At 48.4% G+C, this 57,671-nt stretch carries 55 protein-coding genes and 3 pseudogenes (1 of these 58 running past the window's edge); 35 read left to right on the top strand and 23 right to left on the bottom strand.

Annotated features, from left to right (window positions below; translation table 11 throughout):
- The 20 genes from WMO62_RS06875 to WMO62_RS06970 form a co-directional block, all read right to left on the bottom strand.
- On the bottom strand, positions 1 to 543 hold a 543-nt coding region (locus tag WMO62_RS06875), incomplete at its 3' end, for a CpaB family protein (RefSeq protein WP_494337519.1).
- Positions 544 to 555: 12 nt separating this feature from the next.
- Complete coding sequence (locus WMO62_RS06880; RefSeq protein WP_003499633.1) at positions 556 to 1,068, bottom strand: prepilin peptidase; 513 nt, start codon at positions 1,066 to 1,068, stop codon at positions 556 to 558.
- Entirely contained in the window at positions 1,040 to 2,737 is a 1,698-nt protein-coding gene (locus WMO62_RS06885) for a DUF8193 domain-containing protein (RefSeq protein ID WP_227589409.1), read from the bottom strand. The genes WMO62_RS06880 and WMO62_RS06885 overlap by 29 nt, the downstream gene beginning before the upstream one ends.
- Positions 2,738 to 2,817: 80 nt before the next feature.
- Positions 2,818 to 3,387, bottom strand: a complete 570-nt coding sequence (locus WMO62_RS06890) for a DUF6550 family protein (protein WP_215725542.1) — start codon at positions 3,385 to 3,387, stop codon at positions 2,818 to 2,820.
- 74 nt (positions 3,388 to 3,461) lie between these two features.
- Positions 3,462 to 3,962, bottom strand: coding sequence for a hypothetical protein (locus tag WMO62_RS06895; RefSeq protein WP_227589408.1), 501 nt, complete (start codon positions 3,960 to 3,962; stop codon positions 3,462 to 3,464).
- An 8-nt stretch (positions 3,963 to 3,970) separates the two neighbouring features.
- The gene (locus WMO62_RS06900; protein ID WP_243167434.1) at positions 3,971 to 4,462 is read right to left on the bottom strand and encodes a DUF4320 family protein; all 492 of its coding nucleotides are present in this window, start codon (positions 4,460 to 4,462) and stop codon (positions 3,971 to 3,973) included.
- 123 nt (positions 4,463 to 4,585) lie between these two features.
- Positions 4,586 to 5,233 (bottom strand): RloB family protein, encoded by a 648-nt coding sequence (locus WMO62_RS06905; protein WP_118560360.1) that lies wholly within the window; start codon positions 5,231 to 5,233, stop codon positions 4,586 to 4,588.
- Position 5,234: 1 nt separating this feature from the next.
- Positions 5,235 to 6,431 carry an AAA family ATPase gene (locus tag WMO62_RS06910; protein ID WP_006873400.1) on the bottom strand — a complete coding sequence of 399 codons (1,197 nt, stop codon included), beginning with the start codon at positions 6,429 to 6,431 and terminating at the stop codon, positions 5,235 to 5,237.
- Between the two features lie 269 nt (positions 6,432 to 6,700).
- Positions 6,701 to 8,197, bottom strand: a complete 1,497-nt coding sequence (locus WMO62_RS06915; protein ID WP_050624202.1) for a S1 RNA-binding domain-containing protein — start codon at positions 8,195 to 8,197, stop codon at positions 6,701 to 6,703.
- 34 nt (positions 8,198 to 8,231) lie between these two features.
- A complete protein-coding gene (locus WMO62_RS06920) occupies positions 8,232 to 10,172 on the bottom strand; it encodes a VirD4-like conjugal transfer protein, CD1115 family (RefSeq protein WP_243139229.1) in 1,941 nt (646 codons plus the stop codon).
- Between the two features lie 11 nt (positions 10,173 to 10,183).
- Positions 10,184 to 11,269 (bottom strand): hypothetical protein, encoded by a 1,086-nt coding sequence (locus WMO62_RS06925; RefSeq protein WP_349144243.1) that lies wholly within the window; start codon positions 11,267 to 11,269, stop codon positions 10,184 to 10,186.
- 172 nt (positions 11,270 to 11,441) lie between these two features.
- A complete protein-coding gene (locus WMO62_RS06930) occupies positions 11,442 to 12,104 on the bottom strand; it encodes a DUF6100 family protein (RefSeq protein ID WP_006873396.1) in 663 nt (220 codons plus the stop codon).
- The gene (locus WMO62_RS06935; protein ID WP_173015234.1) at positions 12,105 to 12,632 is read right to left on the bottom strand and encodes a DUF5697 family protein; all 528 of its coding nucleotides are present in this window, start codon (positions 12,630 to 12,632) and stop codon (positions 12,105 to 12,107) included. It lies immediately after the preceding gene.
- A gap of 193 nt (positions 12,633 to 12,825) precedes the next feature.
- Positions 12,826 to 15,882 (bottom strand): VirB4 family type IV secretion system protein, encoded by a 3,057-nt coding sequence (locus tag WMO62_RS06940; RefSeq protein WP_117497681.1) that lies wholly within the window; start codon positions 15,880 to 15,882, stop codon positions 12,826 to 12,828.
- Positions 15,883 to 15,915: 33 nt separating this feature from the next.
- Positions 15,916 to 17,292, bottom strand: coding sequence for a C39 family peptidase (locus WMO62_RS06945; protein ID WP_117497682.1), 1,377 nt, complete (start codon positions 17,290 to 17,292; stop codon positions 15,916 to 15,918).
- The gene (locus tag WMO62_RS06950; RefSeq protein ID WP_173884777.1) at positions 17,293 to 18,288 is read right to left on the bottom strand and encodes a hypothetical protein; all 996 of its coding nucleotides are present in this window, start codon (positions 18,286 to 18,288) and stop codon (positions 17,293 to 17,295) included.
- A 13-nt stretch (positions 18,289 to 18,301) separates the two neighbouring features.
- Positions 18,302 to 19,012, bottom strand: a complete 711-nt coding sequence (locus WMO62_RS06955; protein ID WP_003499607.1) for a hypothetical protein — start codon at positions 19,010 to 19,012, stop codon at positions 18,302 to 18,304.
- A 40-nt stretch (positions 19,013 to 19,052) separates the two neighbouring features.
- Complete coding sequence (locus WMO62_RS06960; RefSeq protein ID WP_308728856.1) at positions 19,053 to 19,454, bottom strand: fimbrial protein; 402 nt, start codon at positions 19,452 to 19,454, stop codon at positions 19,053 to 19,055.
- A gap of 250 nt (positions 19,455 to 19,704) precedes the next feature.
- Positions 19,705 to 20,256 carry a hypothetical protein gene (locus tag WMO62_RS06965; protein ID WP_118024152.1) on the bottom strand — a complete coding sequence of 184 codons (552 nt, stop codon included), beginning with the start codon at positions 20,254 to 20,256 and terminating at the stop codon, positions 19,705 to 19,707.
- Positions 20,253 to 21,413, bottom strand: coding sequence for a MarR family transcriptional regulator (locus WMO62_RS06970; protein ID WP_154255941.1), 1,161 nt, complete (start codon positions 21,411 to 21,413; stop codon positions 20,253 to 20,255). Before WMO62_RS06970 ends, WMO62_RS06965 begins: the two co-directional genes overlap by 4 nt.
- Before the next feature lie 384 nt (positions 21,414 to 21,797).
- Between WMO62_RS06970 and metG the strand changes: the two are divergent.
- From metG to WMO62_RS07005, 7 genes and pseudogenes are all read left to right on the top strand, one after another.
- Positions 21,798 to 22,271 (top strand): annotated as a pseudogene (metG, locus tag WMO62_RS06975) (methionine--tRNA ligase subunit beta); the annotation flags it as partial.
- A gap of 238 nt (positions 22,272 to 22,509) precedes the next feature.
- Complete coding sequence (locus WMO62_RS06980; RefSeq protein WP_117795848.1) at positions 22,510 to 22,983, top strand: DUF6075 family protein; 474 nt, start codon at positions 22,510 to 22,512, stop codon at positions 22,981 to 22,983.
- Positions 22,983 to 23,159, top strand: coding sequence for a hypothetical protein (locus WMO62_RS06985; RefSeq protein ID WP_002596300.1), 177 nt, complete (start codon positions 22,983 to 22,985; stop codon positions 23,157 to 23,159). Before WMO62_RS06980 ends, WMO62_RS06985 begins: the two co-directional genes overlap by 1 nt.
- Before the next feature lie 23 nt (positions 23,160 to 23,182).
- Positions 23,183 to 23,965, top strand: a complete 783-nt coding sequence (locus tag WMO62_RS06990) for a ParA family protein (RefSeq protein ID WP_117795846.1) — start codon at positions 23,183 to 23,185, stop codon at positions 23,963 to 23,965.
- The gene (locus WMO62_RS06995; protein ID WP_002596302.1) at positions 23,958 to 24,839 is read left to right on the top strand and encodes a ParB/RepB/Spo0J family partition protein; all 882 of its coding nucleotides are present in this window, start codon (positions 23,958 to 23,960) and stop codon (positions 24,837 to 24,839) included. The genes WMO62_RS06990 and WMO62_RS06995 overlap by 8 nt, the downstream gene beginning before the upstream one ends.
- Positions 24,840 to 24,854: 15 nt before the next feature.
- Positions 24,855 to 25,919 (top strand): DUF6017 domain-containing protein, encoded by a 1,065-nt coding sequence (locus WMO62_RS07000; RefSeq protein WP_117795844.1) that lies wholly within the window; start codon positions 24,855 to 24,857, stop codon positions 25,917 to 25,919.
- Positions 25,900 to 26,271 (top strand): DUF6050 family protein, encoded by a 372-nt coding sequence (locus WMO62_RS07005; RefSeq protein WP_173816546.1) that lies wholly within the window; start codon positions 25,900 to 25,902, stop codon positions 26,269 to 26,271. Before WMO62_RS07000 ends, WMO62_RS07005 begins: the two co-directional genes overlap by 20 nt.
- Positions 26,272 to 26,279: 8 nt before the next feature.
- On the opposite strand, the gene WMO62_RS07010 is transcribed toward WMO62_RS07005, so the two are convergent.
- A complete protein-coding gene (locus tag WMO62_RS07010; protein ID WP_117795841.1) occupies positions 26,280 to 26,486 on the bottom strand; it encodes a helix-turn-helix domain-containing protein in 207 nt (68 codons plus the stop codon).
- A 100-nt stretch (positions 26,487 to 26,586) separates the two neighbouring features.
- Between WMO62_RS07010 and WMO62_RS07015 the strand changes: the two genes are divergently transcribed.
- From WMO62_RS07015 to WMO62_RS07060, 10 genes and pseudogenes are all read left to right on the top strand, one after another.
- On the top strand, positions 26,587 to 26,748 hold the full coding sequence (locus WMO62_RS07015; RefSeq protein WP_002596306.1) for a hypothetical protein: 162 nt from the start codon (positions 26,587 to 26,589) through the stop codon (positions 26,746 to 26,748).
- A 38-nt stretch (positions 26,749 to 26,786) separates the two neighbouring features.
- Positions 26,787 to 27,155 (top strand): hypothetical protein, encoded by a 369-nt coding sequence (locus WMO62_RS07020; protein WP_330592075.1) that lies wholly within the window; start codon positions 26,787 to 26,789, stop codon positions 27,153 to 27,155.
- A gap of 92 nt (positions 27,156 to 27,247) precedes the next feature.
- The gene (locus WMO62_RS07025) at positions 27,248 to 27,904 is read left to right on the top strand and encodes a hypothetical protein (protein WP_349108779.1); all 657 of its coding nucleotides are present in this window, start codon (positions 27,248 to 27,250) and stop codon (positions 27,902 to 27,904) included.
- Positions 27,905 to 27,982: 78 nt separating this feature from the next.
- Complete coding sequence (locus WMO62_RS07030) at positions 27,983 to 28,531, top strand: hypothetical protein (protein WP_002596309.1); 549 nt, start codon at positions 27,983 to 27,985, stop codon at positions 28,529 to 28,531.
- Between the two features lie 114 nt (positions 28,532 to 28,645).
- Positions 28,646 to 29,071, top strand: a complete 426-nt coding sequence (locus WMO62_RS07035) for a hypothetical protein (protein ID WP_002596310.1) — start codon at positions 28,646 to 28,648, stop codon at positions 29,069 to 29,071.
- A 119-nt stretch (positions 29,072 to 29,190) separates the two neighbouring features.
- Positions 29,191 to 29,667: a PcfB family protein gene (locus WMO62_RS07040; protein WP_002596311.1), complete on the top strand. Its 477-nt coding sequence runs from the start codon at positions 29,191 to 29,193 to the stop codon at positions 29,665 to 29,667.
- Positions 29,668 to 29,885: 218 nt separating this feature from the next.
- Positions 29,886 to 31,517, top strand: a pseudogene (locus tag WMO62_RS07045) (VirD4-like conjugal transfer protein, CD1115 family); the annotation flags it as partial.
- A 107-nt stretch (positions 31,518 to 31,624) separates the two neighbouring features.
- A complete protein-coding gene (locus WMO62_RS07050; protein ID WP_002596336.1) occupies positions 31,625 to 31,765 on the top strand; it encodes a Maff2 family mobile element protein in 141 nt (46 codons plus the stop codon).
- A 655-nt stretch (positions 31,766 to 32,420) separates the two neighbouring features.
- Positions 32,421 to 34,340, top strand: a complete 1,920-nt coding sequence (gene tet(W) / locus WMO62_RS07055) for a tetracycline resistance ribosomal protection protein Tet(W) (RefSeq protein WP_033126273.1) — start codon at positions 32,421 to 32,423, stop codon at positions 34,338 to 34,340.
- A 50-nt stretch (positions 34,341 to 34,390) separates the two neighbouring features.
- Positions 34,391 to 35,158 carry a class I SAM-dependent methyltransferase gene (locus tag WMO62_RS07060; RefSeq protein WP_000456787.1) on the top strand — a complete coding sequence of 256 codons (768 nt, stop codon included), beginning with the start codon at positions 34,391 to 34,393 and terminating at the stop codon, positions 35,156 to 35,158.
- Between the two features lie 41 nt (positions 35,159 to 35,199).
- Here the strand turns inward: WMO62_RS07060 and WMO62_RS15895 are convergent, their stop codons facing one another.
- The gene (locus WMO62_RS15895) at positions 35,200 to 35,694 is read right to left on the bottom strand and encodes a hypothetical protein (RefSeq protein WP_001135090.1); all 495 of its coding nucleotides are present in this window, start codon (positions 35,692 to 35,694) and stop codon (positions 35,200 to 35,202) included.
- A 49-nt stretch (positions 35,695 to 35,743) separates the two neighbouring features.
- Here WMO62_RS15895 and WMO62_RS07070 point away from each other — a divergent pair, with 49 nt between their 5' ends.
- The 7 genes from WMO62_RS07070 (at position 35,744) to WMO62_RS07100 (ending at position 40,740) form a co-directional block, all read left to right on the top strand.
- Complete coding sequence (locus WMO62_RS07070) at positions 35,744 to 35,956, top strand: helix-turn-helix domain-containing protein (protein ID WP_002586615.1); 213 nt, start codon at positions 35,744 to 35,746, stop codon at positions 35,954 to 35,956.
- A gap of 497 nt (positions 35,957 to 36,453) precedes the next feature.
- Positions 36,454 to 36,852 (top strand): plasmid mobilization protein, encoded by a 399-nt coding sequence (locus WMO62_RS07075; protein ID WP_002596229.1) that lies wholly within the window; start codon positions 36,454 to 36,456, stop codon positions 36,850 to 36,852.
- Positions 36,824 to 38,449 carry a relaxase/mobilization nuclease domain-containing protein gene (locus WMO62_RS07080; protein WP_002596230.1) on the top strand — a complete coding sequence of 542 codons (1,626 nt, stop codon included), beginning with the start codon at positions 36,824 to 36,826 and terminating at the stop codon, positions 38,447 to 38,449. The genes WMO62_RS07075 and WMO62_RS07080 overlap by 29 nt, the downstream gene beginning before the upstream one ends.
- On the top strand, positions 38,439 to 38,825 hold the full coding sequence (locus WMO62_RS07085; protein WP_002596231.1) for a cysteine-rich VLP domain-containing protein: 387 nt from the start codon (positions 38,439 to 38,441) through the stop codon (positions 38,823 to 38,825). The genes WMO62_RS07080 and WMO62_RS07085 overlap by 11 nt, the downstream gene beginning before the upstream one ends.
- A gap of 132 nt (positions 38,826 to 38,957) precedes the next feature.
- Positions 38,958 to 39,692 (top strand): replication initiator protein A, encoded by a 735-nt coding sequence (locus WMO62_RS07090; protein ID WP_087325174.1) that lies wholly within the window; start codon positions 38,958 to 38,960, stop codon positions 39,690 to 39,692.
- Positions 39,689 to 40,531: an ATP-binding protein gene (locus WMO62_RS07095; RefSeq protein ID WP_002596233.1), complete on the top strand. Its 843-nt coding sequence runs from the start codon at positions 39,689 to 39,691 to the stop codon at positions 40,529 to 40,531. Before WMO62_RS07090 ends, WMO62_RS07095 begins: the two co-directional genes overlap by 4 nt.
- A gap of 14 nt (positions 40,532 to 40,545) precedes the next feature.
- A complete protein-coding gene (locus WMO62_RS07100) occupies positions 40,546 to 40,740 on the top strand; it encodes a transposon-encoded TnpW family protein (protein ID WP_002596234.1) in 195 nt (64 codons plus the stop codon).
- 64 nt (positions 40,741 to 40,804) lie between these two features.
- On the opposite strand, the gene WMO62_RS07105 is transcribed toward WMO62_RS07100, so the two are convergent.
- On the bottom strand, positions 40,805 to 41,005 hold the full coding sequence (locus tag WMO62_RS07105; RefSeq protein ID WP_002596235.1) for a hypothetical protein: 201 nt from the start codon (positions 41,003 to 41,005) through the stop codon (positions 40,805 to 40,807).
- A 225-nt stretch (positions 41,006 to 41,230) separates the two neighbouring features.
- Here WMO62_RS07105 and WMO62_RS07110 point away from each other — a divergent pair, with 225 nt between their 5' ends.
- The 11 genes and pseudogenes from WMO62_RS07110 to WMO62_RS07165 form a co-directional block, all read left to right on the top strand.
- Positions 41,231 to 42,847 (top strand): recombinase family protein, encoded by a 1,617-nt coding sequence (locus WMO62_RS07110; RefSeq protein WP_002596236.1) that lies wholly within the window; start codon positions 41,231 to 41,233, stop codon positions 42,845 to 42,847.
- Positions 42,848 to 42,946: 99 nt separating this feature from the next.
- A pseudogene (locus WMO62_RS07115) lies at positions 42,947 to 43,030 on the top strand (Maff2 family mobile element protein); the annotation flags it as partial.
- Between the two features lie 3 nt (positions 43,031 to 43,033).
- Positions 43,034 to 43,906: a VirB6/TrbL-like conjugal transfer protein, CD1112 family gene (locus tag WMO62_RS07120; protein ID WP_038259682.1), complete on the top strand. Its 873-nt coding sequence runs from the start codon at positions 43,034 to 43,036 to the stop codon at positions 43,904 to 43,906.
- Between the two features lie 63 nt (positions 43,907 to 43,969).
- Positions 43,970 to 44,365 (top strand): PrgI family protein, encoded by a 396-nt coding sequence (locus WMO62_RS07125; RefSeq protein WP_002596354.1) that lies wholly within the window; start codon positions 43,970 to 43,972, stop codon positions 44,363 to 44,365.
- A 67-nt stretch (positions 44,366 to 44,432) separates the two neighbouring features.
- Positions 44,433 to 46,775 (top strand): VirB4-like conjugal transfer ATPase, CD1110 family, encoded by a 2,343-nt coding sequence (locus tag WMO62_RS07130; RefSeq protein ID WP_418536083.1) that lies wholly within the window; start codon positions 44,433 to 44,435, stop codon positions 46,773 to 46,775.
- Positions 46,775 to 49,363, top strand: coding sequence for a CD1108 family mobile element protein (locus WMO62_RS07135; protein ID WP_002596356.1), 2,589 nt, complete (start codon positions 46,775 to 46,777; stop codon positions 49,361 to 49,363). Before WMO62_RS07130 ends, WMO62_RS07135 begins: the two co-directional genes overlap by 1 nt.
- Before the next feature lie 21 nt (positions 49,364 to 49,384).
- Positions 49,385 to 49,669 carry a hypothetical protein gene (locus WMO62_RS07140; protein ID WP_002596357.1) on the top strand — a complete coding sequence of 95 codons (285 nt, stop codon included), beginning with the start codon at positions 49,385 to 49,387 and terminating at the stop codon, positions 49,667 to 49,669.
- The gene (locus tag WMO62_RS07145; RefSeq protein ID WP_002596358.1) at positions 49,644 to 51,368 is read left to right on the top strand and encodes a CD1107 family mobile element protein; all 1,725 of its coding nucleotides are present in this window, start codon (positions 49,644 to 49,646) and stop codon (positions 51,366 to 51,368) included. The genes WMO62_RS07140 and WMO62_RS07145 overlap by 26 nt, the downstream gene beginning before the upstream one ends.
- A 3-nt stretch (positions 51,369 to 51,371) precedes the next feature.
- Entirely contained in the window at positions 51,372 to 53,471 is a 2,100-nt protein-coding gene (locus tag WMO62_RS07150) for a type IA DNA topoisomerase (RefSeq protein WP_014081130.1), read from the top strand.
- A 15-nt stretch (positions 53,472 to 53,486) separates the two neighbouring features.
- Positions 53,487 to 53,849, top strand: a complete 363-nt coding sequence (locus WMO62_RS07155; protein ID WP_002596360.1) for a helix-turn-helix domain-containing protein — start codon at positions 53,487 to 53,489, stop codon at positions 53,847 to 53,849.
- Positions 53,850 to 53,891: 42 nt separating this feature from the next.
- Positions 53,892 to 57,671, top strand: the 5' end (the start) of a protein-coding gene (locus tag WMO62_RS07165) for a helicase-like domain-containing protein (protein ID WP_435390468.1). It continues 4,920 nt past the right edge of the window; only the first 3,780 of its 8,700 coding nucleotides appear in the window; its start codon is at positions 53,892 to 53,894; the stop codon falls past the right edge of the window.

Here is a 57,671-nt window from a genome sequence, read left to right on the forward strand (position 1 = left end):
TTCTTCATCCTCCGTGGGCTCCTTGGCATTATCCACATTGATGCCGTCTGAGTCTGTGACGGACAATACTTTGACAAAACGCAGTTCCGGTACTTCGGCCGCCGTATCAAGAAAGTGGTAAATACGGATGATGTCACCGGGCTGAAGCTTGTCAGAGAGGCCGGAAGCAAGTGTTTTAACGGTCAGCGAGATAGCGACCTTACCGGAAGGGATGCTGTTGAGCGCCACATCGGACGAAACCGGTACAGAGCTGATCTTGCTGGTAAGGATATAGTCACCCACAGCCAAGTCGGCGGTAGCGTAAAGACCATTTACATCGGAGAGCTGATGGGCGATGTTGGAGGGGAGGTTATAGCCGCCTACCTCAACCACCTCGGCATTTTCTGACGAGATTTGCTCGCCTTTCAATACCGGCTGGGTGATACGGACGATTTCCTCTTTTCCATTGGTCTGACGGGCGATGGTTGGAAGTGCCACAAAGGCGATAACTGCCGCCAACAGCAGAGAGAGGATCCCGAAGATGAATCGGTTATTCAGTTTCATAAGCGTTGTCTCCTATCTTAAAAATAGTTGGGCCAGGGTCGCTGTACAGCAGCCACAGGCGAGAAATGGCAGGAACGGGATAGCAAGGGGCTGCCCAGTTCGATAAAGCCGCCTGAGAAGAAAGATCACAGGCATTGCGGTAACAGCGGCAGTCAGAAAGACCAGCGCCATGCCGGAAGGGCCATAGACCAGCCCTAATATCCCGCAGAACTTGATATCCCCGCCGCCCAGACCGGTGCCGTTTGTTGCCAGTGCAGCTGCCAATGGAATACAAAAGCCGAGCAGGGCGCCTACCAGGGCATGGGTAGCGACCGGCCAGAGGAAGAGCGGCGGGAGCCCATGGTTTAACAGGAAATACCCCTGCAGGACCGGCGCCAGGGCAGCTAAGGGGATAAAAAAGACGAGTGCCCGGTCAGGCACCCGTCTGTAAAGCACATCGTAGACAGCAAAGCCGGCCACCACAAAAAATATGGTAAGCAGGTAAGCTGTCCAGAGGTTATTCTCGATTGGTATACCAGTCATCATAAAGGCTCCCTTGGATCGAAACATAGTCATTTAGGTTGATGGATAACATGCCGTCAGGAGTCCAGGTATCCCACACCTGTGTATAGATGGTGTAGTCGGTGGCATCTGGGAACCACAGCGGTGTGAAATGCACTGTCCGGTCATAGGTGGAAAACTCGTTGGGCTTGAAGATGAATTTTGCACTTTGGCCGCCGGAACGCTGCAGAAGCCGCAGATAGGTCTGATACTGGAACTCAGGAAATACGGAAAAAGCAGTTTGGGGATAAGTAATGTGGCTGGTCGGGGCATCTGTGGACAGCGTTGCCCGCACTTCGGTTTTAACGCCGTACCCGCTTTTCATCGTCTTGCCGGATGCTGTGGGTACAATATCATCTGGCATTAGGGACATCTCGCCGCTGATGGAAGCGGAGTAGCCCGTATATTCGTATTCCCAATATCCTTCATCCACCCAGTGCCCGCCATCTTCACCGTGGTCGCACCATACCCATACAGGCACCCAGTAGCAGCTCCAGACGCCCCAGTTGGCAGTGAGCTTCTGCGTTTCACTGGGTAGGGGCGGCACAGAGTAGCCGGGATTCGTGTCGGTTGCCACAGGGTCAGGTGGAATGTGCTCATTCAGATCCACGATTTTTGCGACAAAGGTATCCTGAGCGGTATAGGCACCGCTGACAGATACTGTAATGGTCACGGTTTGTGGGGTGGAGGGGGTATGCCATTTGACCCAGACTACCTGACTGTCACCGGCTGGGATCACTATATCATTGACCCGGTAGGTGGTGCCGAGAATATGGAAGGTAACCGATGCCGGATTATCCGGCGTCAGATCCTGATCTGTCCGCAGTGTGACGGCGGTGATCACATCCGTATCTACTCGGTATTCGACATCAGGGGCCTCAATTTCTCCTTCCGGCGGAGCTTCATCAAACCAGACGATACCAACGCCAAGGGTGCTGATGATGTCGGAATTGTTCTGCTTTCCAGTGGTGCTGCCTGTCCAGGCGGAGATGCCAAGGTCGCTGAATTCCAGGAACATTGACAGCGGCAGATTTTTATGGGTAAGCGAGGTCATGGTTTTCCGCAGATTGCCGCCGGACATCTGATCATACAGGCCGGCGGCAGTAGCTGTCATACAGTAATACTGGCCGTTGTGCGTGAAATAGGCAATGGGCTCGATCAGCAGCTTGTACTCGCCGGCAATCATCCGCTCATAATCGACTCCGGCTGCCTGAGCGACCATCATGCACGCATATTCAGAACAGAAATACCGTTTGATGGCTTCGATGTTGCTCTGCCCCTTGCTGCTGACGATTGTGGGCATAGATTGCGTAGGTCTAATGCAGGAATAGGCAACGCCGGACTGGAGGGAGAGGCCGGCGCCGCCCAGGTATTGCAGTTTGTTGACTTTCCCAAAATGGAGAAGACTGGTCTTCTGCGTCCGGTTTGAAAAGTCCAGCGGAGAAGATACGGCAGTTCCGCTGGATGCGTCAACAACAGTAATGCGGACGCCATCGTTGCCTGAGTTCCAGAAGTTGCTGCTTGTGCCATGACCCATGCTGCCACCGCCGCCATCTATGTTTCCATTTCCGCCCGTTGCAAAGGCAGAGGAGGGGAATAGACAGAAAACAAGGGTAAAGCAGCATAGGAAGGCGAGAAGTCGTTTCAAATACATCACGCTCCATTCCTTTTGAAAATAGGAAGGCCGCCACAATCCTGTGACGGCCAAGTAGTGCCATATTCAGTTGTAGTAAATCAGCCCATATTGCCGACCTGTTTGTTCAGATCTCCATCGCTGTCACCGGTGGACTGCTGTACATTGCCGGGAACAACCCAGCCAAACACCGGATCATATACAGCTCCATTTCCGTTGCTGGAGCCTGGAACCGGCTCATTGCTGGGCGGCGCTTGCTCGGCGGGCGGGGCAGTAACCTCCGGAACTGACGGGTCGGGATTGACGGTATGCTCCTGACCAGGATCTTTGATTTCGGTCTTACCTTCCGGCACCGGAGGAGGCGTTTCTTCAAGCTTTTCAGTATCGGTGAAGTCGATCACAACCTCATCCTCCGTTTGGGAGGTTACTTTGGGATATTCTTCTTCGGCATCTGTGGACTGGCCGGGGGCATAAGCATCTGCTCCATTATCACCATCTGTCTGTGTGCCGCCATCTGACCAATCGCCGGTGACGCTGCTGGGTGGGGATTCATCCGGCCTAAAATCTCCGGTACGGTCGCGGCTTACGAACCAGCAGACACCCAGAATAGTGACGCAGAGGAGAGCCAGCGAGGAAACAATAAAGCCTTTGGATTGGAAAAACTTCTTCATATTTTACATACACTCCTTTTTTGCTGTTATATAAAGCCTATACGGTAGAATGTGCCGGGCTTTCAACAGTAGGGTTAGAATTTTGTGTTGTGGTAGCCTGTCAGCTCCACCCGTTGGGTGATAGCCGGATAACTGTGGCCGAACATCCGCACATAGAACTCCACGTCACAGTAAAAGATGTACTCAACCCGTCCATCCTCTACATTGAACTCCAGGCTGATGTCGGAAACCTTGTAATCCTCCGTTGAAAGCGGAATCTTGGAGTCCAGGCCACCTGCCACTGTAGCCTCCAGCATGTCGGTATAGTCACTGCTGGAGTAAAGGGTATTTAGGTACTCTTCAAAGTTAGTTTCACGCTGGGAACGGTAGGTATCTGCATAAATCGTGCCGCTAAGGTTATTTAACTCCATTTTAGCGCCGTTGCGGATGTTGATGCAGGTGATCCGGATGGAAGCGTACAGGAGCAGGAAGGAAATCAGCATCATGATGCCTACCACAAAAAAGCAGGCGAAAAAGGTGATCTCGCCCCGTTCGTTTCGCAGCAGCTGTTTCAGCTGCAGGAATATACGTTTCATAGGTCACCTCACTTCCAGTAGTGCTCACTGACGCCGCTGCCGCGGGCAACAACTGTGATGTTTACCAGGTCAAAATTCCAGAACCCGCCCAGTTTAGCATCTCCCTCGATAGTAATGAAGAAGGGGGTGCCCAACTGGATGGCATTTGTCATACCGGATGGCCTGGGTGATGTGTAGGTAGCGTCAATGGAGTAGGAAATATTTTCGGCTCCTTCGATCTGAGAACTCAAAAATTCAAACAGCTCATCGGTCTCGCCGTTGACGCCGCCGGAAAGCTGGATCTGTTTGACCATCTGATCGGCGGCATGGTCAAGTTCCTGCTTGGTGGAAATGATGCTGAACAGGTCAATAATGAAGGCCAGCAGCAGGACAGCGATGAAGATGAAGACCACCGTACTGAAATAGTTGGCCTCGCCCCGCTCGTTGTTCAGCACCTTCCGGGCTTTTTGAAAGAGAATAGAAACCACCACCTTTACTGAAATTGAAAACAGCCGCTCCAAACCGGAGCGGCTGCTATGCAAAGTTTTGACTGTACCAAGTATAACAGATATGGATTTACGGCGAAAGGGCAGGACTGTGCCAATGTAGAGACAATTTTGTGCCAACCATGTTTCTTTGCAACATTACAGCAGTGATTCCACCAGCTGATAGATGTCGGTAAATGGATTGACAGCAATTCCAAACGGTTTGCTGCTGTCATTTTGAAGATGGTATTGCTCTACACGTTTGGCGTTCTGAATCGCAATGGCTGTATGCTCTGCTAACTGGTTATATACATCGCCAGCTTTCTCATAATCAGGGAGATAAGTGGTCAATGCGTTTTTCACTGCGGGGTAGTCTTTGAAAAATTTGGTGGTGTACTGGAAATGCAACAGATACCAAAATTCAAAGCAGGGATTGGAGAGTGCAATCTGAATCCCCTTCGCATCTGCCATTTTCCTTGCCTTGGAGAGCAGACTGTCCTTTGCAGTGATGGGGTCAGGGTTGTTGTAGTTCACATCTCCATCTGCAACTACCCATACAGAGTCTCCCTCTGATACGGAAATCTGATTTTTGTTCTGATATTCCACGGCTTTCCGGATCAGGCTGAGATAATCTGTTTCACCTCCGCTGGTGCGGCTGCCGACCACACGAATATCAATGTTTGTCTGACGGTTGCGGTAGTGTTCAAAATACTTAGGCTCAGTTTGAGAACCCTCCGTTACAATCAGAATGACAGGCTTTATTTTTCTGCGTCGCTGTCCACGCTTTTCAATTTTTCCACGTGCCATTTTACAGCCCTCCCTTGATAAAGGGGATTGCACCATAACGGCCAATCAGATAGCCTTTCTCCACCTTGGCATCCTTGCGGATGGAAAAATCGTAAAGGGAGAACAGATCGGTAGCCGCTGTTTGCTCGTCTTTTTCGGTAAACCAAATCTGATCTCTCCTCAGTACATCCAGGTCAAGAAGATTGGTGTTGTGTGATGTGAAAATCAACTGGGCTCCATTTGGATTGAACTCCACGCTGTTAAAAAGCGAGACCAGATGCTTTGTCAGAAGAGGATGCAGATGAGCGTCCATCTCGTCAGCGACAAGAAGCGTTCCTTCATCCAGCACCTTTTTTACAACACCGATCAGTTTGAAATAACTGTTGGTGCCATCAGATTCCTCTGCCATGTTCAGCGCGTAGGAAGAAGTATTTCCCTCTGTATCCTGTACCGTGTGAATGGCCTCGATATTGGTAAAGATATCATTACGCTGAGAAGGAGCGGGTTCTGTATCACGCATCTGAAGGGACTGTATGCCAAAATCTGCAACACGCAGCATAGAGGCGATCACATGCCGGTAGTCATCATCTTTGAGTTGTTCTGCTTCAAGGCCGTAGGCGTCTGCAACAGAATTTTTCGTGATGATCTGGCAGGAAGCAAACCATTCCAGAACCGGAATCACTTTGGAATAGCTCCAGTTTGATGCGACAGACAGATAGAGCTTGTTGGCCGAAGTGCGATCCTTGAGAGTATTTTGTTCATCGACATCAACGGTAAAGCGAAAATCTTTTGTGTCTTTTCGCTCAAAAATGAGTGCCTGCCTGCCATTGGGATAGTAATACAGATATTCTTCAATAACAGCTTTGTCTGTTACAGAAAAGCCATACGCATATCGGATGCCATTTGTGGTGAAGATGACCTCAAAGCTGCTGGGGCGAGAGGGTGTTTCCCGGTCAAACTTGAACGGCGAACGCTCAATGGTTTTGTGGAGCTGCTGGTTATGCGAAGTCAGCACATAATTTACCATGAACCAAAATGCATTCAAGACATTGGACTTTCCGGAAGCATTGGCACCGTAAATCACGGCAGACTTCAAATGCTTTTTGTTTCCGTCCACAATCAGGTGTTCCGGATGTTCGTTATCCTTACTGGCAAGCAGGGATAACACGACATTATCTTTGATAGAGAGAAAGTTCTCTACACTAAATTGAATCAGCATAAAACAACCTCCTAAATCCTTGCTATAATATATTATATCCGCATTTTTGTGAAAAATCAACGAAAATGAAAAATAAAAATCTATATAGAGGGTTTAAGAGGATGGTTGTGTGGAGAGGATATGTGGTTGTCAATCAAAAATGGCAACCACACATTAAATTACACATAAGTAATGTGCGGATGTCAAAAATTTAATATAAAGAAGGTGGTGAGCCAATGATAGAAGGCAGCCTGGGAAGCAGTTTATTTTGCTCCCCAGGCTACTTTCGCTTACAGGTTCTGCCGGATGATCCGGGTGATAATACCTACGGCCACACCCCGCTCCATATCCAGACGGGTGACAGCAAAAGATACATCGTCCTTTTTGCCGGGCATCCGGTAGTCATAGCAGGAGTGGGCTACCGCATTGACGCCATTGGAGAGGCGCACATAGACAACGCCCTTGTGGACATCTGTGACACGGCCGGCATACTTGCCCTGGATACGGCACTTCTGCAGGTTGTCCCTGTCGGTGTTCTCGGAAATACTCTTGATGTCAGCCTTGATGCCCAAGTCCTCCAGACTGTTGCGCCGCACGCTGAGAATACGGACCAGAACCTCATCGCCTACGGAAAAACGCTCATGGGCGTCACCGATCCAGTCCCAGGCAAGGTCACGGGCAAGGATAGAGGTTTCAACGCCGAAAACTTCCACGCGCACAACCTTTTCGGCCACTGCAATCACACGCGCCTGGACGATGCGCCCCTCATAGACACGGTACATACCGGCAGCATCCGTATCCAGATAGAAAATCTGGCGTTTGCGCAGCATGGCCTCCTTTCGGCTGGCAACTACGCTGCGGGTCTTGGAGTCGATACCACGCACGATGAAGTCAATGTCAGCACCGAGCATGTTGCCAAGGATCTTATTTTGGCGCAGCATAAGGTCGGCGTATTCCTGACCGGAAGGGCTGCGGCCCAGATTGATCATCATTTCCTTGATAGGGATAATAACACGGAATCCCTTGTAATCCACAACTGCCACCGTCTTGCGGTTGTCCAGCTGTTCAATGCCGCCCAGCTTGCCGGTGATGATCTTGCGGGTGCGGTAGGCATTATGGATCTCATGCCAGATTACATCATCCCGGTCTTCGGCAGTCTCGACATCATCCCGGCTGCGGATGGTAAGGACGGGGGCCTCGCCGCGCTGGGGGCGGGGCTGGCGCCGGGGAGGAGAAGGAGTGGGGGCAGGAGCGGCAGCTTCCTCCAAGGCAGAAACGTCAGGCTCCACAGCAGGTTCCTCCGCATCAGGGATAGTATCGGCTGTAGCCACCGGATCGGCAGCCTCGGCAGGGACTTCCTCTGTGACAATTTCTTCAGGAGCAGCAGCTTCTTTCTTCTTTCGGCTGGTACGCTTGGGCTTGGGAGGTGCAGGGGGTTCCTGCACAGCGTCGGCATTATCTTCGTAAACATCAGGCGGCTGCACATCAGAGTCTTCCGGCATATCAGTGGGAGCAGCGCTTTGATCGTCTGTTTCAGCAGGCGTATCCCCGAACATTTCCTCCTCGGTGAGTTCAGGAAGGGGATCTTCAGCCATATCTTCGGCAGAGGTGTCCTCCAGGGGCTGATCCATTTGCCCCAGCAGTTCGTTCAAATCCAGACCATCGCCAGCGTCAGCAGGAAGGGATTCAGGTTGAGCGGTATCGGCCGGCAGAGTTTCATCTTCCGACATAACGGTTTCGGTAACAGGAGTGTCCTGTTCCAGAAGTTCTTTTTTCTTGGTTGCCATAGATTAAAACCTCCTATGAATTTGATAGTTTTGTTTAAGACAGGATGGAATCCTTGTCTGTGGTGATAATGCCTTCCGGCGTACCGGCAGATTTAGGGGTCGGAGTCTCTTTGGGTGATTTATCCGTGGGGGATGCCGGCTTGGTGGCTTTGCGCTTTGCCGGTTTCTTTGCTGCAGGAGCCGGTTTCGGCGTGGGTTGCGGTGTTTTGGCGGCTTCTTCTTCCAAGCGGCGCCATTCCGGCACATGGGCAGATGCTTTGCAGGAACGCAGGTACTTGGCTTCCGGGTGTTTGGAGTAATCCATTTTGTCTACCTGCAGAACCTTCTTGCCACGGATGATGATGAGCGCCTGATCCAGCGGGAGCCGCAGGACTTCATCAGGAGTAAGTACAGGGCGTTTTCCAACACCGGAGGTCTCACGAAACTCTGGTGTATAGTTGGAGATACGCCAGGTGCCCAGCTGTTTGGATTTACTGGATACTGCTACAGAGGCAAGCCCTGTCCTGGCAGAAATAAATTCGGCAGTAAGCTGGTCTGTACAGCCTAAAAACAACTGCGCGTCACAGTTTCCAATGATTTCCTGCCACAAATTCTGCGGGTATCTGTTCTGCAATCCTGCGAGATTTTGGAACACACAGGACATGGAGATATTCCGGGATCGTATTACGCTGAGCCGGCGGGAGAGGTCTGGGATTGTGCCGCACGCTGTCAGTTCTTCCCCAAGGATATGGACAGGCACAGGCAGTTTGCCGCCCTCGCAGTTGTGGTCTGCATATCGCACCAATTTGATGAAGCAGAAAGATAGAAACAGCGAGGCCAGAAAATCAAAGGTGCTGTCCTGGTCGCTGGTAACGAGGAAGTAGGCACAGGGCTGCTGACCCGGAAGTTCCAGATCGATCTCATTCTTAGCGGTAATTTTTTTAATCAGCTCAGACTGGAATACCTGCAGGCGGCTGCCCAGACCGATAATCACGCCGCTTCGCACTGTGTCGCTGGCCTGCTTGAACAGGCTGTAGGGTGCTTTGGCAGGGTGCGTGGAAGGAAGCGCCTCGAACAATGTGTCAAGTTGGGATTCTCCATTGAGAGTCAGCAGCCGGTAGACTTCGCCAATGTTGCGGTTTTCTTCCGCATAGCCTTGATCCACATACAGTACCAAGGCCTTGAGCAGATTCATCTCGCAGGCATCCCAGAAATGGTCGCTCTTGCCGTTGTTCGTGGTGTTCTTGATGATGACATCTACAAAAAGCTGGGCCATTAGTTCCTGTCCCTCAACTTCGGCAAGGCAGCACCAGGAATCTGAGTTTTCAGGCGAAACGAGGTTGAATACCTTGACACAATAGCCCCGGCTGCGGAGAAATTCGCTTGACTTCTCGTACAATTCCGATTTGGGATCGCAGATGATCAGCGATTCTCCGGCGCTATTTTCGCCTCGGACAGTGGCCTGAAGGATACGGTTCATACAAAACGAACGGGTTTTCATGGAACCACTGGCACCGTAGACGGCCAGATTGCCGTTGATTCTGGTATCTTCCGGTATGCAGACTGCTTTGCCATCCAGCATACCCAGTACAACACCCTTGTGTTTTCGCAGATCAGGCACCAGATCCAGTACGCCGGACATCTCTTTGCGGGACATCCAGCCGGAGGTGCCATAAGTGCCTTTGGCGGAGTAGGAGAAATTACGGTCTTCATCATACTCGCCGGCATCACCATATCCCATGCGCATGACCATGATGAGCAGCACTGCTAACAAGCCAATGCAGATCAAGATGCCATACACGCCATAAGGCGGTCGGAGCACAGAGGAAAGGCAGAGAAGGAAGTCGGGCGAAGCGGCCAGCGGTGAAGTACCATCGCCGGGAATGCCGCCGCCCTGTTTCCAGGTTGCATAGTTGCCCAAAAGCTGCGCCAGAAAGCCGCCTGCGTATAGGATCGCAAGAATGGCAAAGGGCGCTGCAATCAGGCTCACGATCAGTTTTTTCTTGTTTATGGGAACAACCTCCCCTCGAATTTTGTGAAATCAATGGTCTGGAAGCGCACCCGGGAACCGCAGTAGCTGCGAAGTACCTCTGCCTGGAAGTCAAAGCAGATCAGTATGCCCGGGCGCTCGGATAGTTCGAGAGAGGTGTTAAAGCGTGCGATACGGGGCAGATCACAGAAATAGCCAAACAGGACTGGTGAGCCGTCCGGTGAAATTCCGTCATGCTCAATAGCCAGTCCGGGCTGCCTCGCAGTAAGACCTTGGAGCAGAATGCGATTCAGCTCCGCAGTTTTCCCAGGGTCGCACAGCAGTGCAAGTATCACCTCCCCCTGATGGTCGTTGGTAAGATAAAGAAAATGCTCATAGCTGCCATCCAGCATGAAGAAATCATGTTTGCGTCCTCCGGTGCTGGTCAAGATCTGGTAAGCCAGATCCATGCTGTTGCCCAGAATCAGTCCATGAACATCCTCATGGCGAAATTGTTGGGACAGGCGCTGTTGGCAGATTACGCTCCAGATCAATGCCTTGACCCGCATTTCCGATTTGTAGCGCCACTTCATCAGGGCGCTGCTGCTGTTGTAGGTCACGAAGATGCCGGAGGGCGCAAGGAGTATTCCAGTGGAGCGGGAACTGCGGATCTTCGTGGTGTCGATCCCCATTTCTTTCACTTCTCTCGAACTGAAAAAAGCAGGATAGACAATCCTGCCGCCAGCGTAACCCTCCGGCGCAAAAATTGCCGGTTTTTCATCCCGATACACACATACCCCCGCATTATCCATGGTCACATAGGTTTCTGCCAGGCGGTGTAGCCGGAGTCTTCGGTCAATTTCGCATTTCAAACGGTTGGTGTCGGTATCTCCTGTCAGATAGCTGGCAAACCTGTCCGGCCGGCTTTCCAGCAGAGTGGCTTTGGCTCGCGGCCCCAAACGGTAGCCGCGCAGTTTATCCCGGTAATAGGTACGCAGCAGCCCGTCTTTTTTCAGTGCAGTGACAACAGACTCCAGATAATACGGACTGCCGGGAAGTCTGTTAAGCTGGTCTGTGGGGAACTCGCCGGAGATGGCAGTCAGAGAGAGAAGCCTGTACGCCATCGTGTCTGGCTGTGGGAATTTCCCAAGTGATCACCTCCTTGTGGTGTGTGGCTTTTACCGAGACTGCAAGGAACTTCGGTAAAAATCCGTGGTGTAACGACAGAAAAAAGCCCCGAAATCCGGGGCGAAATACGGTGTTGCGGTAGGTCGGACAAGCAATGGCTGAAAATGCTCAAAAATCCGAGATGGATTTTAGGGTGTTTTCATGCTCAGCAAGCCAGGCGGGAAACCGCTTTTTTTCCATGACACTGATTCTGGTACAATCCTTTTCGCCCAGCGCAGCGGTGTTGTAGGCATCGCAGAGCAGGCCGGTATCGTCAGCCATGACGAAGGTGGAGAGGACATCCAGAAGCTGCTTTTCTTCCAGATTGTCGTAGTCACGGATACGCCGGGTGGGAAGGCACTGGTCATAAACCTGCGTAAAGCACACCACACAATCGCTGAAGCGGGGCATGGGATGCTCTTTGGCGTATTGCTCCAATGAGAAGTAGAACGGGTCGAGCAGAAACTCAGTGTTTTGCCTCTGCTTGCGTTTTGGGAGCAGACCAGGCAGGGTGACCTCCAGTACACCGTCCTCATAGACAACCTCAATTCCGTGTACAATACCGGCGGATGTCAGGTAATCGCCTTTGCGGATGGTGGTGCTGGAATATATCAAATGCCGCAGCCTGCAGGCAATTTTCTCTGCCCGCAGGGCGGCGTCAGTGGATAAGACTTCATAGTTGTCCGGATAGCGCTGAATATCCGTGGTATCCATCGCGTAAAGAGCATTGCTCAAACGGGATATATCATCAAGAATGCTTCCGATTCGGTGTGAGATGATTTTTCGTTCCAATCAAGTTCCTCCTGTTTTCTTAAAGTAATGCACCTGGCCCGCTGCATCCACGGTGCAGAAACCGGAAATGCCAGGGCAGTCAATGCGGCGAATGTCTTCCGGATTATCGACCAAAATGATGCGGCGTCCACCGCTGCGGTCATCCCGAAGCGCATGGTTGATTAGGGCCTCCTGGCCGGAAGCTGCGTAGACGATTTCATATAGTTCACCGTTTGCAAAGAAGATAAGCTTGACCGGAAAATCACCGGGAGCATGGTATTCCACCTGCCCGATAAAATCCAAGAGTACCCAGACAGCCCGTATCAGGGAGTTGTCTGATTTTGCTGCCCAACCAGACGGAAAGTAACCGCCTGTATCAGTTTGAAAAATACGGCCCTGCTTTTGCAGATGGGAGAGCAGGGTCTTGATGATTTCTTCTTTGCCAGGGTGAAAGCAAAGAAGCTGCTGCATATTGAGACCGGGATACATCGTGACGATCCGCAGCAGAGCCGCAGCTTCATTTCCATAGATTTCAGCCCTGGTCTTCATGGGTATCACCTCCAATGGCGTAATATAGGCGTATTCAAGACGCATTAAATAGGAAGGAAAGCCAGTCAGTGTAAGCTAAAAAGATGATCTGGCTGGCAAAACTGGCTTTTAGGCGTAATACAGACGCAAAGCAGACGCATAGCGGCGTCTGGCAGGAAAGTTGCACATGGGAATCACCTCGCTTTTCAAATTGTTATATCTGCTGTTCGGCAGATGTGGATTGTTCACGGCGTTTTCGCTCTACGATTTCACGCAGCTCGCGGCGGTCGGTAGTGATCAGATCCTTTTCCAGAGGGCTGGCTTTGAACTCCACCATAATATTGTTGTTATTGGTAGAAATCAGACCGTGACCTCTTTCAAAGTGGGTGATCTCCATTGTTTCAGCATCGGACAGGTGCAGGGCTTCCTGTACCCGCTGGGCTTCGTCGTCCTCCAGATTCAGAATGATCTTGGTCTTGGAGTTGTTGATGATGCCCTTACCAAATCTGCCGCCGTCAAGGTCAAAGAAATCGGCAAGATCCTGGCTTGCAAAAATCGAGGCGCCGCCGTAACCGCGTATGGTTTTGGCAATTTCCAAAAGAAAATCGCCGGCCAATCTTACACCAGCAGCACCGGCGCCGGATAGAAGCTGCCAGCACTCATCGATGAAGATGGCTTTTTCTTCTGTACGGTCGGCTTTGGCTCTGTCCCAAACAAAGTCCAGCGCCACAAACATACCTACGGTGAGCAGGTCTCCGGTGAGGGAGGAAATATCCAAAACAGTGTACTTGTTGTCGAGCCGAACATTGGTCTGCTTATTGAAGGTGCTGGCGCTTCCGTTTACCAGACGATTTAGGATGTGGGCCATGCGCATCGTTTCCTTGGAGGTTTTCAAAATTTCGTACAGGTCACCAAGCACCGGCATTTCACGGTACTGGCCGGGTTTTGCGGGGTCTTCCAAAGAGGCATTATCATGAGTGATGCCTTTTGTGTTATAGGTACGAACAAGGGCTTCGTCCAAAAGCTGTCGTTCCTCGTGAGACATATCGGGGATCAGCAGACTGAAAAATATGTGGAGCTGCTGGATCTTTGCTGCAAGTTCAGATAACTGGATGCCTGGACCGTCCAGAAGTTCATTCACCGAGCGGTCTACCCGACGAATCTCCATGACATTGATGCAGTGGGGACTGGCCGGTGAAATCTGGATAAAGGAGCCGCCCACATTGGAGCAGGCGCGATGGAATTCATGGCCTTTTAGGGGCGCAACAATGAAAATGGGGATATTTTTCCGCCTCATTCGCAGCGCCATCAACTGCATGGTAAAGGTTTTGCCGGCTCCGCTCGTGCCAAGGATCGACATATTGGCGTTCTTATAGACCGCAGAATTGAAGATGTCCACGATAATAAGGGAACTGTTGTACTTGTTGACGCCCAGCAGGATACCGTTATCATCACACATCTCATAGGATGTAAAGGGATAACAGCTTGCGGCACCGCCTGTCAGCAGGTTGCGCTTACCCCGCTCATACAGTTTCTTTTCCATTGCCACCAATGGCAGGGCAGATAAAAACGCCTGTTCCTCCCGAAAATGGCAGGTGCAGGCGTTCATGTCCTGTGAGAGCAGGAGCTTTTTCATTTCGCTGACCTTCCATTCCAAGTCTTCCTCGTTGGAGGCAGTAATGGTAATCAGCAGATTCAAGTAGTAGAAGTCCTCGTTGTTGGCAAGGCCCTCTTTGAGAAAGTACCCGCTTCGGATCGCGCCATCAATGTCATCAAAGTCGGTGTTGGTGTCGCTGGCATCCTTGATTTTGGAACGGTTGATACGCAGCTGCTGTCCGACTTTCTGGATGATGGTTTCTTTGGGTTGACGGGAGAGGAACATATCCATATCGATCCCATCACCGGCATTGACGATAAGACTGAGCCAGCCGGCTGGAACCTGCGTTTTGTAGCCATCAGAGGGCACCAGCAAATAAGCATAATACAGACCGTCAATGCAGATATGGTGACCATGCGTGAAGTCAATGCTTTTTGGCGCACAGAATTCGGTGGCAGGGATATGGTCGATCTCACTGTCGCGCCCTTTGGCAAGGTACTCAGCCACAACCTCCTGTGCCCGGACGGAGAGCGGCTTTACAGCACTTTCATTTCTGCAGAGCAGGTTATAGAGGACATCTATGGTAAACTCATCCCAGTTTTCCGGAACGATGACCTCGTTACCGCATTGACGGAGGTAGTTGGTAGCAGTATGGACTGCACTTTGCAGGGCATTGATTGCCTCGCCTTCTTCATCAGAGCGCTTGGTGTTGCTCCACGGCTCATATTCAAAAATCAGGAAGAAACGTCGGGTAATTGCCTCACGGGAACCGATCTGCTGAACGAACTGGAGGTAGTCTTCCTGCATGAGCAGACACTGTTCATTGGTCTCCTGTTCCATCTCCTTCCGAACGGTATCCAGATGGCGGTTGATCTCTGCCCGGCGTGTCAGTACCTTGATTTGCAGCTTGATGGGGCTGATTTTCAAGTAGGAGACAAAGGAATAGATGATGTTCCGCTGTTCCTGGGCGCTGCGCAGCATAAAATTGATGGGTACTACCTCGACGACCTTGACATAGCGGTGGTCCTTTGTGTAGATGATGCCGTTTTCAATTTTGGAAATCGGCAGATAATCTGCTACCGGGTTAAGGTAGGCGGGCTTCGGATCCTGAGTGCGGATAGGGCGTTTTACTTTGCGCTCTTTGGAGACCTTCTTTTTTTGCTTGGCGGCTTTCTTCTCCTTGGCAGGCTTCTGCTTTTTCACAGGACGGAGTTTTTGGCGAATTTCGTAGCCGCGAACTTCATCAAACTCCGCTGGGAAATCCTCTCTGCCGGAGCGCCGTGACCGCCTGGGAGCCCTATCGGGCTTGTGTGCCTTTTTTTTAATATGTTTGCCGCCATGCTCTGCCGCAGGAACCGCATCTTCTGCGCTGTTACCGCCTACAATGCGGCGGTTTCGCAGGTACTTTATGAAAATCAGCAGAAAAGAGGAAAGGCTCTCACCGGAAATTCCGATAAGCGCCACCAATGCTGCTGGCAGTGCGGTCAGGCACAAAGCGATGATACGGGCAGTCAGGCCAAGAGGGAGCAATGAAAAAACCGGCACACCAATGGCAAATGCCAGGATGCCGGCTTCAATCACATTGCGGGCTTTGAACATACCACCGAAGAAGGTGCCTGACTCGATGAAATTCGGTGGTATTATGTAGGTATCTCGGTCGATTTTATGATTCATGATTAACCTCGTTTCCGAAGCCGGGCGGGCACATCAGCCGATAATCCAGAACGGACCGCCAGCTCCAGCGCGCCGGCTGGCCTCATTTAAGATAATGGACAGATCCCAGAGCTGTTCGCTCCGTGTGTAACTGGCAGGGTCAGCCACCATGATCTTGCCGTCTTTTACGCCACGCAGGACAATGAAGTGACCGGAAGAGGTAAAGTGGCCTTCAGACATGATTGCTACTACCAGTTTACCATTAGCCAGTGCGTCTGTGATGCGCTGTGGTTCCGCAGTGGTACAGCCGGAAACCGGAAGCCCCCATTCCCCGGCGGCGGCAGGGATCAGTGCATGGTAAGAACCACTGCTTTTACACCAGTAGCCGTTGTTGTAAGACCACTCGGCCATCTCCACAGGGTCAACCATATCGTCCGTCAGAGAGGACACTACGATTGCCATAGCGGTAGGGCCGCAGCCATAACCGCCAATATTGTCCGTACCATATGCTTTACCGGCATAGCGTTCATCCAGTTGATTGTAGTAAACAACAGGTGTGATCCCGTCAGTGAAAGTAACATCGCCCAGAGCAGTGATGCTGTTTCCGGTCCACGCTTCCAGATTTTGCAGCAGACCATCGCCCAAGAACAGGCTTAGGTTGGAAGCGTAATCAGATGCAAGCTCCTTTTGGTCATCGGTAAGCTGGAATACAACATCAGAAAAATAGGACTCACCGTTGTAACGGACGGTATAGACCATCCATGTTTCGGACACCGTTGTTTCTTCCCCAGTCTCCGGATCAGTCATGGTGTTCTCACGAATCTCTTGCTTGCTGGTGTAGGAATATAGATGCTGCTTGTTTTCCCGCAGGGTGGCGGCAAGGTCATTCAGAGAAATGCTTTCAAAATCCTTGTCTTTGGCCGCACAATACTGAGAGATAAACAGGTTGGCGTTATAAATGGGACCGCCGGAATAGGCATTTTTGACCTCCATATGGTCGGCTCCCGATGCCGCAAAGTCAGCTTCGATCCGGGCAAGTACATCCTCCAGTGCCTCGCCCAAGATGCCGTTGAGGGTAAAGGTAATCTCGTTGGCGTTCTCAATAATCGCTGTTTCGCTATTCAAAATCGGAATTTCGGGGTCAGATGGAGAAAAGGCATTGGTCAGTCCGCCGAAAATAAGACCGGGGAGCATGAGAACAAATAATACCGGCAGCATAAGCAGGGCAATGACTGCCACAATGATTTTTCCGATATGCTTCCGACCTGCCCACACTGCGCCTGCAACTGCACCGTAAGGACCGCCTGCGGCAGCGCCTTTGGCAGCGGAGGAAATAGCTTTTCCGGTTTTGATTGCGCCGCGGATGGTATGCGCTGCGGAGGCACCGGTCTCCACAGCTTCGGAAAAACTGCTTTTTTGATCTTCTGGCATTTATATCTTGTCCTTTCTCCTCGGGGCTGGAGGCAGCTTTTTGACAATGGACTCGTTGAAGGCGATAGAACCGTCAGGAGCCATATAGGGCGATTTGTCAACAGCATCCACAGCGTACTGCTTATACCATGCTGTGCCATCCACGGCATGAACGGTGGTGTACTGGCCTTCCGGGGCAACATATTGGTCTGCGTGGTACATACCAAAGGAGATGCCTTCGGGATGTTCCGCAGTCACTTCTGTGCCGGTGATGCGGCCGCCGCCGATTTCGACATTTTGGAAGGTCGGAACATTTTCAGCTCCGGATTCCAGTGCCGCATATCCCATGTAAGAGTGCAGGGCTTCGGCGGCTTTTTCACCGGAAATGGAACCCATCTGGCTGATACTGCCCGTGGCTACGCTGCCGATTACATTGTTGGCAAAATTGCCGCCCTTACTAACGGAAGAAGCGTACATATGGCCGCCGATCCCTCCGGCTGCAGCATCGCCTAAAAGACTGCCAAGACCGGAAGGCTTGGAGGCGGGAGTTGTGGTGGCTGTTTTGATGGCGCTGTTTGTGACTTTTCGGCTCACCACTCCAGCAAGACCGCCGCTGGCAAACCCTGCTCCAAAGCCGCCGCTGCCTTTACCACCGTTTGTGTTGACATTGGTGGAACTGCTGTTTCTCCCGCCGCCAAAGTGGTGACTGGAAAAGTTCTTGATGCCGCCGATGCCTCTGGCAGCAATCATAGCCTCAGCCAGCATGCTGCCGCCGGTATGTCCTACATTGACACCAAGACTGGAGAGGAAGGAATCGATTTTCTGGCCGACTTTGAGAAAGCCGATAGCACAGAGAAACCAGATAAACACATTGCCGGAAACGGCTTCTTTTCCTAAAGTGTCTACCTGAGCCTGCACATCGCTTTCGGAGATAGCGGCAAAAGCCGGCTGGCAGAGCAGGCAGGAGAGAATTGCGACTGTAAAGGCCGCAAATAAAAATTTTTTGAGTTTCTTCAAGGATAAGACCTCCTTACAACGAAAGCGGGTTCGCAAGGAAGGACCCCACCATGCTTGTGAACAGGCGCAGGCACCAGGCGTTCATGACCAATAGGAAAATTTGACCGCCAAGCATCCGGCACCAGGATTTCCAGATGTTTGCTGTGGTTTGGCTGGCGCCCATAGAAAAAGCCACGGGAGCCGTGTAGACCAGTACACCGAGCAGCACATACCGTTCGGCTGCCTCGAACAGAAGTTTTAGGTAATTCCAGGCGAGGATGAGAACCAAAATCAAGGTAATCAGCGCCACAGCCCCATTGGCACACACACCGATGATGACCAGCATCACGGAATTGAAGTCTGCAAAGCTTAATGCAGGAAGGTCGGACTCCATGATCCAGTGGTAGGGGGTGCCGCCGATGGTAAGAACAATATTGACGATCTCATCTGAAAAGAGCGTCAGCAGGATAAAAATAACGGAACGGATACTCAGCTTTACCGGATCTTCTGCTTCCACACCTGCGCCAAGACCGAAGTTTTTGAATAACTGCCAGACCCAGTTGAGCAGGATGATCCCGATTGCCAGAGCCACGAAAACAGAGTACATAGTCTCTGCTGCGGGAAAATAACGCAGAAATACAGCCATATCACAGCCCAGCGCACCCAAAACCGATGTGGTCACCAGATCAAGACCGGCCATTACCTGTTCTGCGATCCATTCCACTATGCCGTCTAAAATGCCCATAAATGCAAGCCTCCTTTCCGGCGAGCAGTCAGACGGTCAATCAGCCTGTCCATTGTCCGCCACTAAAGAGCGGCGTCACATACGCCATGATAAAGCCCAAGCCATTGAGGATAGCCCAGGTGATACAGATTCGTTTGAGCCAGGCGCGGCTTTCATCCACCGTCCGTCCGGAACGGGAGAAGTTCATGAGTAGCAAGGCTACCGAAGCAGTGACGATGGCGGCGATAGTGGAGATGGCAAGGATTTGGGTGTATACATCCTGCATGATCTCTTTGGCCTTGGTCCATACATCTGTTGCCGCATAAGCCGGCTGGCAGAACATCATGGACATCATCACACACAGGAAGGCGCTGTAAGCCACTTTGGGCAGCGAAAGCCTGCGCTTGGACTGGGTATCCGGCGCCTGAAGCTGCGGAGTTTGAGGGGTTTTCGTTTTCTTCAATTTGCGATCCTCCAATTCTGAATGATTTTTTGATGCTCAATAGGGAACAGAAAAGCCCACACCTGTCAAAACAAATGTGGGCTTTCAAATGGCTGGGCGGCCATCTGGGCAGCAAAAAAGCACCCTGCTGAAAGGTGCTGTTACTGTCCTGTTCGGTTTTGGGTGCAAGTTTGAGCATATTCAGTTTAACACATCGGTATTTACACTGAAAGAGCAGAACCATGCCAATTTTGTTCCCGAATTGTGCCAATTATTTGCCCGATTGTCCGGAAGGTGATTTTGTCTCTGGAAAGAACTGTTCCAGCATGTCTAAACTGTCCTTGGAGGTATAGCCCCAAAGGACAGAACTGAGGGCTTCAATAGCTTCCCGGCGTTTGCGGTAGTAGGTTCTGAAACTGATGTCACGAATATGCGGTCGTAGGGTCTCGATGATTTCCTCAACATTTTTGAGCTGCTGCGGCGAGAGGAAGGAGTAGTACAGCAGCCAGTAATATGCCTCACCGTTTTTGTGCTTGGTACGCAGCAATTCGACTGCGGAATCCAGCAGCTTGAGCATTTTGTGGCTGCGTTCAATGCATTTGGCATGGTGCTCGATGTCGCTTCCGGCCAGATCAGCGCCAGCCAGATAGACTGAATCCAGAAAATCCTCGATGGAGGTGCCATACTCGATCTCAAACTTGGTGCGGACATGCTGGACAGAAAGCTCCAGGCTCCACACAACATCCCGGTATTTTTTCAGCAGTTTCCAGGTATCATGGTACAGGGGATTATCAGCAACATCAGGTTCAACAAATTTTCTCATTTCAGGTTCCTCCTATTTTCGTGCTCCTCAAAGGGAGTGAGTGTAAGTTCAAAAGTGGCGATTGAAGTGTTTGTGCCGCAGAGGATGGTCAGACCAAAGTGGGCTGTGGATTTCCCTCGCGCACGTGGAATCAACTCTTCCCAGCAGTCGTCCGATAAGGGATATAACTTATAGCGGGAGAGCGGGCAAGAAAAGCAGGAAATCCCTTGCGTAGATAGGATGTCAGCCATCTTGCGGAGTATCGTTTCAATGTGCGATTTTGAAACGCTGGAAAGTGCATCCGAAACAATGACCTCATGCTCAGAGATGGAATGGCTCTCTTCGGTTTCAGCAGTTTCCGGAAGCTCCAGATGAATGTTTAAGGTCATGGCAACTTCCTCCTTGTCGATTAAAACATCGGAAATCTCAAACATGGTGGACAGGTAGTTCTGCAGGTAGATCACGCTTCCATGCCGGCCGGGAAACGACATGATAGAGATATACCCAAGACCGTCCAGCTTTTTCAGTATCCGGCATACGGTAGCGCGTGACAGCCCCCAGCGGCAGGAGAGTTCGGTATAGCTGACCAACGGGTTTCCTGTACCATTGCGAAAATAGGCTACCGGACCGACCTCTGACCCCTGCACCTGCGTATCGTTGTAGACAGCGGATACCCACAGATCCAGAACGATGTCCATTTCAGAGCAGCGGGCAGAGCTGACCAGTTCCAGGGCAACAGAGACTGGAAGGAAGAAAAAACCGGTATCCTTTTGGCATGGGGCATTGTACTCCAGTGCGGAATTGTGACGGGCCCAGTGGAGGATTTTATATTTGACTACATTGCCACGGCCCAGCAGTGTATAGGAAATCAAGTGCTGCTTCTGAAGGGTATCCAGCATGGACAGCGCCTGCCGATGAAAGCGGGTGCGGAACCAGCAAGACAGTTCCTTGACGGTGCAGACCCATTCGCCGGGCGAGACTGTATAACTGATCCCGTCAATACGGCGGTATGAGGTGCGGAAGTTTGCATAGCTGCAAAGTACAGTAAAATGAAAAAGGCCGGAGCCTCCGTTTATGCGGATGCTCCGGTCGTTGATCAGTTTGTGGATGAACTCACGATAAATCCGGCATCGTGGGTAATCTACCACTTGTTTGATTTGAAGTTGGTATTCTGGCATGACAGTCTCCTCTTTATTTATGTATTATGTATTAAAGGCGGGGTAATAAAAGTAATAAAATGTTTCGATAAAATCGTTGACTTGGATGGACTTGAAGGTTATTATATAATAATGTATGCGTCTGCGGTTAAACGATCAAGCCGTTCTTTATATAGAGTTCATGGTAGAACAGCATCCTGAGAAACACAGCAGTTTTCTGCCATTCCTGTGCCAGCGATATGCCATAACAGGCGCACTACAACTTTCTACAACTTTTCTACAACTTTTGAAGCGAGAAGGACGGCACAAGAGGACACGAGACGAATGAAAAAAGTTTCACGAACCGAGAATTGTGCAGGCTTTGAAGCCTTACAGAGCGGCATGGAGCAGGATGAAGGGAGCCGAATTTTGCTCCCGACAATGAAGTCCCTGGATGCTGACAAGAAGGCTTCCAAGACTTCCGAAGCAGCTCCTGCAGCTGCAGAAAAAGTTGCTGAGAAGGTTGATTTCTCCAACGTAAAAATCGAACCATTGTTTGAAGAAATGATTGATTTCGATACCTTTGCAAAGGCTGATTACCGTGCAGTAAAGATTCTGGAATGTGAAGCAGTACCGAAGTCAAAGAAGCTTTTAAAGTTCACTCTGGATGACGGAACAGACCGGAAACGCACGATTTTAAGCGGTATTCACGAGTATTACGAGCCAGAAGATCTGATTGGCAAGACAGCGATTGCAATCGTAAATTTGCCTCCGAGAAAGATGATGGGCATTGATTCCGAGGGTATGCTGATTTCAGCAGTACACGAGGAAGATGGACATGAGGGATTAAATCTTCTCATGGTGAATGACCGGATTCCGGCAGGTGCGAAGCTGTACTAAGAATCAGAAAATCCATAGACTTTTATGAGTTTATCGAGTGTTTGACATCAAATTGACATCAAATTTGTGTCATTCGGTGGACTAATATGGACTGAAAAGGGATGTTTTAGAAATCAGAACCTTTCAAAACTTAATAGTTGAATGCTATTAAAAGGACATTTTCCAATAAAACGGAGAGTGTCCTTTTTCTGTTGTTATGGTCAAAACAAAATCAAAATAACACAAGGAGGGTTCTATTATGACAAGTACAGCGTTAGGAGCAGAAACCAAAAAGGAAGAAAAGATTATTTTTATCAGCGATGCACATGAGAAATTCTACTACGAGAAGTTAAAGGAAGTCCGGTATCAGGATGTTTACCACAAGGCACTCTGCTATTGTCTTGGGATCAGCGATGATACCAGAAGAAATGTTTACAGAATTTATGATTTCAAAACAGGATGCGTAATAACAGAGTGTTTACACGAAGGCTGGCAGACCAGTGGAAGTGTGAGAGTGGTCAGAATGGCATTCAATCTGTATTGCAATGGAACACCAAGTATTTCCGATTATGAAGATGCAGAAGAACAGGTGGACGAGTGTAGGCAGTACACGGTGGAGGAAATATTCTGCTGTGCTTATGCACCATATTTCTGGCAGGCAATTCAGATTCGGTATCCGGAATATGCCACATACAACCATAAGCTGTATGCCTTATTGGGAGGAACAGACTAATGTTAAAAGTCAGATTGATGGGAACAAAGAATGATATTAAGTGGTTCGGAAAGATTTTGCAGAGGAATCCGAAAGTGGAAGTAACGGAGTTTTCCGAGATGTATCCGAATAAGGGAACGAAGAAATTTTACAGGGCGTATGTAGAAGTAAAGAAAAGAAACGTAGCAGAAAAATAGCAGAAAACAAAGGAGAATCTATCATGTGTAAAATAATCGCAATCGCAAACCAAAAAGGTGGTGTGGGCAAGACCACCACAACCAGTAATTTAGGTATAGGACTGGCAAAACATGGCAAGAAAGTCCTGCTGATTGATGCCGATGCACAGGGCAGTCTGACGGACAGTCTTGGCTTTACAGAGCCGGATAAGCTGGAGGAAACGCTTGCAACAGCACTCGGCAATATCATCAATGATGAAGATATGGAAACGGATTATGGTATCCTGAAACACAAAGAGGGAATTGACCTGATGCCGGGGAACATCGAGATTTCCGGTCTGGAAGTATCACTTGTCAATGTGATGAGTAGAGAGCTTGTGATGCGTTCCTACATAGAGCTGGTAAAGGATAATTATGATTATATTTTGATTGACTGTATGCCCTCCCTCGGCATGATTACCATAAACGCCTTTGCCTGTGCGGACAGTATCCTGATTCCGGTACAGGCGGCATATCTTCCGGCAAAAGGGTTACAGCAGCTTATTAAGACGATTGGAAAGGTCAGGAGGCAGATTAACCCAAAGCTGACGATTGAGGGGATTCTGCTGACAATGGTGGATGCCAGAACCAATTATGCAAAGGACATTACTGCATTACTGGTGGAGAATTACGGTAGCAAGGTGCGGATATTTGAAAACAGTATTCCCATTTCCGTCCGTGCGGCAGAGATTTCCGCAGAGGGTGTCAGTATCTACGAACATGATCCGAAAGGCAAAGTAGCCGCTGCTTATCAGTCTTTGACGGAGGAGGTGCTTGGGAATGAGTAAAGCAGGAAGTGCCGCAAAGGTAAAATTAAGCAGTTATGATGATTTATTTGGAAATGCAGAAGAAAAGACAGGGAGCGAAGAGCAGATTATCAGAGCCAAGCTCACGGATTTGCATGAGTTTAGAAATCATCCGTTCCGTGTACTGGACGATGAAAAAATGGAAGAAACAACGGAAAGCATCAGTAAGTATGGGGTGCTTGTACCGGGAATTGCAAGACCGAGGGCAGAGGGTGGCTATGAAATCATAGCCGGACACCGCAGAAAACGAGGTTCAGAACGGGCAGGAAAAGAGGATATGCCTGTGATAGTCCGCAATTATACAGACGATGAAGCTACGATTATCATGGTGGATTCCAACATTCAGCGTGAGGACATTCTGCCAAGTGAGAAGGCGAAAGCTTATGCCATGAAATACGAGGCTATGAAGCATCAGGGCAGAAAAGGAAACGGAAATACGCTTGACGAGGTAGGAGAAGCTGCCGGAGAAAGCGGAAAGACGGTGCAACGGTATATCTGGCTTGCAAGGCTGTCCGATGAGCTGCTAGAGTTGGTTGACAGAAAGAAAATCGGTCTGGTACAGGGTGTTGACATTTCCTTTCTGTCGGAAGATGCACAACAGTGGGTGCTGGTAATCCTTGAGGAAAGCGGAGCAAATATTTCCACAGTACAGTCTGCCAAGTTGAAGGAATATGGGAAAAGCGGCGAACTGACGCTGCCGATGGTGCGTCTGATACTGACCGAGGAAAAGCCGAAAGAGAGGAAAGTTACAATCAAGTCTGAAAAAATCAGCCAGTTTTTTTCAGAGGAATACTCCAGCGAAGAGATTGAGGGGATTATCCTGCAATTATTGGAGGAATGGCAGAAGAAACAGTAAAGGGGGTGCGGTAAAATGGGTAAACAGATGCAGTTTGATTATTACTATGGGATTGAAGCAGAACAGTTTTCCTTTTATCGTGTTCCTCGGTTGCTGATTAAAGACGAGCGTTTCAAGGGGCTTAGCAGCGATGCCAAGCTCCTGTACGGTCTGATGCTTGATCGTATGTCACTGTCTATGAAAAATGGCTGGTTGGATGAAGAAAACAGAGCCTATATCATTTATACTCTTGATAATGTCATGGAGGATTTGGGATGTGCAAAAGCAACCTGTGTTAAGATTATGAAAGAGTTGGACAGCGATAATGGGATAGGATTGATCGAAAAGAAACGCAGGGGACTTGGAAAACCGGATATTATTTATGTAAAGAATTTTGCCACAATAGGAGAAGCAGAGGAAGAAACGCCTGCAAATGCTGATGTTTCCACAGAAGTTCAGGATTTGAACCTCAAGAGTTCTAAAAGTTATACTTCCAGAAGTTCAGAAACTGAACTTCAAGAGGTTCAAAAAGCAGACTTCCAGAAGTCTAAAAATTTTACTTCAAGAAGTACAATATCTGAACTTGCGGAAGTTCAAAAAGCAGACCCTAATTATACTAACTATAATCATACTAACCAGAGTAATATTGATAGGAATTATATCAATCCTATCAATCAATCCGGCAGTGAGTTGGAAGGGGAGATTGATGTGATGGAAGATGTCAATGCTTACATGGAAATCATCAAAGAGAATATTGAGTACGAACATCACATGAAATATGGCAGATGGCAGGACAAAGGGCTGTATGAGGAATTGTATGAGGTAATCTGCGAGATTGTATGTGTGAAGCATAAGACTGTTAAAATCGGTGGAAATGATTATCCATATGAGCTTGTAAAATCAAAGTTCCTCAAACTGAATAGCTCCCATTTGGAATATGTGATAGGATGTATGCAGGAAACAACTACGAAAATTGCAAATATCAAGGCATATATGGTAACAGCTCTTTATAATGCACCCTCAACGATGAATCATTATTATCAGCAGGAGGTGCAGCACGATATGTATGGAGGTGGCTGGAGTGAAAAGGGTATTGTTTAAGATTATACTTCCGGCAGGACTGCTTGCGGCATGGATGCTGACCTGTTATCCTGTATGTAACAAAGCAGACGGGTTCGATGTATTCCTTTACTGGATTTTGGTCGGCTGTCCCTATGGATTGCGGAAAATGTGCATGATTCTTGTGCCAAAGAATTTCGGGATTGCAGGAAGTATGGGAATCCTGGCATTAAACTGTGTTGTTGGAGGTCTGATCGGCGGGGTAGTAGCAATCTGGAGAATGGTTACGGTACTTGCGGAGATAATAAAGGTAATCAGGGATTACTTCTGGACACGATGTCCAAAAGTACATGAGATGACGGATAATAAAAAAGGCGTTGTTCATCGAGTCTAACAACACCTTTAATCCGTATCCGGAACGTATTCCATTATATCCTCAATCCGGCAGTCGAGTATCTGGCAAAGCCTGTTTAAGATAAGCGTTTTTACAACAAGGTTCTGCCGAAGCCGCTGAAGCTGTGCTTTATCAATGCCATAATCTTTGATAAGCTGGTACTGGCTGATTCCTTTTTCCTTTAGCGTACGCCAAAGCGGGTCGTATTTAATCATACTGAAAGCTCCTTTCCACACTTGTATTCTAAGTGCATGAAACATATAATAATATGGTGCGTGTACGCACCATAAAACATACAAGGAGAGTAAAAAAGTTATGGAACATAATGAGTTTAAGGATCAGCTATACGAAGTATTAGATGAAAATGATGTGGCTTTAGGGATTGAGGATATAGATACCTCTGATGCCGCAAATATTTTTACAATAAAAACAAGGGACGGAAGTGTTTTTGAAATAGAAACACGGAAGATTGAATAAGAGGCAGCACGATGCCTCGAAACAGGAGGTTTGCAACTGTGGAGAAAAGTTACATTACAGACATAGAACGGGAACGGTGCAAAAAGGTTGCCGCAGCCTATGCAGAACTGTATGAGCTGGAAAACATTTTGGTATTGGATGTAGGACGGTACGGTTTTGTGAAGCTGCAATATTACACACCGGAGTATGGATTTAATGATGTTATAACCTATACAGACAGTGAGAGTATGTTTGAGGACTTATGGCAGGAATGGCTTGATACCCGGCTCTATCTCTTCGCAAAGGGAACGCCGATGCTGGAAATGGGATATGAGGAAATCTTCAAATGTCTGCCGGAGGAAAAACAGAAAGAGCTTTTAGAGCAAAAAGCAGTATTTGCAAAAATGGCAGAAATAGAACTGAAATAAAACAGCGTCAGGGCAGTTATGAATTGAAAGATTTGTAGCTGCCCTTTTTTTATTGCTTTTGGACACGATGTCCAGAAGCGGAAAGGAGCAAAATGGAATCATTACGAGATGTAAAAAGAGTTATGGAACGAGAGATAGAGAAAGGGAGCTGCCCATTACAGTTTGAATATCTGGAATTTGGAGAAAAACCGTTTCAGTTCATAGAATCAGAGAAAAAGCTGAATGAGGTGCTTTCGTATTTGTTGCGGTTGGGGGAATATAGAGGATATACGGAGCATCTTGTAGGAAATAACGTGTATATGGATTTGGATATGTTGTGCCGGAAAATCCAGTTTAAGCGTACCCATTCCCCGGTGGAGCGTAGTGAAATCCATTGGAAAATACAACGCTATAAAAATAAGCTGAAGCCAGACTATGCAGGTAAGGTTTGTTTAGAAATGGTGCAGTGCATTTTCAGTCTGCCGGAAAATGCAGCGGAGAAGTGCAGAATAGTGTATGATGGACAGGAAACCTATGCTTTTGCCATGTCAAATAAGTATATCCTGGGACTTTTTACCCATTGTGAAGCTGCGAGGAAATCTGCTGTGGAGGACGGTGTGGAGTTTGTGCATCTGCCGGAGAATGAACAGAAAATCGTCAGTCTTGAAAATGTGAGGAATGTGTTGTTTCAGGCATTGCTGCTTGATAATGTTACGGTGGAGAATGGTCTGTTCCATGCACAGATGTGTACGGTTATGCTGTTGAAATAAATGTACCGGAAATATTTGATACAGGCATAAATTTTGTTATAATGGCTTTGAACAGAATTTGTCCGAAAGAGGGATTGTATGAAACCAAATCATCATTCACTGGCATATAAACAGCAGAAACAGCCGAATAAGACCTATAAGGATTTAAAACAGAAGCAGAAGATGAAAATAGCAGACTGGATGTTTCGGGAAACCTGCATTTTCTATAAGGAAAATGGAGAGATACCAAATGAGGAGGTAGCAAAGCAGATTATTGACCGGATTTATGAAAAACTGAAATCTCTTGCAATCTGGGTTCCGTATGAAGAGGTTTACCGAGCATATCTTTTAAAATTGCCACGATATGAGCTTCGTATTGCGGAAAATGGGATACCGGAAGAAAAGCCGCCGAAGGAGAAAAAGGAGGATGTGCCGAAAAAGAAAAAGGGAAGCAGTAATAAGCGGTGTCCGGTATGCGGCAGGAGAATGAAACAGCAGTTTATTGGTTTGCAGCATTGCAAATGTGGAATGAGCTGGAAAAAGGACATCGGCTTTTTTGAGCGAACCGGAGATATGGTGTTTGCCTTGGAGCGGAGAAAAATAGGAAATAAACAAAAACAGTGCCCTGTCATTCGATATAAGGAATAGGGCATGGAAAAACAGAAAACAGCGTCAGGGCAGTTATGAGTCGAAAGATTTGTAGCTGCCCTTTTTTATTGCTTTTGGACACGATGTCCAGAAGCCGGATGGAGGTCAGATGAAATGAAAAAGAGAGAATTTCAGAAAAAAGCAGCCGCAGCGTTATTGGGAAAACTGGCAGATGTTGTGATGGAACTGGAAGAAAATCCAAACATCACAATAACGTCGGAGTATCATAGTAGCTATTTTAAATTGAGAAAGAATTACAATCTGATTCAGATTTCGGTCAAGCAGACAGGAGAGCTGACGTATCAGTTGACGGATATGCTGGGAAACACAGGCAGAAGTCAGATTTATGTACAATATCATGCTGGAGATGATCCGGAACATTTGATAAAGAAGTTTGTTGAGGATTTTGGGCGGCTTTATAAGGATTTTCTTTTAGCGGGAACGCTGCATGATTTTGTTCGTATCCAGTTATCTGTGGATGCAGATACAGAGGAAGCATTAAGGGAGTACGAGGACTGTATCAGAGCAGGCTGCCTGTAAATCAGAATTTTTGGACACGATGTCCAGAAGCGGAAAGGAGAGAACATGAAATATTTACTACATCGGCTGCTTGTTCCGCCCTGAAGGAACAGCAGTAAAAAGGAAAGAAGGAGGTACAGATGCAGGAAGAAGTAACGCAGAAAACAATCGCCCTTGTGATTAAGGCTGCAAAGCTGGATGCCAATATCCTGAAATCTGCCATGAGAATGTATCTGAATCATTGCAGAAAACAGGCACAGAAAACGCATGGGAAAGTGTCGGTTAAGGAACTGGTGGGCGAGGGTGCAGGTGCTTCATCCATTGAAATCACAGATGGCAATATCAAATCCTTTGAGCGGGTAGCTCGTAAATACAATGTTGATTTTGCTGTGAAAAAGGATAAGACCACCGAGCCACCGAAGTATCTGGTATTTTTCAAGGGCAGGGATGCCGATGCTGTGGCACAGGCATTTAAGGAATTTGTTTATGGAAATGAGAAAAAGAACAGTAGGACTTCTGTAAGGCAGAAATTAAAGCATTTCCGGGATGTGGTATCAAAGGATCAGAACAAAGAACGGAGCCGGGAAAAGAATAAGGACAGGGGGCAGAGCCTATGACTAATATCATAGCAGGCATTACCAAAGATTTAAAAGCTGTCCCCAAAAAGCTGAAGGAAAAAGCAAAAAGTGCAGATGTTAAAAAGCTGATACTGCTGAATCTTCCCTATGTGCTTGCCGGGTACTTCTGTAATAAGGCAGCATTTTTATGGAGAGTGGCAGAGGGCAGTAATGCGTCTGACAAGATGATGGTAGTAATGAGCCAAATGGACAGGATGTTTTCCAATCCGTTCCCCAGTTTTTTTCTGAGTGATTTGCTGATTGGAATCGCCGGAGGCGTTGCCTTAAAATTCATTGTTTATTATAAGGCGAAGAATGCCAAGAAATTCCGGCAGGGTGTGGAATACGGTTCTGCACGGTGGGGGAATGCCAAAGATATAGAGCCATATATGGATTCTGTATTTGAAAATAATATTCTTCTGACCGCTACGGAGCGTCTGATGATGTCCGGCAGACCGAAAGAACCGAAGTATGCAAGAAATAAAAATATTCTTGTGATTGGCGGTTCCGGCTCCGGTAAAACAAGATTTTTCGTGAAGCCGAACCTGATGCAGATGCACTCGTCCTATTGCGTCACTGACCCGAAAGGCACAATCTTAGTGGAATGTGGGAAGATGCTGAAGCGGGGCAAGTATAAGATTAAAGTCCTCAACACCATAAACTTTGCAAAATCCATGCATTATAATCCATTTGCTTATCTGCGGAGCGAAAAGGACATTTTGAAACTCGTCAACACAATCATAGTCAACACAAAAGGAGAGGGGCAGCAATCCGGTGAGGACTTTTGGGTCAAAGCAGAAAAACTCTATTATACAGCATTGATTGCATACATCTGGTACGAAGCACCGGAGGAAGAACAGAATTTTGCCATGCTGATTGATATGATTGATGCAAGTGAAGCAAGAGAGGACGATGAAAACTTCAAAAATGCTGTTGATCTGCTCTTTGAGGAGCTGGAGGAAAAAGACCCGAACCATTTTGCTGTAAGGCAGTATAAGAAATATAAGCTTGCGGCAGGAAAAACAGCGAAGTCGATTCTGATTAGCTGCGGTGCGAGGTTAGCACCATTTGATATAAAAGAGCTGCGTGACCTGATGGAATATGATGAACTGGAGCTTGACACGCTGGGAGAGGAAAAAACAGCGTTGTTCGTTATTATTTCTGATACAGATGCTACGTTTAACTTTGTGGTGTCTATCATGTATTCCCAGCTCTTTAATTTGCTTTGCGACAAGGCAGACGATGTTTATAACGGAAGGCTCCCGGTTCATGTGCGTATGCTCCTTGATGAGTTTGCGAACATCGGGCAGATTCCACAGTTTGAGAAGCTGATTGCTACGATCCGAAGCAGGGAAATATCAGCTTCTATTATTTTGCAGTCAAAATCACAGCTCAAAGCGATTTACAGGGACAATGCCGATACCATAGAGGGCAACTGCGACACTACGCTGTTTCTCGGAGGAAAGGAAAAGACCACCCTAAAGGAATTAGCAGAGGTATTGGGGAAAGAAACCATTGACCTGTACAACACCTCGGATACGAGGGGGACGAGCCAGTCCTACGGTCTGAATTACCAAAAGACCGGAAAGGAACTGATGAGCCAAGATGAGATTGCTGTCATGGATGGCGGGAAATGTATTATGCAGCTTAGAGGTGTCAGACCATTTTTCTCGGATAAATTCGATATAACGAAGCACAAGCGGTACAAAGAGCTGTCCGATTATGACAAGAAAAATGCCTTTGATATGGAACAGTATGTGAAACATCTGCACCACTTGAAGGTCACAGAAAAGACAAAGGTAGATGAAGCCTTTGAATGCGGGGAGATTTCCCCGGATACAACTGAATAGGAACATTTGGACACGATGTCCAGAGGTACAGGAGTTTTGCGGATAGAAAGCAATGCTCCTTATTTTTTGCAAAAAATAAATTTTCGGAAAGAACGAGGTAACTGAATATGGCATTTTTTACATCAGCAGTAACAGGATTAAAGACCGTTGTAACCGCAATCGGAGCAGGCGTGGCAGTATGGGGCGTTATCAATCTTCTTGAGGGATACGGAAATGATAACCCAGGGGCAAATGCTCATGTACGGTAAAGAAGCAAGCAACCGAAAACAATAGATAGACCGCCAGCACTACACTATTCCGAACCAAAGACCAAAAGATAAGCATTTTGAGAAAATCTAAACTTTTGGATTTTCCTACAATGCCGACTACGGCGGAATCCCTCCCACTCCTTATATATTTCTTTCTGTATACATTGAATTTGTATTTAGTAAAATGCAGACAACACCACGGATCGGCTTTTGGCTGGACAATTCCAACCAAACACCGCAGCAGACAGTAGAAACCATTCTGAACGTTAGGAAGCCGGTATGATTGTTACATATAAGGGGAAGAAAAATTTCTTTTAGATACTTGTTTTCCTAAAACTGATGTGATATAATAAGATATAATAATTCAATTCCAGAAAAGGAGTAAAAAATATGCGGCAAGGTATTCTTAAATAAAACTATAATCAAATAGTGGGAACAAAGGATTATGATAGTCCCTTTTGTAGGGGCTTAGTTTTTTGTACCCAATTTAAGAATACTTTTGCCTTATCAATTTTGACATATCCCCAAAAACAGCACTCACAAACAGGTGTATGCTGTATATGTGTATGTCCGCAAATTATCATCCCCAGTGGTAAAAGTATTTTACTGCTGGGGATTTTTATGCCCTTCGGGGCAGTAAAGGGAGGACAATCACATGAAAATAATCAATATTGGAATTCTTGCCCATGTAGACGCTGGAAAGACGACCTTGACGGAGAGCCTGCTATATGCCAGCGGAGCCATTTCAGAACCGGGGAGCGTCGAAAAAGGGACAACGAGGACGGACACCATGTTTTTGGAGCGGCAGCGTGGGATTACCATTCAAGCGGCAGTCACTTCCTTCCAGTGGCACAGATGTAAAGTCAACATTGTGGATACGCCCGGCCACATGGATTTTTTGGCGGAGGTGTACCGCTCTTTGGCTGTTTTAGATGGGGCCATCTTGGTGATCTCCGCTAAAGATGGCGTGCAGGCCCAGACCCGTATTCTGTTCCATGCCCTGCGGAAAATGAACATTCCCACCGTTATCTTTATCAACAAGATCGACCAGGCTGGCGTTGATTTGCAGAGCGTGGTTCAGTCTGTTCGGGATAAGCTCTCCGCCGATATTATCATCAAGCAGACGGTGTCGCTGTCCCCGGAAATAGTCCTGGAGGAAAATACCGACATAGAAGCATGGGATGCGGTCATCGAAAATAACGATAAATTATTGGAAAAGTATATCGCAGGAGAACCAATCAGCCGGGAAAAACTTGTGCGGGAGGAACAGCGGCGGGTTCAAGACGCCTCCCTGTTCCCGGTCTATTATGGCAGCGCCAAAAAGGGCCTTGGCATTCAACCGTTGATGGATGCGGTGACAGGGCTGTTCCAACCGATTGGGGAACAGGGGAGCGCCGCCCTATGCGGCAGCGTTTTCAAGGTGGAGTATACAGATTGCGGCCAGCGGCGTGTCTATCTACGGCTATACAGCGGAACGCTGCGCCTGCGGGATACGGTGGCCCTGGCCGGGAGAGAAAAGCTGAAAATCACAGAGATGCGTATTCCATCCAAAGGGGAAATTGTTCGGACAGACACCGCTTATCCGGGTGAAATTGTTATCCTTCCCAGCGACAGCGTGAGGTTAAACGATGTATTAGGGGACCCAACCCGGCTCCCTCGTAAAAGGTGGCGTGAGGACCCCCTCCCCATGCTGCGGACGTCGATTGCGCCGAAAACGGCAGCGCAAAGAGAACGGCTGCTGGACGCTCTTACGCAACTTGCGGATACTGACCCGCTTTTGCGCTGCGAGGTGGATTCCATCACCCATGAGATCATTCTTTCTTTTTTGGGCCGGGTGCAGTTGGAGGTTGTTTCCGCTTTGCTGTCGGAAAAATACAAGCTTGAAACAGTGGTAAAGGAACCCACCGTCATTTATATGGAGCGGCCGCTCAAAGCAGCCAGCCACACCATCCATATCGAGGTGCCGCCCAACCCGTTTTGGGCATCCATCGGACTGTCTGTTACACCACTCCCGCTTGGCTCCGGTGTACAATACGAGAGCCGGGTTTCGCTGGGATACTTGAACCAGAGTTTTCAAAACGCTGTCAGGGATGGTATCCGTTACGGGCTGGAGCAGGGCTTGTTCGGCTGGAACGTAACGGACTGTAAGATTTGCTTTGAATACGGGCTTTATTACAGTCCGGTCAGCACGCCGGCGGACTTCCGCTCATTGGCCCCGATTGTATTGGAACAGGCATTGAAGGAATCAGGGACGCAGCTGCTGGAACCTTATCTCTCCTTCATCCTCTATGCGCCCCAGGAATACCTTTCCAGGGCTTATCATGATGCACCGAAATACTGTGCCACCATCGAAACGGCCCAGGTAAAAAAGGATGAAGTTGTCTTTACTGGCGAGATTCCCGCCCGCTGTATACAGGCATACCGTACTGATCTGGCCTTTTACACCAACGGGCGGAGCGTATGCCTTACAGAGCTGAAAGGATATCAGGCCGCTGTCGGTCAGCCGGTCATCCAGCCCCGCCGTCCAAACAGCCGCCTGGACAAGGTGCGCCATATGTTTCAGAAGGTAATGTAAAGATACATAATCGTCAAGACGGCAACAATCAGAAGTTATGGAGGGTAACAATGGAATATAGTAAGGAAGATTTAATGGAAGCAAAAAAGCAAATTTTGGGAGTGGGAGAGAACATGGGAACAGAGGAAAGTAAAAAAATCTGGGAGGAGAACGCACAATTTTGGGATAATGCAATGGGTGACGAATCTAATGAATTTCACAGAGAGGTAGTGCGCCCCAAAGTAACGGAACTTCTATCTCCTAATCCTGCGGATTACATTTTGGATATTGCGTGTGGCAATGGAAATTATTCTTCGTATCTTGCACAAAGAGGTGCTTCGGTTGTCGCTTTTGATTACAGCAAAAAAATGATAGAATTGGCTAAAAGACGGCAATCACAATATGCAAAACAAATTGAATTTTGTGTGGCGGATGCGACCGATAGAAAAAGTATATTAGAATTAAAAAGAAATCGAGCCTTTACGAAAGCAGTTTCTAATATGGCAATTATGGATATTACGGACATTGAACCACTTCTTATGGCTGTTTATGAACTGTTGCAGGAAAGCGGAATTTTTGTCTTTGCAACGCAACACCCTTGTTTTGTCACGTTGACTGAAAAATATATGACACCGCACAGTTACTATGATATAGCGATTGAAGGGCAACCGAAAGAGCAGATTTATTATCATCGTTCCATACAAGATATTTTTAACCTTTGTTTTAGAGCTGGATTTGTCATTGATGGATTTTATGAAGAATGTTTCAAAACCAACAAAGAAATTCCTATGGTAATGATAGTAAGGCTTAAGAAGGTAAAACGTGATAGCTTAAAATAAATTCAAGTTTGTCGGGTAAATAGCAAACCCAGCCGAGCCAGTCAACGATAAAATGAACGCCGCTTCGCGCCGTCGTTGACAGCCCCGCCCGTCTTTGCTGGTAGGCAATCAAGGGGCGACAGCAAGGAGTACTGCCGCCCCGCACTATTATTCAGAGAGGGGGAATTTCCATGACCGAAGATGAAGCCTACAAGGTGCATATCCAGTACACATTCAATGCCTTTTGCAAGGTAGTCATTCGTCACGCAGCCATAGATAAAATCTTGAAGCTGCGCCGGAGGTGGGAACGGGAAGTTTCCCTTGATTATCTGATGAGTGAAAAGTTTGTCCAGCTTGCCGAGCCGGAGTAGCTTGAAGAATATCTTTTTACCGCCTGCGGCCAGACCGCCGTTCTGTATCATGCGGAGCTTGCCGCCGCCCTTGCCCTTTTGCCGGAGCAGACGCAGGAAGAAATTTTTCGTTACTATTTCCTGCGCCAGCCGCAGCGAGTGATCGGCGTACATATTGGCCGGACACGCAGCACAGCGGGGCGGCATATCCAGCTTGCCTTGCAGCGGCTACGCGAAGAAATGGGGGTGAGCCGGTATGAGTAGACTTCTCCCCTATGAAACAATCCTCAAAGCCCGTGAGGGCGACCCAGAAGCCGTGAACGCTGTCCTGCTCCACTACGCCGGATATATCCGCTATTTCTCAAAAGTGAACGGGCAGGTCAACGCCGAGGTGGAGGACTATGTAAAGCAGCGGTTAATTGACTGTCAATTCAAGTTCCGGCTTGACGAACCACCGGACAAGTCATAAAAACTGAATACCAGCCGCCACCGACGCGGCCAGCGAAAGCAGTAAGTCTTGAAAAAGATTTACTGCTTTTTTTGTTGTCCGGCTCCGCTCCCGGCCATTTTGCCCCCTGCCGGTTGTAGTAGTAAGCGAGGAGGGAATTTTTCTGCCCTGGTGTTTGGCATTTGGAGCATTTACCCGTAGTAGAGGGCAAAGAGAAAGGATTTCTCCAACACCGGGTAGAAACCACTGCGTCCGGTGTCATTTTAGCGAAAGCGGGCAGGAATGCCCTTTACAGGATTAGTAGTAGCAGAAAAAGAGAAACAAACTTTTGTGGTTGCAGTTTTCCAAAAAAGTGGCGGACGGAAGTGAGAGAAAGTTTGCAGTCACGGAGAGCAAGTTTCTACCACGGTGCCAAAATCCGCAATTCTGCAGTTTTGCCCCTCGCGGGAAACTTGTTGGGGAGTGCCTTCCCCAAACCCTGCTCATGCGCCCTTACGGGCGAGAAAGGAGGTCACACCATGCGAAAGAAATACAACACGCCCCACCGCAGCCGCGTTGTGAAAACCCGGCTGTCCGAAGATGAGTATGCCGACTTCACAGCGCGGCTTGCGCCCTATGGTATCAGCCAGTCCGAATTTCTCCGGCAGGCGATACGGCGGGCGACCATACGCCCGGTTGTCCATGTGTCGTCGGTCAATGACGAGTTGCTTTCCGCTGTCGGGAAGCTGACAGCCGAGTACGGCAGGATCGGCGGCAACCTCAATCAGATTGCCCGGTATCTGAACGAATACGGCGTACCCTACAACACCCTTTCCGGCGAGGTACGCGCCGCCATATCCGACCTTGCCGTCCTCAAGTATGAAGTCCTCAAGAAAGTAGGTGACGCGGTTGGCAACACTCAAGCATATCAACTCTAAAAACGCCGACTACGGAGCCGCCGAGCAATATCTTCTCTTTGAGCATGACGAGTTTACCATGAAGCCCGTCCTTGATGAAACCGGCAGGCTTATCCCCCGCGAGGACTACCGGCTGTCCACGCTGAACTGCGACGGGGAGGATTTTGCCGTTGCGTGTATGCGGGCCAATCTCCGCTATCAGAAAAACCAGCGGCGGGAAGATGTGAAAAGCCACCACTACATCATCAGCTTTGACCCGCGGGACGGGCCGGACAACGGCCTGACCGTAGACCGGGCGCAGGCGTTGGGGGAACAATTCTGTAAAGAGCATTTTCCCGGCCACCAGGCCCTTGTCTGCACCCACCCGGACGGGCATAACCACAGCGGCAACATTCATGTGCATATCGTCATAAACAGCCTGCGGATTGAGGAAGTGCCGTTCCTGCCCTACATGGACAGGCCGGCCGATACGAAAGTCGGCTGCAAGCACCGATGTACCGACGCTGCCCTGCGCTACTTCAAATCCGAAGTCATGGAGATGTGCCACCGGGAGGGGCTTTATCAAATCGACCTCTTGAACGGCAGCAAGAACCGCGTCACCGACCGGGAGTATTGGGCGCAGAAAAAGGGACAGGCCGCGCTGGACAAGCAGAACGCCCCCATGATTGCCGATAGTATCACGCCCCGGCAGACCAAGTTTGAAACGAACAAGGAGAAGCTGCGGCAGACCCTACGGAAAGCCCTTGCCACCGCCGCCAGCTTTGACGAGTTTTCCTCTCTGTTGCTGCAGGAGGGTGTGACCGTCAAGGAGAGCCGGGGGCGGCTTTCCTACCTCACGCCGGACAGGACAAAGCCAATTACCGCCCGGAAGCTGGGCGACGATTTTGACCGCGCCGCTGTCTTTGCCGTTTTAGAGCAAAACGCCGCCAGAGCAGCCGAAGCGCCAGCCAGATCCCCCGATCCCCCACGCACCATAAAAGACCGCTTGCAGGTTGCCAGAGCCGAGATAGCCGCCCCGAAACAGGACGGAGTGCAGCGGCTTGTGGACATTGAGCAGAAAATGGCCGAGGGCAAAGGCCGGGGCTATGAACGCTGGGCGAAGATACACAATCTGAAGCAGGCCGCCAAAACGCTGTCCGTCTACCAGCAATACGGCTTTACTTCCCCGGAGCAGTTAGAAGCCGCCGTTGACACCGCCTATCAGAAAATGCGCCAGACCAGCGGCGAACTGAAAGCACTGGAAACGAAGCTGCAAGGGAAAAAGAAGTTGCAGCGGCAGGTGTTGGCCTACGCCCAGACCAAGGCCGCCCGCGACGGGCTGCGGGCACAGAAATCCGAGAAAGCCCGCGCCGCATACCGGCAGGCCCATGAGAGCGATTTTATCATAGCCGACGCAGCAGCCCGGTATTTCAAGGCGCATGGCATTACCAAGCTGCCCGCCCGGAAAGCGTTGCAGGCCGAGATCGAGCAGCTTATCTCCGAGAAAGACGGCCTGTATAACACCTATCACGAACAGAAACAGCGGTTCAAGGAGTTGCAGACCGTCAAGCGGAACATCGACCAGATTTTGCGCCGGGACGAGCCGCACCGCAGAAAGGAGCAGAGCCATGAGCGATAACCTGCCCCACATGGACTACCGCCAGCACCGGCGGGCGCGGCGGCTGGTACATGAGTGCTGTAACTACGATGAGGGGAACTGCCTGCTATTGGACGACGGGGAGCCTTGCGTGTGCGTCCAGAGCATTTCCTTTTCCCTCATGTGCCACTGGTTCCGTGTGGCTGTCCTGCCCCTTGACGGGGAGCTGGCCGCAGCCCTCTTGTGCCGGGGAAGCCGGAAACGGTGTGCCGTCTGCGGGGCGGCCTTTGTCCCCAAATCCAACCGGGGAAAATACTGCCCCGACTGCGCCGGGCGCATGAAGAAAATCAAAGCCGCCGAGAGAAAGCGGAAACAAAGGCAGAGATGTCACGCTTTAGAGCCTTTCAAACCCGCATAAATCAAGGCTTTTTTCGTGGGTGTCAAAGGGTACGCGATACATTTATCCTTTTCCCCCGGAAACGGCGTTTTAATGCGTGACAATACGCCAAAATCAACCCGAACACAGGGAGGTGATCCTATCGCTGATTATATCAGGGCAGACACGCGGCTGCCCGCCTATCTGCCGTATCCCCGTTTCCTGCTGAAAATGGAGATTTCACAGACCGCCAAGCTGCTGTATTCGCTGCTGTTAGACCGTTCCACCCTCTCCCAGAAAAACAAGTGGCTGGACGACGAGGGCAGGATTTATATTATCTATCCCATCGCGGAGATAGCAGAAATACTGGATAAAGGCAGCACCACCATCAAGGGGGCGCTTAATGAACTGGACACGGCGGGGCTGTTGGAACGGGAACGGGGCGGCTTCTCCGCACCGAACCGGCTTTATGTCAAAGTACCGCCAGTGCCACAGGTACAGTTTTCAGACCAACTGATGGCCGGAAGTCCGCCCCTCATAGAGCCGGAAAACCGTCCTACTGATGGTCAGAAAACCGACCTTATGATGGTCGGAAAACCGTCCCCTAACCAAACTACTATAAACAACCTTACAGAGAGCCAAACAAAGGGAGTGAGTGGGGGGCCGTCCGCGCCCTATGGCCGATATGGAAATATTTTTCTGTCACAGACCGAATACGACGAGTTGCAGGCAGAGTACCCTGACAGGCTGGAACGGTTCATCGAGGAAATGAGCCGCTACCTTGCCGCCAACGGGAAAAGCTACCAGAACTATGCCGCCGCCCTGCGGATATGGGCGGGGAACGACAAAAAGGAAGCCCCTAAAAAGGGCATACCAGACTACTCATGCAAGGAGGGCGAGAGTTTATGAAGAATGAAATCAACGCGGTTTTGGAGAATATGACGACCACCATCCCGGAGCCGGAGGACTACACCGGCGAGGACGGTTTACTGTACTGCGGCAAGTGCCGCAAGCCGAAAGAAGCCTATTTTGCGCCGGATAAGGCCGCTATCTTCGGGCGCGACCGCCACCCGGCAGAGTGCGACTGCCAGAGAACCGCCCGCGAGGAACGGGAAGCCGCCGAAAAGCGGCGCAGACACCTTGACACCGTGGAAGAACTGAAACGCCGGGGCTTTACCGACCCCACCATGCGGGACTGGACTTTCGAGAACGACAACGGCAGGAACCCGCAGACCGGGCTTGCCCGCCGGTATGTGGAGCATTGGGAAGATATGCGGACAGACAATATCGGCTGCCTGTTCTGGGGCGGCGTAGGCACCGGCAAAAGCTACCTTGCAGGCTGTATCGCAAACGCCCTCATGGAGAAAGAAATCCCCGTCCGCATGACGAACTTTGCTCTTATCCTCAATGACCTTGCCGCCAGCTTTGAGGGGCGCAACGAGTACATTTCCCGCCTTTGTCGTTATCCGCTGCTGATCCTTGACGACTTCGGCATGGAACGCGGGACGGAATACGGGCTGGAACAGGTGTTCAATGTGATTGACAGCCGTTACCGCAGCGGCAAGCCGCTGATCGTCACGACCAACCTTACGCTGGACGACCTGCACAACCCGGAGGACACCGCCCATTCCCGGATTTATGACCGCCTGCTTTCCATGTGCGTCCCGGTACGCTTTACCGGCGACAACTTCCGGCAGGAAACCGCCAAGCGGAAAATGGAGAGCATGAAGAAACTGATTACCGACTGAAAGGAGTATTGCCTATGGCAGATAACAAGCAGCACGACACCCGCACCACCCGCCGCCCTGACTGTGTGACGGAAATCCGCATGGGCAATTCCGTCCTTGTCGTGTCCGGCTATTTCAAGAAAGACACCACAACCACAGCCGCCGACAAAATGGCGCGGGTACTGGAAGCGGAAGCCGCTGCTACACAGGAGCCGACTTATCCGGCGTGAACCGGGGCATGGAAAAGCGGCCATGCCAGGGAGCATGACCGCTGGAACGAAAATCGGAAGTGCTTTAGCAATTCTTAATCTCATTCTCTATAAAATAATTTGCAATTTCAAAGGCTTTTATTCTTCTCTTTGCCAATGTGATTTGTGATTTATAACGCTCGGAATTATCCTTTGATTCAAATGTTTTTACTGTTTCTCTTAGCTTGTGCAGAGTTGAATCAATTTGCCTTTTGGCCGCGGTTAATTCATCTATTGTATACTTCATGTTTTCTCCTTTAACTTCTGATTTTTTTGTTAAATCAGAGTATACCACGGAGTTATGAACTTTTCTACTGCAAATATGGGACGACAACCCATACCATAAAAATCGGAAAATTGAAAAGCTGTAAAGAAGCAAATTTAACGCTTTTGCCGCTGTACAGCCCCCGCCGTTCCGTGGTACAATGAAACCACGGAATAGTGGGGCTGGCTGTCGGAAACGGAGGATTTTATGTTAAGACAAGCCACCCAAAACCTCATTACCGCCCTTTATCCGAGATTGTCCCACGAGGATGAATTGCAAGGCGAGAGTAATTCCATATCGAACCAAAAAAGGATACTCGAAACCTACGCAAAACAGAACGGCTTTACCAATCTGCGCTGGTACACCGACGACGGTTTTTCCGGCGCGAACTTCCAGCGGCCCGGATTTCAAGCCATGCTTGCGGACATTGAAGCCGGGAAAGTGGGTACGGTCATCGTCAAGGACATGAGCCGGTTAGGGCGAAACTACTTGCAGGTAGGGTTTTACACGGAAATGCTGTTCCCTCAAAAGGGTGTGCGTTTTATCGCTGTCAACGATAATGTGGACAGTGCCAGCGAGGGCATGGACAACGATTTTACCCCGCTGCGAAATCTGTTCAATGAATGGCTGGTGAGAGATACGAGCAAGAAAATCAAGGCAGTGAAAAAGTCAAAAGGCATGAGCGGCAAGCCTGTTACCAGCAAGCCGGTTTACGGCTATGTGATGGACGAGGACGAGAATTTTATTATAGACGAGGAAGCCGCCCCGGTGGTGCAGCAGATTTACCAGCTTTGCCTTGCCGGGAACGGCCCGACCAAGATTGCCCGTATGCTGACGGAGCAGCAAATCCCCACGCCGGGGACGCTGGAATATCAGCGGACAGGCAGCACCCGCCGTTATCACCCAGGCTATGAGTGCAAATGGGCGACCAACACCGTCGTTCATATCCTCGAAAACCGAGAGTACACCGGATGTCTGGTGAACTTCAAAACGGAAAAGCCTTCTTATAAGGTCAAGCACAGCATAGAGAACCCCGTCGAGAAGCAGGCCATTTTCGAGAACCACCATGAGCCGATCATCGACAAGGAAACATGGGAACGGGTGCAGGAGTTACGCAAACAGCGCAAACGCCCGAACCGCTACGATGAAGTGGGGCTGTTCTCCGGGATTTTGTTCTGCGCCGACTGCGGCCATGTGCTGTATCAGCAGCGGTATCAGAACAAAGACCGCAAACAGGACTGCTACATCTGCGGCAGCTACAAGAAGCGCACCCGCAACTGTACGGCGCACTTTATCCGCACCGATCTGTTGACCGCTGGTGTCCTGGCAAATCTCCGGCAAGTGACCGAATACGCAGCCAAGCATGAGAGCCGGTTTGTGAAACTACTTGTCCAGCAGAACGAGATCGGCGGCAAGCGAAAGACCGCCGCAGCCATCAAGCAGCTTGAACAGGCGCAGGAACGCATTTCTGAAATCAGCCGCATTATCAAGCGGCTGTATGAGGACAATGTAAACGGCAAAATCAGCGATGAGCGTTTCATGGAACTGTCGGCTGACTACGAAGCCGAGCAAGCGGAGCTGAAAAAGAGAGCCGCCGCCCTGCAAGCCGAACTGGACAAGTCACAGGCAGCTACCGTCAACGCCGAGAAATTTATGGGCATTGTCCGCAAGCACCTTGCCTTTGAAGAACTGACCCCCACTCTCTTGCGGGAAATGATCGAGAAAATTGTGGTGCATGAGTGCAGCTATGATGAGAACGGCACCCGCAGGCAGGACATTGAGATTTATTACAGCTTTGTCGGCAAGATTGACTTGCCCGAATAACCGCCCGACCTATCCGACACAATGGCCAAGTGTCGGATAGGAACGGCAAAATTTTTTGCACTTCTATTGCTTCTTTATCACACATAAGCAAAATCACAAGGGGTCAAGCAGCTCATGGCGGGTGGCGGTATTGTAATTGTGGCACAGACGGTAATTCCGCAGCTTACAAGCCTGTTTTCCTAAGTCATGGGAGCGATTCTCGACAAGATAACTGAATTTATAAAGGAAATACTGCAAGGGTGGGTCATGGACAACCTTACTACGATGTTTACAGATGTGAATGATAAGGTCGGAACAATCGCAGGGGAAGTCGGCAGGACACCCAGTTCATGGAACAGCGGAGTGTTTTCTATGATAGAGAACCTTTCGGAAAATGTGATGATACCCATAGCGGGCATGATCATCAGTGCGATACTCTGCTATGAGCTGATTACAATGGTCATGGATAAGAACAATATGCATGAAGTAGGAAGCGAGTTCTTTTTCCGTTACCTTATCAAAGCCTGTATCGCTGTGCTGCTTCTCAGCTACACCTTTGACATCACAATGGCGATTTTTGATGTGGGAAACCATATCGTGACCAGAGCAGGCGGTATTGTTTCGGGTTCCACTACCATTGATGTGACGGATACCCTAAAAACCATGTTTGACAGTCAGATTGATACAATGGGCATCGGCGAGCTGATCGGGCTTGGTATCGAAACTATGATTGTCAGCTTATGTATGAAAATCATCTCCCTGCTTATTACCGTCATGCTTTTCGGGAGAATGATTGAAATCTACCTTTATATTTCAGTAGCTCCGGTTCCCTTTGCCACATTCAGTAACCGGGAATGGGGCGGTATCGGCAACAATTATATCAAGGGACTGTGTTCACTGGCGTTTCAGGGATTTTTCATTATGGTATGCGTGGCAATCTATGCGGTGCTGGTATCCGGCATTGCGGTTGCGGACAATCTGCACACAGCACTGTGGTCGGTGGCAGCTTATACCGTTGTTCTGTGTTTCAGCCTGTTCAAGACAGGTTCCCTTGCGAAATCAATCTGGAATGCTCATTAGAACACATTTCAAAGAAAGGAGGGAACAGCCGGGGCTTGCAGTATCAGCTCCGGCTGTGATGTTATGGCAATATCCGTAGCAGTGCCAAAGAATTTAAGCGGCATAAAGACAAAAGTAGCGTTAAATCTGACGAAACGCCAGCTTATTTGCTTCAGCGGTGCAGGTGCGGTAGGGATTCCCTTTTACATTTTTACAAAAGGGTTTATCGGCACACAGGCATCGGCACTTTTGATGGTAGCGGTCATGCTGCCTTTTTTCTTTCTGGCAATGTATGAGAAGGACGGATTTCCGGCAGAGAAGATTCTGTATTTTATGATAAGGCAGAAATTCCTCACACCGGGGATTCGTCCCTACAAATCAGAAAATATTTACAGAAGATTAGAAGAAACAGAGCGTATAAAAGAGGAGGTGCGTAAACTTGAAGAAAAAGCAGGCGGCAGAAAAGCCGGACAGACATAAGAAAAAAGGAAAAACGAAGCCGGGGCTGACCTTTGTGGAGCGGAGAAGGCTTGCGGAGTTAAAACACATGCTTGCCGGAACGAATAAAAACGCAGAAAAGCCCACCACAGCACAGAAGACCATTACCTTTCAGAAGATGTACCGGGACGGTATCTGTCAGGTCACTTCTGGCTTTTATACGAAAATGGTGGAGTTTTACGATATAAATTATGACCTGCTGGAAATCGAGGATAAGGGGGAAATACTGGAGGAATACAGCAGGCTTATCAATTATTTTGACCCGTCTATTAAATTTGAGCTGTTCCTGTTCAACCGACAGGTTAACGAGCAGACCTTAATTGACCAGTTTGACATTCCATTGCAGGCAGATGATTTTGATGATATTCGTGAGGAATACACGCAGATGTTAAAGAAACAGGCTGCAAAGGGAAATAACGGTATTATCAAATCAAAGTATCTGATTTTTGGAATTGAGAGTAAAGGCTTTAAGGAGGCAAGGGCAAAACTTGTCAGCATTGAAGCAGATGTGATTAAAAATTTGACTAATCTGGGCACACACGCTAAGAGCCTTGACGGAAAGGAACGTCTGCGTATCCTGCATGAGTATTTTAACCAGGATACTATGGAGCCTTTCCGTTTTTCTTTTAAGGAACTGGCGGAGTCGGGAAAAAGTGTGAAAGATTACATCGCTCCGCCGGGATTTGATTTTCGCTATCCGAGTCGTTTTAAGGCGGGAAAAATGTATGGCAGTGTGCATTATCTGGATATTATTGCCCCGAAGTTTGATGATGAGTTGTTGAAAAAGCTTCTTGATCTGGATGCGAACCTGACTATTACCATGCATATGCAGACAATGGATCCGGTCAAGGCGATTAAGATGCTAAAAGGTGCTTTGACGAATATTCAGAAGATGAAGATTGAAGAGCAGAAAAAGGCGGTAAGGTCAGGTTATGACATGGACATTCTTCCAACGGACATTATCACTTATGAAAAAGATACCCTTGACCTTTTGGACGATTTAAACAGCAGCAATCAGAAAATGGTAAAGATGACATTTCTTCTGACCTGCTATGGCAGAAACAAGCGGGAACTGGAAAATATCACGCAGAGGGTATCCGGCATTATCCAACAGGCGAACTGCAACCTCAGATGTATGCAGTATTTACAGGAGCAGGGACTGATGGCATCGGCACCAATCGGGTGCAACGATACGGGAATTGAACGGGATTTGACAACAAAGAGTACCGCTATCTTAGTACCGTTCTGTACGCAGGAATTATTTATGCCAGCTCCGGCTATTTATTATGGTTTAAATGCCCTTTCCAACAACATGATTATGGCAGACCGGAAACGGCTTCGTACACCAAACGGTGTGATTCTTGGTACACCGGGAAGTGGTAAGTCTTTTAGTGCAAAGCGTGAGATTCTTTCCTGTTTCCTGATGACAAAGGACGATATTGTGGTCTGCGATCCGGAGGGCGAGTATTTTGCCCTTGTGGGAGCATTGCACGGACAGGTGGTAAGGCTGGCAACCAATTCCAAAGATTATTTAAATCCGATGGACATTCAGCTTTCCCATAAAGGGGATAAGGAAGCCTTAAAGCTGAAATCCGATTTTATCATTACTCTGTGTGACTTGATTGCCGGAGGAAAGAACGGTCTGGAAAATGATGAGAAAGGTATCATTGACGAATGTATCCGTCATATTTACGATGCTTATTTTGAAAATCCCGTACCGGAGAATATGCCTATCCTTGAGGATTTGTATAATGCCCTGTTAGAGCATAAGAACAAAAAGGCAGAACGGATTGCAAACTCCCTTGTGCTATATGTGCATGGTTCGCAGAATTATTTTAACCACAGGACGAATGTAGACAGTCAGAACCGTATCATGTGCTTTGACATCAGGGACTTGGGAAACCAGTTGAAAGAGCTTGGAATGTTAATCGTACAGGATGCGGTCTGGAACAGGGTATCGCAGAACCGGGAGCGTAAGATTGCCACCCGCTATTATTGTGATGAGTTCCACCTTTTGCTGAAGGAGAAGCAGACCGCTATCTATTCGGTGGAAATCTGGAAGCGTTTCCGTAAGTGGGGCGGTATTCCTACGGGGCTGACGCAGAACGTAGGCGATTTTTTGAAGTCGGAGGAAATCGAGGGAATCCTCGGCAATTCCGATTTTGTATATCTCCTGAATCAAAATGCAAAGGATCAGGCAATCCTTGCAGATAAGCTGGGATTGTCAGAAAAACAGCTTGCCCATGTAACCAATTCCGAGCCGGGGTGCGGACTGATTCTGTTTGACAACGTGGTTATTCCGTTCGTAGATAAATATCCGGTAGATACCAAGACCTTTGCGGTTATGAATACCAAACCAGAGGAAAGTGTAAGGCAGGAGGTAAATGAGTAGTGGCGGAGAAAAAGAAACAGAAACCGGCTGCATTTGCACAGGAGAAAAAAACCTTTACCGGAGAAATTCCAAAGAAAGCAAACGAGGGTAAAGGTAAAAAATCCGCAGCATATCAGCCGAGAGATGCAGATACCACTTCTGGACACGATGTCCAGAGGTCGAAAAATACAAAGAAGTATCAGAAAGCAGATGCTTCTGGACAGAATGTCCAAAAGTCCGAGGGAGCAGAAGCCGGAGAGAAGTCTAAAAGCGATTTTATGCAGCCGGACAGCACTTTTACGGAGGAAGCCGGAGAGGAGCAGGGTAGAAAAATTGCCAGCGATGACTACCGCCACAGGGACACCTATCATTCGTCACAGAAAAAGGGCAGGTATCAAAGGCGGGAGATAAAGAGCCGGGAGCGAGTAAAGCAATTTGATTTTGAACAGGATTTCCAGACAAAGGACACTACCTTTACCGAAGAGGCAGAACCGGAATTTCATGGAAGCAAAAAGTTAGACCGACTGCAAAAGAAAGCGGAGAAAGCCAGAAAAAAGACGGAAGCTGCAAGAAAGAAGATTCCAAAGAAAACGGAGTATTCTCTGGAGCGTGTTTTTGATGAAAAGACGGGCAGAACAAAGTATGTATTGACTTCTGTAAAAAAAGAGAAACCATTCAAACCGGACAGTCCGGTAAAAAGAGCGGCTGGCAGGGTGGGAATGGAATCTTCTAATTTTGCCCATAGTAAGGTTGCCGAAGTGGAGAAAGAAAATTCCGGTGTGGAGGCTGCCCACAAGACAGAGCAGAGCGGGGAAGATGTTTACCGCTTTTTCAAAGGGCATTACAAAGGGAAAACGGAAAGACGGAGAGCGAAAGCTGCAAAGCTGGAGAAAAAGCAGATGCAGAAAGAGGTCAATTTCCGTTATCAGAAGTTCTTGGAAGAAAATCCGGAAATGCAGGAAAAGACCATTCAGAAGCAGTTGCAGAAAAGACTGCAAAAGCAGCGTATCAAACGGGAATATGCAAAAGCAAGACGGGCGGGACAGACAGCGAAAGCCGCAAAGGAAACAGCGGCGAAGTCCGGGAATCTTTTTACAGCGGCAGCCAGAAAGATACAGGAGATTGCATCAAAAAATGTTTCGCTTCTGCTTGCCATAGGAGCCTTTTCGGTGCTTCTTGTGATGATTATGACAGCAGTATCTTCCTGTGGGGCGATGTTTGCCGGAGGAATCAGTACCACGCTGGCAGGAAGTTATATGAGCGTTCCGGCAGAAATAGATGCGGCAGATTTAGCTTTTTCTGAACTGGAAAAAGAATTGCAGGCAGAGATTGATGCCATAGAAACCACTTATCCGGATTATGATGAGTACCGTTATAATCTGGCATCTATCGGGCATGACCCATTTGCACTGATCAGCTATCTGTCGGCAGTCCATACGGAATTTACTGCAAGTGAGGTACAGGCAGAAATAGAATATCTGTTTGATGAAATGTATGAGTTGACACTAAATCCTACAGAGGAAACGAGGACAAGGACGGTAACAAAAACAGGCACTCATACGGTAACAGACCCGGTTACGGGGGAAACAACAGAAGAGGAATACGAGTATGAAGTGGAAGAGGAATATACCGTAACCATTCTGGAAGTGACCCTGACAGCAAAAGATTTAAACGTAGTAGTTGCCGGACGCATGAATGAGGAGCAGAGAGAAATCTATGCTTTTTATAACCAGACCCACGGGCTGACACAGCAGTTTTATAAGCCCCTTGATTTATATTGGTACAACTATGTGAGCAGTTATTATGGCTGGCGTATCAATCCGGTCACAGGGCAGGAACAGTTACATCGGGGCGTAGATATTGCAGTACCTACCGGAACAACCGTATATGCGGCGATGGACGGGACAGTAACTACCGCAACTTATGACAGCTATTACGGAAATTATGTAGTGATTGAAGATGAAAAAGGCTACTGCACAAAATATGCCCACATGGATACCTTAAATGTCCGGGCAGGACAGAGCGTGACGCATGGAAATGTGATCGGAACAACAGGGAATACGGGAAGCAGTACCGGAAGTCATTTACATATCGAATGTCTGTATCAGGGGGAATATTATAACCCTCTTTTTTATTTTGAAGCAGGCACGGATACGCTGTATGGCGAAACGCCGGGCAGCGGAAGCGGCGGAGGAAATGTGATACCGCCGGATTCCTATGACGATGCAACCGTGCAGGCACTTATGGAAGAAGCGGCGAGATATTTAGACTATCCCTATGTATGGGGAGGCTCCAGTCCGTCCACCAGCTTTGACTGTTCCGGTTTTGTCTGCTGGGTATTTACAAACAGCGGTGTCCATAACCTGCCACGAACCACAGCACAGGGCATTTATAACCAGTGTACGCCTGTGTCGGCGGCAGATGCAAAGGCGGGGGATATTATCTTTTTTACAGGTACATACAATTCGGGCGTACCAGTCAGCCATGTGGGGATTTACTGCGGAAACGGGGTCATGATTCATTGCGGAGATCCAATCAGTTACGCTTCAATCAATTCGTCCTATTGGCAGAGCCATTTTTATGCGTTTGGAAGATTATCAGGAAATTAAAATAACAGGAAGTGAGGAACGATGACGAAAGAGAGAATTGTAAAGGAGCTTTCCAAAGTCCGGGAACAGCTTGCGGGATTGCAGGCGAGGGAGAGGGATTTGGCGGAACAGCTTCAGATGGCAGAGGATGCGGAGAAGATGAAATTCATTGAAAAGAATAAAATCTCTCTGGATCGGCTGATTCTGTTAAACAAGGTCAGCGAAGAAGAAATTATGCGTCTGCTGAAAGAAAAAGAGCAGAAAGAAGCAGCACAATCAGAAGAAAGGGAGGCTTACAGCCATGAAGAACAGGAAGTTATCATCTAAGGCAGTTATATCACTGATATTGTCCGCTGTGCTATTTACCATGCCTGCGGTAGCGTTTTCTGTAAATGGGAACTACGCAATCAGCGCTTTTGCCGAAGAAACAAAAGAAACCGAAGAATCCAAACCGGAGGAAAGTACGGAGCAGACACCCGGCGAAAGTGAAACTGATGTCAGTACGGAGGAAAATACAGAAAACAGTACCGAGGGAAGCACGGAAGAAACTACGGAGGGCAGCACGGAGGGAAGCACCGAAGGCGGCACCGAAGAGAATACAGAAGGCAGTACCGATGAAAGCACCGGGGATGGCACTGTATCGGGAAATGATAAACCGGAGCCGGTATGTAATTGCGAAGATCAATGCGGTGCGTATGAGTATGACAAAAACTGTCCCGTCTGCGTCACAGATTATAAGCTCTGTACCTATAAAAAACCGAATGTGAGTATCAAAATCAGACAGCCGGAGGAGTGGCATAATGACATTGTTTCCGTTTCTTTCAGTGTAAAAGATACCGCAGATACGGGGAATTTTGAAATCGCAAAGATAGAGGCAAAGGTAGGGCAGAATGGAAGCTGGACAGATGTGACGGAGGAAAAGAAATTAAGGATTTCCGAGAACTGTACCGTGTATGTGCTTGTCACAGACCAGAAAGGCAATACCTATGAGAAGAACCGTGCCATAAAGTGCTTTGATACCGTAAAGCCGACCTTAAATGCGGCAGTCAGTGACGGGCTTTTAAGCATACAGGTACATGATACGGATTCCGGTGCAAAGGCGGTATATGTCAATGGATATGAGTTTACAGATCTGACGGGCGGTACGTTAAATATCCGCCTCCAGCAGTTTGACGCAGGGTATGAGTATTTTACCATTTCTGCAATGGACAATGCCGGAAATATGTCTGAGGTTTATAAAACGAAAAATCCGTACTATAAAGACCCTGCCGATACCAGTGATGGGAATCCGGCGGAGCAGCTCCCGGAGAGTGCGACCCCGACGAAACCGGGGAGTGCTACGGGAACCGTGACGGAGCATACCAAAACAGACAGTAACGGAAATACCACATCACAGACAAGTCCTGCCGAACAGAAAAAGCAGGCAATGAAAGAAGCTGCGGAGGCAGAAAGCGGGAAAACAGAAAGTACGGAAAAATCCGGTCAGGGCAAGGAGTTTTATACTATTCAGACCGCCACGGAGAAAGTTTTCTATCTGATTATTGACCGGGACGGAGAGGAAGAAATGGTATATTTTTTGACTGAGGTTACGGAAAATGACCTGTTAAATGCAACTTCCGATAACAGTGAAACCTTGCCGAAAAATTCCGCTGCGTTGGAATCTGCAATTCCGAATGGGGAGAGTGCATTGCCAAACAACAACGGAGAGCAGGCAGATACAGAGGGAAAGGAAACGGAAACAGAAAAAGGTACGGAAGGTGCAGAGAGTACGGGAAATACAGAGGAAACCGAACCGGAGCCGGAAGTGAAAGAAGCACCGAATCCGATGATTTCGTATGTGCTGATTGGTAGTCTTGCCTTAATCGTTATCGGAGCTGCTTATTATTTTAAGGTTGTCCGCAAGAAAAAAGAGGACTTTATCGAGGACGAAGATGAAGATGAGGAAGATAACGAGGAGTATGAAAACGAAGATGAGGAATCGGAGGAAGATACGGAAGAAGATTTCTTTGACGAACAGGAGGAATAAGGTATGCAGTTGGTGGTTACAGAGAAGCCCAGCGTAGCACAGGCAATTTCCCATGTGATCGGGGCGAAAGAGAGAAAAGACGGTTACATGGAGGGAAACGGATTTCTCGTTTCATGGTGTGTAGGACATCTGGTAGAGCTGGCACAGCCGGAGATGTATTCAGAAGCATGGAAAAAATGGAGCTATGAGAGCCTGCCCATGATACCGGAGCAGTGGCAGCATGAAGTGAAAAAGGAAACAGCAACGCAGTATAAAATCTTGAAAAATCTGATGCACGATACAAGAGTTGAAAGTGTGGTGTGTGCCACCGATGCCGGACGGGAGGGAGAACTTATCTTCCGTCTGGTATATGAACAGGCAGGCTGCCGGAAACCAATGAAACGCCTGTGGATTTCATCAATGGAGGAGAGTGCAATCCGTGACGGGTTTGAAAACTTAAAGCCGGGAAGCGATTATGACAGCCTGTACCAGTCTGCACTTTGCAGACAGCAGGCAGACTGGCTGGTGGGATTAAATGGTACGAGATTATTTACTGTACTGTATGGCGGAAAGGTATTAAAGGTGGGCAGAGTACAGACGCCCACCCTTGCCATGCTGGTAGACCGTGAAGTGAAGATTATGAATTTTGAAAAAGAGCAGTATTACATGGCTCATATTCTGATGGATGGGATAGATGCCATGACAGAACGGATTGACGATAAGGCAAGGGCAGAAAGTATTGCTGCAGCGTGTGAAAGTCAGAGTGGAGTGGTTCGTTCCGTTATAAAGGAAAATAAAAGCGTTGCACCACCAAAACTTTATGACCTTACCACGCTTCAGCGGGATGCCAACCGTATCTTTGGTTTTACTGCAAAGCAGACATTGGAGTACACCCAGAGCCTTTATGAGAAAAAGCTGGTCACTTATCCGAGAACGGACAGCCAGTATTTATCCGATGATATGGAAGAAACTGCAAAAGCGGTAATCGGGGCAGTTTATCAGGCGATTCTCTTTGAGGAACAGACCGGAGCAGAGCCGGATATAAAAAGAGTGTTGAACAGTAAAAAAGTGACCGACCACCATGCAATTATTCCCACCATAGAAATTACAAAGACAGACCTTTCCGCTGTGCCGGAGGGAGAAATGAAAATCTTATCCCTTGTCGCTAATCGTCTGTTATGTGCAACCGGGAAAAAGCAGTTGTATGAAACGGTAAAAGCAGAGTTTTCCTGCGGTGGTTACAGCTTTCATGTATCCGGAAAAACGGTTCTGCAGAACGGGTGGAAAGAATTTGAAGCAGCATTGAAACGTACCTACCGGGTAGAAAAAACAGATGAGGATAAGGAAGAGAAGAAACTGCCGGAGCTTTCTGAAGGCATGACGTTTCCAGTTATCCAGACAAAGGTAACAGAGCATTTCACGCAGCCTCCCAAACATTTTACCGAGGACAGCCTGCTTTCTGCGATGGAACGTGCCGGAGCAGAGGATATGGGCGATGAGGTGGAACGCAAAGGACTTGGCACACCTGCCACCAGAGCTGACATTATTGAAAAGCTGGTCAAAGACGGTTTTGTGAAACGGGAGAAAAAGCAGATGCTTCCCACCGAGGACGGGATGAAGCTCATTACTGTTCTGCCGGATATGGTAAAATCCCCGAAGCTTACAGCAGATTGGGAGAATACGCTGACTTTGGTTGAAAAAGGCGAATACACCATGCAGGAGTTCATGGATGGCATTGAAGATATGGTGCGGGAGCTGGTGCAAACCTACCACAGTATCAGTGACGATCAGAAGTCTTTGTTTGGAACGATGCAGGAAGTGCTTGGAAAATGCCCGAAATGCGGCAGCGATGTAGTAAAAGGAAAATTCGGTGCTTACTGCAAACAAAAATGCGGCATGAATGTGGGTAGGGCAATGGGAGCAACGTTTTCCGATACACAGATGAAAAGTCTGCTTGAAGGGAAAAAGACCCTTGTGAGAGGATTAAAAGGGAAAAAGGGAAGCTACGATGCGTACCTGATTCCGGAGGGAATTGAGGATTATTCTTATATCAAAGACGGAAAGGAAATCAAAGGTTCGCAGTACAAATTCAAGATGGAATTTCCACCGAGAAAAAGCAAGTGAAAAGGAGACAGAAAAATGAATACAGAAATGAAAAAGACCGTTGTTTACAGCACCGGAGATAAAATTTTAAACATTATGAAAGAGCAGGATATGGATATTCCAGAACTTTCTTTGCGGTGCGGTGTCAGGGAAGATGTATTGATGGATATTCTGGCAGGTATCCGGGAAGCAGATATAAGTACGCTCTGCAAAATTGCAGACGGACTGGAGATTTGTGTACGGGAGCTTTGCCCTGATGAAGAAAGCTATGTCGTTCCGGTGGAAAAAGATATCCTTGCAAAGCTCATTGTGATCAGCGAGCTGAAGGAGATGGAATTGGAGGAGCTGATTGGCACAATTCTGGAAAACGGTATCGAAGAACACGGTTTTTATGAATAAGGCGGCGGGGGTTATCCCCTCCGTCATTTTGGAGGAATGCTTATGGTAACAAAATATCAGATGATTTCCTATCTGGCGGAGGATACCGCAAAAGAGATAGCGAAAAACGGGCAGGAGTGGACAAGGTATCTGACTACCGCTGCAAGGCTTTATAAATATCCGTTCAATGAACAGATACTTATTTTTGCACAACGACCGGATGCAACAGCCTGTGCGTCCCTTGAACTATGGAATGAGAAGATGAATTGCTGGGTAAACCGTGGAGCAAAGGGAATTGCCCTGCTGGATACGGAAAATTCCTATACAAGATTGAAATATGTTTTCGATGTGTCCGACGTACATAAGGCAAGGCGGATAGGACGTGATCCGAATTTGTGGGAGTTGCGTGAGGAGCATAAAGAAACAGTCCTGGCACAGCTTGAAAAGACATACGGAGAAACGGATAAAAACAGCTCCTTTGAACAGCGGATAATGGAAATATCCAATCGGATTGCTTTGGATTATTATGAAGAACTTCTGCCGGAAATCGAATATGTGAAAGAGGGCAGCTTTTTAGAGGAACTGGACGAGTTAAATGTAGGTGTCAGGCTTCGTGATACGCTTTCTTCCAGTATTGCTTACACCATACTGTCACGATGCGGTGCAGATATGGAACTGTGGAAAGACGAGCAGGGATTTGAATATATCAGCGACTTTAATACGATGAAAACCCTGTCTGTTGTTGGTACAGCCACCACAGATATGTGCAAGCCGCTTTTAATGGAGATAGGCAGAACCATAGGAGCGTATGACCGCCAGATTGCCCGCAGGAAGGCACAGGAAAAAGCTAATGCAGGACGCACACAAACTTCTTTGGAAAATACGGAGAAAGTGCTTGCAAATGAAGCAGATACAGACTATAATGCTTTAAAGCGTGAAAGCGAAAAGGAGCTACAAAACAATCAGGAGATAGAAATACAGAGCAAAAAGGAGGATGCGGCACATGAAACTGACATACGAAAAGAACGGGGATTATCTGATTCCGAACCTGACAGCGAACGAGGAACCGGAGGGAACGCTGACGAAGTACGGTATGATGCGGAAGAACTTCTTACAGGAACACCGGAAAGGGATTTATCAGGGCATGATACTGGCGGGCGAGCTGAAAGCACACTGTCTGGAGATACAGGAGCAGGCAGAGCAGAGAATGGAAGCCCTGAGCGAACAGATGGCGAAAGCAGAGGGAGTGAACGAGGAACTGAAAGCAGCCGATCAGATGAAGTGGGTAGCGAAGATGAACAACATCAGACATTCAGCGGAGGAGATCGTGCTGACGGAACTGATTTACAGTTAGAAAATGACATACAGGAAGAAGAAATACCAGAACCGGATAGTGGAGAACATTCATTATCCGGTTCTTTTTTTCCGAAGCTGTCTGAAACAGAGCAGGGGGAGGACTTACAGCGTGGTATTTTATGCAGTGATGAGTTCCTGAAGCATAAAAGACCGGAAATAGCTGGGTATTTTCAGATAGAGCAGGATGCAAAGATTCAGGCGGATTATCTGAGAAATTCGTTCCGCATGGAAGAATACACCGAGTTCAATATCGGGGAAATGCGGGGCGGCTACCGTGCCGATGAGGACGGTATTACCTTATGGAAAGGCAATTATCTGACCCGTGAAGCGGAAAGCAGGCTGTCATGGGAGGAAGCACGTTTTCTTGTCAATTCCTATATGGAGGACGGAGTATATCTTCTTCCAGGAGAAACCGCAGAGCGGATTGAAACAGCGGGAATGTACCAGCAGCTTGACTTATTTTCCATGTTTACGGAGCAGGCTGGCAATCTTGCCATGAAACAGGCGGAAACAGTGACACCGATACGGTCAGAAACAAAGATACCGCCGGAGCAGATAGCGGATATTCTGCGGAGCGGCGGAGGCAGGGATAACAGCAGAAAGCGTATCTACACCAAATATCAGCAGGGAAAGACACCGGAGGAGATGGCTGCTTTCTTACAGAAAGAGTATGGAACAACCGGAAAGGGCTTTGAATTTGACGGAAAGCAGTTAGCGGTATGGTTCAATGAGGATGGGATGCGTGTCGGATATGGCACATCGACAGAGCGTCCGGTGCTTCAGATGAACTGGCAGGAGGTGGAAGCAAAAATCCGCTCACAGGTAGTAAACGGTACCTATATGGGAGCAAATGAAGCTTATCTGACTGACGAAGCAGAACGTGACCGGATTGCAGGGCATCTCTTTTTCTTTTTCCGGGATGGCATGGGAGAACTGCCGGAGGAGCTTGGGCTAAAAGCAGGAAATTATCCGGAGGCTCATGCAAGAATGATAGAATACCTTTCTACAAAAGAAGGAGTTGAGCTTGTGGCTTCCCACATGGATCAGGCACTTCATCAGCTTGAAACCGGAGAGAAAAAGCTACGTTTCCGTTCAGTTATGCCAAAAGAGGAGCTGCGGGAGGAACTTGACAATCTGCTGATAGAAAAACAAATCTTTCCAACCGCAGACCATGTGGAAATAAAGAGGGAGGATTTTATTACTCAGGACGAGATAGACCATAATCTTGGCAGGGGAAGTGGATATTCACATGGTTCTTTCCGCATCTATGATTATTTTCAGGAAAAGCATGACAGCAAAGAAGCAGCGGAATTTCTGAAAAAAGAATATGGCATTGGAGGCGGCTCTCATGCACTTGCCGGAGCAGACCATAGCTGGCAAGACCACAACTTTAAAGGGATTGAATTAAAAAAGGGAAATATCTGCGAACCTTATGCGAAAGTGCTGCTGTCTTGGAAAGTAGTCGAAAAGCGTATCCGAAAGCTGGTGGCGGAAGATAAGTATTTATCTCCGGCAGGGAAAGAAGCCTATGCCCGGTACAAAGAGGAAGAAGCACAGAAAGCGCTGGAAAAAGCACAGGCGGTAATAGAACGGAAAACGAAGGTTGCCTGTAAAGAAGCCATTGAACGGACGATTTCGGAAAAATTTGACGGGTATCGTCTGCCGAAAGATACACCGGATGAAGTAATCCGAAAATATGGTAGCGAGCGTGTCAGCTATGTACTTGCCAATACTGTCATGCACCTGACGCACGATGGCAGATTTTCTCCCGACAATAAGGCATGGGCAAAAGAAATAGAACCGTATGCCAAGTATGAGAACCGTGATTTGATTGTTTCTTCCCATCCGGCGGTCTTAAATGGATTTATCAATCAGACAAGACGGTATATGGAGCAGGAAAAGGAGATTGCGGCACAGCAGATTACCATTGACGGGCAGTTGTGTTTAAAGATTGATGAATGGAAGTCGGAAGAAAATAACTATGTGCTTGGAAATTCCATGCAGGACAATGCGTTCTTTTACGTACTCATAAACGAAAATGTCCATTTTGAATATGATTACAAACCGAGCAGGGAAGAAATTGAAAACGATTATTTGAATCTCATTGCAATGGAAGATATAGACCGACACGAAGCGGAGGTATTTTCACGCATTGAAGGAACGGAAGATGTAGCGGAAACAGAATCACGATTCTCAGTTGAGGAAACCAGCGATGCCTTTGAGCCGGGACAGGATTTTGCAGTATGGGATCATGGCAGGGAAGATTATTATATAAAAGAGGACGGTACAATTCCCACCTTTGAAACAAAAGAGGAAGCGGAACACTATCTGCAAAGCATGGAACCGGACACTTCTGGACACGATGTCCAAAAGTCAGTGGAAGAACCTGCCATAGAAAAGCCTGTGAAGCAGCCTGCACCAAAGATTGATAAATCCAATGCGGTCAATTTCCACATTACAGACGATGCGTTAGGAGCAGGCAGTGCG

Source organism: Hominiventricola aquisgranensis, from assembly GCF_040096225.1.
In the GTDB taxonomy this organism is placed as follows: domain Bacteria; phylum Bacillota; class Clostridia; order Lachnospirales; family Lachnospiraceae; genus Hominiventricola; species Hominiventricola aquisgranensis.

Excerpts from the sequence above, each read along its gene's own strand:
- WMO62_RS06880 (WP_003499633.1), bottom strand. The coding sequence starts at position 1,068 with ATGATGACTGGTATACCAATCGAGAATAACCTCTGGACAGCTTACCTG.
- WMO62_RS06885 (WP_227589409.1), bottom strand. The coding sequence starts at position 2,737 with ATGTATTTGAAACGACTTCTCGCCTTCCTATGCTGCTTTACCCTTGTT.
- WMO62_RS06890 (WP_215725542.1), bottom strand. The coding sequence starts at position 3,387 with ATGAAGAAGTTTTTCCAATCCAAAGGCTTTATTGTTTCCTCGCTGGCT.
- WMO62_RS06895 (WP_227589408.1), bottom strand. The coding sequence starts at position 3,962 with ATGAAACGTATATTCCTGCAGCTGAAACAGCTGCTGCGAAACGAACGG.
- WMO62_RS06905 (WP_118560360.1), bottom strand. The coding sequence starts at position 5,233 with ATGGCACGTGGAAAAATTGAAAAGCGTGGACAGCGACGCAGAAAAATA.
- WMO62_RS06910 (WP_006873400.1), bottom strand. The coding sequence starts at position 6,431 with ATGCTGATTCAATTTAGTGTAGAGAACTTTCTCTCTATCAAAGATAAT.
- WMO62_RS06915 (WP_050624202.1), bottom strand. The coding sequence starts at position 8,197 with ATGGCAACCAAGAAAAAAGAACTTCTGGAACAGGACACTCCTGTTACC.
- WMO62_RS06925 (WP_349144243.1), bottom strand. The coding sequence starts at position 11,269 with ATGGCGTACAGGCTTCTCTCTCTGACTGCCATCTCCGGCGAGTTCCCC.
- WMO62_RS06935 (WP_173015234.1), bottom strand. The coding sequence starts at position 12,632 with ATGAAGACCAGGGCTGAAATCTATGGAAATGAAGCTGCGGCTCTGCTG.
- WMO62_RS06940 (WP_117497681.1), bottom strand. The coding sequence starts at position 15,882 with ATGAATCATAAAATCGACCGAGATACCTACATAATACCACCGAATTTC.
- WMO62_RS06945 (WP_117497682.1), bottom strand. The coding sequence starts at position 17,292 with ATGCCAGAAGATCAAAAAAGCAGTTTTTCCGAAGCTGTGGAGACCGGT.
- WMO62_RS06955 (WP_003499607.1), bottom strand. The coding sequence starts at position 19,012 with ATGGGCATTTTAGACGGCATAGTGGAATGGATCGCAGAACAGGTAATG.
- WMO62_RS06965 (WP_118024152.1), bottom strand. The coding sequence starts at position 20,256 with ATGAGAAAATTTGTTGAACCTGATGTTGCTGATAATCCCCTGTACCAT.
- WMO62_RS06970 (WP_154255941.1), bottom strand. The coding sequence starts at position 21,413 with ATGCCAGAATACCAACTTCAAATCAAACAAGTGGTAGATTACCCACGA.
- WMO62_RS06980 (WP_117795848.1), top strand. The coding sequence starts at position 22,510 with ATGACAAGTACAGCGTTAGGAGCAGAAACCAAAAAGGAAGAAAAGATT.
- WMO62_RS06985 (WP_002596300.1), top strand. The coding sequence starts at position 22,983 with ATGTTAAAAGTCAGATTGATGGGAACAAAGAATGATATTAAGTGGTTC.
- WMO62_RS06990 (WP_117795846.1), top strand. The coding sequence starts at position 23,183 with ATGTGTAAAATAATCGCAATCGCAAACCAAAAAGGTGGTGTGGGCAAG.
- WMO62_RS06995 (WP_002596302.1), top strand. The coding sequence starts at position 23,958 with ATGAGTAAAGCAGGAAGTGCCGCAAAGGTAAAATTAAGCAGTTATGAT.
- WMO62_RS07000 (WP_117795844.1), top strand. The coding sequence starts at position 24,855 with ATGGGTAAACAGATGCAGTTTGATTATTACTATGGGATTGAAGCAGAA.
- WMO62_RS07010 (WP_117795841.1), bottom strand. The coding sequence starts at position 26,486 with ATGATTAAATACGACCCGCTTTGGCGTACGCTAAAGGAAAAAGGAATC.
- WMO62_RS07015 (WP_002596306.1), top strand. The coding sequence starts at position 26,587 with ATGGAACATAATGAGTTTAAGGATCAGCTATACGAAGTATTAGATGAA.
- WMO62_RS07025 (WP_349108779.1), top strand. The coding sequence starts at position 27,248 with ATGGAATCATTACGAGATGTAAAAAGAGTTATGGAACGAGAGATAGAG.
- WMO62_RS07030 (WP_002596309.1), top strand. The coding sequence starts at position 27,983 with ATGAAACCAAATCATCATTCACTGGCATATAAACAGCAGAAACAGCCG.
- WMO62_RS07035 (WP_002596310.1), top strand. The coding sequence starts at position 28,646 with ATGAAAAAGAGAGAATTTCAGAAAAAAGCAGCCGCAGCGTTATTGGGA.
- WMO62_RS07040 (WP_002596311.1), top strand. The coding sequence starts at position 29,191 with ATGCAGGAAGAAGTAACGCAGAAAACAATCGCCCTTGTGATTAAGGCT.
- WMO62_RS07050 (WP_002596336.1), top strand. The coding sequence starts at position 31,625 with ATGGCATTTTTTACATCAGCAGTAACAGGATTAAAGACCGTTGTAACC.
- WMO62_RS07060 (WP_000456787.1), top strand. The coding sequence starts at position 34,391 with ATGGAATATAGTAAGGAAGATTTAATGGAAGCAAAAAAGCAAATTTTG.
- WMO62_RS15895 (WP_001135090.1), bottom strand. The coding sequence starts at position 35,694 with ATGCCGCCCCGCTGTGCTGCGTGTCCGGCCAATATGTACGCCGATCAC.
- WMO62_RS07070 (WP_002586615.1), top strand. The coding sequence starts at position 35,744 with ATGAGTAGACTTCTCCCCTATGAAACAATCCTCAAAGCCCGTGAGGGC.
- WMO62_RS07075 (WP_002596229.1), top strand. The coding sequence starts at position 36,454 with ATGCGAAAGAAATACAACACGCCCCACCGCAGCCGCGTTGTGAAAACC.
- WMO62_RS07085 (WP_002596231.1), top strand. The coding sequence starts at position 38,439 with ATGAGCGATAACCTGCCCCACATGGACTACCGCCAGCACCGGCGGGCG.
- WMO62_RS07095 (WP_002596233.1), top strand. The coding sequence starts at position 39,689 with ATGAAGAATGAAATCAACGCGGTTTTGGAGAATATGACGACCACCATC.
- WMO62_RS07100 (WP_002596234.1), top strand. The coding sequence starts at position 40,546 with ATGGCAGATAACAAGCAGCACGACACCCGCACCACCCGCCGCCCTGAC.
- WMO62_RS07105 (WP_002596235.1), bottom strand. The coding sequence starts at position 41,005 with ATGAAGTATACAATAGATGAATTAACCGCGGCCAAAAGGCAAATTGAT.
- WMO62_RS07110 (WP_002596236.1), top strand. The coding sequence starts at position 41,231 with ATGTTAAGACAAGCCACCCAAAACCTCATTACCGCCCTTTATCCGAGA.
- WMO62_RS07120 (WP_038259682.1), top strand. The coding sequence starts at position 43,034 with ATGGGAGCGATTCTCGACAAGATAACTGAATTTATAAAGGAAATACTG.
- WMO62_RS07125 (WP_002596354.1), top strand. The coding sequence starts at position 43,970 with ATGGCAATATCCGTAGCAGTGCCAAAGAATTTAAGCGGCATAAAGACA.
- WMO62_RS07130 (WP_418536083.1), top strand. The coding sequence starts at position 44,433 with ATGCTTGCCGGAACGAATAAAAACGCAGAAAAGCCCACCACAGCACAG.
- WMO62_RS07140 (WP_002596357.1), top strand. The coding sequence starts at position 49,385 with ATGACGAAAGAGAGAATTGTAAAGGAGCTTTCCAAAGTCCGGGAACAG.
- WMO62_RS07145 (WP_002596358.1), top strand. The coding sequence starts at position 49,644 with ATGAAGAACAGGAAGTTATCATCTAAGGCAGTTATATCACTGATATTG.
- WMO62_RS07150 (WP_014081130.1), top strand. The coding sequence starts at position 51,372 with ATGCAGTTGGTGGTTACAGAGAAGCCCAGCGTAGCACAGGCAATTTCC.
- WMO62_RS07155 (WP_002596360.1), top strand. The coding sequence starts at position 53,487 with ATGAATACAGAAATGAAAAAGACCGTTGTTTACAGCACCGGAGATAAA.